We start from the raw sequence: 57,671 nt of genomic DNA, 5'->3' as shown, positions 1-57,671 counted from the left end.
TGTCGAGGCCGTCGCGCCCATCGATCAGGTCGGCGCCCTGGCCGCCGACCAGCCGGTTGTCGCCTGCTTCGCCGTTCAACACGTCGTCGAACGCCGAGCCGATCAGGCCCTCGATCGCGACCAAGCTCACCCCGTCCGACGCCGTGCCCGCCGCAAGGTCCGCGGTCACCGCGCTTGCGCGGGTCGAAAAGTCGGCAATATCGATACCCGCTCCACCGTCGAGCCGATCCGCCCCGCCATTGCCGACCAGGCGGTCGTCACCGGCGGCGCCCGACAGCGCATTAGCCGCGCCGTCGCCGGCCAGCACGTCGCCAAAGCCGCTGCCGACCAGATTCTCGATTCCCGTCAGCACGTCGCCCTGGGCATCGCCGCCGCTGCCGGTGCCGCCCAGCACCGCGTTCACCGCTGCGCCACTCGTCGAATAATCCGCCGTGTCCATCCCGCCGCCGCCAGTCAGCCGGTCCGCGCCAGCGCCGCCGACCAGCACATTGTCGAAACCGTCGCCAGTCAGCGCATCGTCGAAGCCCGAGCCGATCAGCCGCTCGACCCCCTGGAGCCGGTCACCCTGGGCATCGCCGCCAATCCCGGTGCCGGCGACCAGGTCGATCGTGACCGCGCCGCCGCTGCCCGAATAATCCGCGCTGTCGAACCCGGCGCCGCCGATCAGCGTATCGGCACCTGCGCCGCCAACCAGCAGATCGTCGCCGCCGCGCCCGTCGATCCGGTCGTCACCCGCGCCGCCACCGATCGAGTCCGCGCCGTCATTGCCCGACAGCGTGTCGGCAAAGGCCGAGCCGATCACCGCCTCGATCCCGATCAGCCGATCGCCAGCCGCCTCACCGCCGCTTGCCGCGCCATCGGCGAGATCGACGACCACCGCCGCGCTACTGCTGCCATAATCCACCCAATCGAACCCGGCGCCGCCGTCGAGCAGGTCTGCACCGGTACCACCATCCAACGTGTCATCTCCGGCACCGCCCGACAGCACATCGTCCCCTACGCCGCCGAACAGCCGGTTCGCACCCGCGTCGCCCGTAAGCATATCGGCGAAGGCCGAGCCTTCGACTCCCTCGAACCCGTCGAACAGGTCACCCTCGGCATCCCCGCCGCTGGCGGTGAGGCGCAGCAGGTCGATCCGCACCCCGGCGGCGCTGCCGGCATAGCTGAGCAGGTCTTGCCCCGCACCGCCGACCATGATGTCCCGCCCTGCACCGCCTTCGACGTGGTCGTCGCCGGCGTCGCCGACCAGTATGTCATCGCCCGCGCCGCCGGCGAGCCGATCATCGCCCGCCCCGCCGCTCAGCATGTCGCGCCCGCCACCCCCCGCCAGCGTATCGGCCGCGGCCGTGCCCGTCAGCAGGTCGTCGCCCGCGGTGCCCGCCGTCACCGCGGCGCGTTGCCCGGTCAGGGTCAGTACCGACCCGGTGCCACGCTGCGACTGGACCGTGCCCGGCCCGGTGACGAGCCCGAAATCCTCGACCACCAGCCTGGCGTTCCTCTCCGCCAGGTTAAACAGCTTCGGTGACCCGGGGTCGGAGAAGAGCGCCCCGTCGATCGTCGCGCTCGCGCCTTCGGCCAGCCAGACATGCTCCCGATTGCCGCCCACCAGCGGCGCGCCCGCGTCGAGGCTGACGATGTTGCTGAGCTGCGCGCCGGTGCCCCACAGCCGGATGTTGCGGCCATTGCCCGAGACCATCGCGCCGTCGACCACGATGTTGTCGCTCTTCAAATCGAGCCCGCCATCGCTGTTGCCCGTGGCGATCACGTCGTGCAGCGTGATGTCGTAGGTGCCGCGTTCGGTCGCAAAGCCGTCGCCGTTGCGATAGTCGTTCACCGTGTCGAGCGCGTTGCGCATGGCGACGCGATCGATCGTCACGTCGTGCGCGGTGCCGGTGATGTGGACGCCAATCGCGAAATTGTCGCCGTTCTGGAACTGGCTGTCGCCGCGCACATCCTCGATCAGCACGTCGTTGCTGTCATATTGGATGCGGATCGCGCCCTTGGAATAGCCGCTCACCGCGACGTCGCGGATCGTCAATCCGGTGATCGTCGCGCTGGCATTGGTCCCCGAGACCATGTCGTCAAGGAAGCGGGCGACGTTGGTAGCGTCGACATGTTCGATTGCCAGATTGTGCACATCCGCACCGACGCGAAAGACCGTGCCGACATTCTGGAAGGCCAGATCGCTGAAGCGCAGATTGCCCGCCCCGTTCAGCAGCCGGAATATCTCCTCTCCCGGAGGGTTGGCCGGGTCGAAGGGCTCGGGCCGCGTGCCGGTGATCGTGGCCGCCATCGCATTGCCGGCGCTATCGACCCCGCGGATCGTCACCGGCGCGGCCGACGTCCCGCCCGCGACGATCGCTAGCGCATCGGTCGGCGCGACATAGGCACCCTGGTCGGCGAGCAGCAGCACCTGCCCACCCGGTCCCGCCGCCGCGATGAGCCGCGGCAGGTCTTTCAGCGTCGCGGCGTTCGCTGCGCTTGAGCCGTCGCTCGAGCCTCTGCCGGTCGGCGAGATGTAAAGAGTAGGCATGGCAAGGCTCCCGTCATAAGCCCAAAACGTAACGCCCCACCGAAATCCGATCGCCGACACAGCGCTGCCCGGGTATCGCACGCAGGCTCGAAGCTCGCGCCGCGTCCACCCCGGGAAGCTGCCCCTGTAGTCGCACCAGACAGCCCGCGACGGTGCCCGCGTCAACCATATGCTGCGTCTGCGAAAGCCGAATCGCCCCTTTGCTCCGATGACCGGAACCGCTGGCGCCTTCGCTCTCCCGGTTTTGACCGCTACCAAGGAGACGATTCACGATGCTGCGCTGCGGCGACTGTGAGCGGGAGACCACGCTCACCTGCGCCGCGCCGCGGATCGTCCACGCCTGGGGAACCCGATCGGAGACGCACGGTGCAGGATCTGTCCCTCGGTACGTCCCGACCGCTCGTGGACACGGGCCTCGAGGCCTTCGCCCTGATCCTCGCCATGCACCGCATTGCAACAGACCCGGCCGAACTGCGCCACAGCCTCGGCCATGCCAACCTTGTCACGGCGTCCGATCTGCTACGCTTGGCAAAGCGCATCGAAGGCGTCCGCGCCCGCGCCACGACCGGCAATTTCGAACGGTTGAGGCGTCTTCCCATGCCGGTGATGGCGAGCGGCGCCGAGGGCTGGTTCGTGATCGGCCGCGTCGGCGAGGATGCTGTGGCGATCCAGCGTCCCGGTGCCGCGATCGAGCGCTGGGACCGTGCCGCGCTGGAGGCACGATGGACGGGTGCGCTGCTCCTCGTCACCACCCGCGATTCCGCGCAGGTTGCCGCGCCCGCCTTCGACATGACGTGGTTCATTCCCCAGATCGTCAAATACCGAAAGTTGATCGGCGAGGTCCTGCTGATCACCCTCGCGCTCAACCTACTCGGTCTCGCCGCGCCGCTCTTCTTCCAGAACGTCGTCGACAAGGTGCTCGCGCATAACAGTCTGGCAACGCTGCAGGTGCTCAGCATCGGGCTCGTGCTGGTCTCACTCTGGGAAGTCGCATTCGGCTGGCTGCGCACCCGGCTCTATTCTGAGACCAGCCAGAAGCTCGACGTCGAACTGGGCAGCCGCCTGTTCCGCCACCTGCTCCGCCTGCCGCTCGCCTATTTCGAGAATCGCCGCGTCGGCGACACCGTTACCCGAGTCCGCGAGCTGGAGACGGTGCGCGAATTCATGACCAGCGCTTCGCTCACCGTGCTGGTCGATCCGCTGTTCACGATCGTCTTCCTCGTCGCGATGTTCCTCTACTCGCCACTCCTCTTCGTCATCGTCGCGCTCACTCTCCCCGCCTATGTGATCGTCTCGGTCGTCGTCACCGGTCCCTTGCGCCACCGGCTCGACGAGAAGTTCGCGCGCGGCGCCGCCAACAACGCACTGCTGGTCGAGAGCGTCTCGGGCATGCAAACGCTCAAGGCGGCCGCGGTAGAGCCGCAATGGCAGGACCGCTGGGAACGCCAACTCGCCGCATACAGCGCCGCCAACCAGCGCGTGATCAACCTCGGCAATTCCGGCAGCCAGGCAGTCCAGCTCATCTCCAAGCTCAGCCTCGCCGCGATTCTGTTCTTCGGCGCGCAGCAAGTGATCGCCGGTGCGCTGACCGTCGGTGGGCTGGTCGCGTTCAACATGTTCGCCCAGCGCGTTTCCGGCCCGGTCATCCGCATGGCGCAGCTCTGGCAGGACTTCCAACAGGTCCGCCTCTCGGTCCAGCGGATGGGCGACATCCTCAACACCGGGGCCGAGCCCGGCGCCGGATCGCGCACCGCTTTGCCGGCGCTCGCCGGCCATGTCCGCTTCGAGAATGTCCGCTTCCGCTATGCCGCCGACGGTCCCTGGACATTGGACCACATCAGCCTCGACCTGCCCGCCGGCACCACGCTCGGCATCGCCGGCGCCTCGGGGTCGGGCAAGTCGACGCTCACCAAGCTGCTCCAGCGCCTGTATCTGCCCGCAGGCGGCCGCGTGCTCGTCGACGGCGTCGATCTCGCGCAGATCGATCCCGCTTGGCTGCGCCGCCAGATCGGGGTGGTGTTGCAGGAGAACATTTTGTTCAACCGCTCGATCCGCGAGAATATCGCGCTCGCCGATCCCGCCATGCCGATCGAGCGAGTGATGACCGCCGCCCGCCTCGCAGGCGCGCACGACTTCATCCTGGCGCTGCCCCGGGGCTATGACACGATCGTCGAGGAGCGCGGCGTCAACTTCTCGGGCGGGCAGCGCCAGCGTCTTGCCATCGCCCGCGCGTTGATCACGAACCCGCGCATCCTGATCCTCGACGAGGCGACCTCAGCGCTCGATGCCGAAAGCGAGGAGATCGTCCAGCGCAATCTCAAGGCGATCGCCGCCGGCCGCACCTTGCTGATCATCGCGCATCGCCTCTCCGCGATCCGCCAATGCGACCGCATCCTGACGCTCGATAAGGGGCGCATCGTCGAGAGCGGCACGCATGACGAACTGCTCCGTCTCGGCGGCCGCTATGCCGCGCTCCACCATCGCCAGATCGGCGTTCAGGCGGGGGCCGCGGCATGAACGCGCTCACCCGTCACTGGACTGCCGCTCGTGACGCGCTCGACAATGAGCGCGCGCGGTCACGCCGGGTTCTACGCACCGAGGAGGTCGACTTTCTTACCGCCGCGCTCGAAGTGGTCGAGCGCCCCGTGTCGCCGACCGCGCGGATCACGGCCTGGCTCTTGCTCGGCCTGTTCGTCGTCGCGCTGCTCTGGCTGGTCCTTGGCCAGGTCGATGTCGTCGCCTCGGCGCCCGGCAAGCTGGTGCCCGCCGACGACGTCAAGCTGATCCAGCCCGGCGCGGCCGGGATCGTCCACGCCATATTGGTCCGCGACGGCCAGAGCGTCCGCGCCGGCCAGCCGCTGGTCGAGTTCGATCCCACCGTTTCGGATGCCGACACGGCGCAAGCTAGCAGAGCGCTGGAAACCGCCATGCTAGACGCCGCGCGACTGCGTGCTGTGCTTTCCGCGGTTGACGGCCAGGGTCTGCGATTCACCCCGCCCGCCGGGACCACACCCGACGTCGCCGCCACCCAGATCGCGCTCGCCCGCGCCCAGCTTGCCGAGATCCAGGCGTCCGGCCGGACGCACGCCGCCGACACCCAGGTCGCCCGCGCCGCCCGTGCCGAGGCGCAGATCGAGGCGGCCAAGCTCACCGAGACCCTGCCGCTGCTCGACGAGCAGATCGCCGCCAACGAGAAACTGCTCGAAAAAGGCTATGTCTCGAAGCTGCGCGTAATCGAGATGCGCCGCCAACGCCTCAGCGCCGCGCGCGACCGCGACGCCGCTCTCGCCACCGCGCGCAAGGCGGAGGCGCAGATCGCGGTGGCCGGCGGCAATTCGAGTCAATCCACCGCCGAGGCGCGCGCCGGCGTCCTCGCCGATCTCGCCAAGGCCGAGAGCGACGCGCGGCTGCGCAAGGAGGAGCTGACCAAGGCCACCAAACGCAGCAGCCTCCAGCGCCTGGTCAGTCCGGTCGACGGCACGGTCACGCAACTGGCCGTCCACACCGTCGGCGGTGTCGTCGAGGCGGCCAAGCCGATCATGGTGATCGTGCCCGTGCGCGGGAAGCTGGTCGCCGAAGTGGCGATCGCCAACAAGGATGTCGGCTTCGTCGGCCCCGGCCAACCGGTCGCGCTCAAGATCGAGGCCTTTCCCTTCACGCGCTATGGCGCCGTGCAGGGCAGGCTCGAGCAGATCAGCTCGGACGCGATACAGGACGAGAAACGCGGACTGATCTACACCGCGCGGGTCGCGCTGGACCGTGCGACGATCCAGCGGGACGGTAGGACGGTCGCCCTTACCCCCGGCATGGCAGTCACTGCCGACATCCGCACCGGTCGCCGTTCGCTTGCCTCCTATCTGCTGAGCCCGATCGACGAGATCCGCACGACGGCCGCGCGGGAGCGCTGACGCCTTTTCCCCTCTGGCGGGAGGGGAGACATGTTGCGCAGACGCAGCCGGCTGCGCAACAGATCCAACCTCTGCGTTTGCACAACACCGAAATGAAAAAAAAAAGAGCCCGCCTCGAAGAGGCGGGCTCAGTGGAGTCCTCCAGGGGTGGAGGGAAGGGTTAGAAGTTGAGAGTCACTCCAACGGCGACCTGGCGGCCGAGCGAGTCGTAGCGCGCCGACAGCGTGTTGCTGCGCGACAGGCCGTAATTGTAGGAATTCGGCAGGATCGGCGGGGTCCGGTCGAACAGGTTGTTCGCCGAAACCCGGAACGAATACGCCTTGGTGACCCGGAAGCTGAGCGCCAGATCAATATAGTCGTACGCCGGGATCCGATAGAAGGTCGTGCGCACACCCTCCGGCGTCCAGCCGAGCGCCGGATCGCCCGAGTTCGTCACGTTGGTGAGTGGTCCCAAGTGGCGCCAGTTCACCGAAGCGCTGAAGAACTTGTCGTTGGTCGTATAGGTCGCCCGCAGTTCATGCGACCATTTGGGGATCAGCTGACCGCAGCCGCCGCCATAATAGCCGGCGCAATTATATTTCGGCAGGATCGGCGAATCCTGACCGCCGGCCAGCGTGGTCAACGAGCCGGTAAAGTCGAAATCCAGCCGTCCCGCGCCGCCCAGCGACAGCGCATATTGGCCCTGGAAATCCCAGCCGTGCGACTTGCTCTTATAATAATTGGTCGTACCGCCGCGCAGGAAGCCGGTCGTCGGATTGGTCGACGGGGTGCTGTAGAGCGTGCCGTTGGCGTTGCGTACGAACATCTGACAGAAGAATTGGCTGCCGGTAGCAAGGCAGCCGTTCGAGAAATAGTCATAGTCGTTATAGCCGATCGAGTCGTTGAGATTGATCACGAAGCGATCGACCGAGACGGTCAGGCCGGGCAGGAAGCGCGGCTTCAGCACAACGCCGAGGGTCTTGGTATAGGCCGTTTCAGGATTCACCGTGAAGCCGCCGCGCCGTACGGTGCAGCCGACATCGGTCGGGCACAGCAAGGTGGGGCTGCCGTACAGATTGGCGGGCAGGCCGGTGGCGGCGCAGACCGCTTGCGACGCTTGGGGAGCGCCATAGATCGGAATCTGCTGACCGGTATTGGGATCCGTCGTGGTGCCGATCGGGGTTGGCCCGCAAATGTCGTTATAAGCGGTCGTGATGCGGTCGTAGCTGATGTTGCTGCCCTGGAACGCCTCGACCACGGTCGGCGCACGTTGCGCGCGGTTGATCGACCCGCGGAACGTGATGTCCGGGATCGGCGCCCACAATGCTTCCGCCTTCCACGTCGAGAAGGTGTTCGGGTTGCTGCTATATTTCGAGAGGCGGAACGCGCCGTTCACCTGCAAGAGATCGCCGAACGGCTTGTGCTGCGCGATCGGGGCCTGGACCTCGACCATGCCTTCCCAGACATGTTGGGAGAGGTTCTGGTCGGTACCGCCCATATTGGCGCGCCACAGCGCGTCGGCGGTGCTCTCCAGCTCGTCCTTGCGATATTCGGCGCTGAACGCGATCGCCAAGCCTTGGTCGGCCCAGGGGCTCTTGATGCCATAGGTCCCCAGGTCGCCCTGCACCGTCGCGACGACGTTGTAGAGGCGGTTCACCGTGCTCTGGGTGCCGTAGCTGCCGTTCACCAGATAGTTGAACACGCCGATATTGTTGACCGGCGAGAGCGAGCTGAACGGATCGAGCGGGAGACACCCGTCCGCCGTTCCCGACGCGCAGGTCGGCACGCCATTGACGTTGACGACATTGAGCGCGTTGTTGACGCGGTCGATGGACGGGAAGGACCAGCTATAGTCCTGCTGGTTGCGCGCATAGACGCCACCGACGTCGTAGCTCCACCCCTTGGCGATCTGGCCGCGGATACCGCCGGTGAGGCGCAGCCCCTCGTTCATATAGCGGTCGTCGAGATCGGGCACGCCGGCAAAGCGGTAGCGGAGCTCGACCGGTACCATGGCGCTGGTTCCCGCCTGCGCGCCGCAGATCACCTGCGACTGCGAGGCGGAGAGGTAGGGGTTGTTGCAATTGACCTGATAGGGCGTCGAGCCGAAGGCCGTGTAACTGTAGATCCGCGCCGGAAAGCCGTTGACCGACTTGTCGCGGAACCACATCGCGCTGCTATAGATTTCCGCGGCGTCGGAGATCTTGAACGAGGCGAAGCCGCCCGCATTCCAGCGTTCGTTAGCGCGCTGGAAGGAATAGTCCGAATAGGGGTTGGCGGCCACCGCGGTCGAAAACGGAACGAAGGTGCGGGTGCCGTTCGGATTGTTCACATAAGCGTTGCCGGCGTTGGGCCCGCTCAGCGGCGACACATAGCCGTTATAGCTGTAGGTCGAGGTCGAGCAGGTCAGCGGGCCGTCCTTGACGGCCTCCACCAGCTGGCAGCCCGAAGTCTCGCGCGCGTCATAGGGAACGAGGTTGGCCTTGCGGTAATTGACATAGCCCGAGATGTGGAAGCGATCGTTGAACAGCTTGGTACCCGCGGTCAGCGACAAATCGGCGCGACCGCCGTCGGTGGCGAGACCGCGGGCCGGTTGGGCGAAGCCATATTGGCTGGCGACCTGCGAGATCAGGCCGGGTTTGTTCTGATGCGCGTATAAATTGTAATTCGCGTTGAGCTGGATGCCCGTGAAGTCGTCCTTCATGATGAAATTGACGACGCCGGCGACCGCGTCCGAGCCATAGACCGCCGAGGCGCCGCCGGTCAGGACGTCGACACGCTCGATCAGCGCGGTCGGGATCATGTTGAGGTCGACGCCGTTCATCGTCCCGGCGCGCTTGCCGTCGATCAGCGTGAGCGTGCGCTCGAAGCCCAGGTTGCGGAGCTTGACGCGCTGGCGGCCGTCCGAATCCTGGTAGTTCTGCTGGCTGTCCGGCGCGACCTGCGGAAGGCGGTTCAGCACTTCCTCGATATTGACCGCGGCCTGGGCGCGAATCGCGTCGGAAGTGACCGACGTGACCGGCGCAGCGGCGCTGGTATTGGGGCGGGTGATACGGCTGCCGGTGACGATGATGTCGACATTGTTGGTCGGCGCGGTTTCGGGCGCCGGCGGATTGGCCGCCTCCTGTGCCATCGCAGGTACGGCGAACAGGCCGGCGGCGCAGGTGGTGCTCAATAACAGCTTGTGCAAACGCATGACTAAATCCCTCTTGTTTCTCGATCCCTGACGATCACTTCGTTCCACCGTGCCCTTTAGGCTCTCGGCGGCTTGGACTTACGTGCCCCCTGCTAGGCCGGTCATTGCAAAGGCTAGGCCGCGCCCGAACGCATAGGCGCTCGTCTGCCTGTGAGGCTCAAAGATCGAGACGATGGCGCGCCGTGCGGGCCGCGCGAGAGTCGCAGCGGCTCCGGTAAGTCCGAAGTCAAATACGCCGCAGCGAGACATCCCCATCGCTATCAATCCCAGATCCTTCGCGACCTGCCAGAGGCTCAAACGCCCCATTCGTCCTCGGAAACCCGTTTCCGCGTGCGACAGAATTTCTCATATATAAAAACTCAATTCAATACCAAAAATTACTTTGGTTTATCATTTTCGCACCACTTGCATACCAACTCGCCCCTGATGGTCGCACGGAAGCGCAGCCGCGCCCCCTCACAGGACCGTCAGTCGCGCCATTATTCAAAGGGTTGGGAAGCCGATCCGATGGAGTTCGGCTTGCGGAGCGTTCGGCGCTATGGACGCGCGACAAAACCGCCTATGCCCGCAACCGCAAGCTTTGCTGCCGGCACAGCCGCTTCGGCAAAAGTTAGCCGCAGATAGCGGGCGCGGCGCGTTCTCGCGAAAGCGATTCGCTGCGTGGACAGTGCATAGGCGATATTGGCGAATTCGCCCGCCGCCGCTGGTTCCCAATTGGTATTGTCGAGGCTCGTCTCGGCCATATAGCCCTTGGGTGGCGCCGCATCGGTCATCACCTGACGCGAAGGGGTGAGGCTAAATCCGGCGAGATTGGTATCCTCGCCCAGGTCGATCGTCACCCGCGCGGGCACACCCGGCGCCGGGCTGGCCTGCACCCAGATCGTCGCCGCGTCGTTGTCGAGCAATCTCTCCGCACCGGGCGCGCTGGCCGACACGATCTTCCACTTGGCCACGTCGAGCACATTAGGATCGCTCGAGACGATCGCCGGCACCGGCACCGGCGCGACCGCACGGAACAATGCGAACTCGCCGATCGCCGGACAGGCTGGCGCGTCCAGCACGCGGAGCCGCACGCGGCGCGGCGCGATCGGCGCGCCGAGGCGGATCACGCGCTGCGCCGAGATGCAGTCATGCTCGGCAAGCGTGCGCCAGGCGCCGTCGATCTCCGCATCGACCGCGAAGCGCGTCACCCGCACACCGAGCGGCAGATATTCGCGCAGGCGGATCACATCGAAGCGCGTCCCCGGTTTAAGATCGAGCGTCAGCGTCGGGCTGACCACGCCGTCAGGACTTGCCCAATAGCTCTCGCGATCGCCATCGAGCACGCGCGCCGGCTCGAAACCAGGCCCGCGGCTGTGGCTGGCATGCGCGACCGCCCCCTGCGCGAGGTCGCGGGCGAAGGTCGCGCGGACAGCGTCGCCGAACGATTTGAGGATCCGCACATCCTGATCGGGGATCCGCCCGCGGCGATCGGGCGGGATGTTGAGGTTGAGATTGGTGCCCCGCCCCACCGACTCGTCGTAGAGCCGGATCAGCCGTTCGGGGCTTTTGACCTTGGAATCCTCGTCGGCATGGTAGAACCAGCCGGGACGGATCGACACGTCGGTCTCCGCGGGCCACCAGATCGCCCCGCCGCGCACCCCGGCATTGCCGTTCTTCTGGTCATAGGGCTCGTTGGGCATGGTCGGCCAGCACGGGTCGCCCGCAACGCCGTCCTCATTGCCCACCCAGCGGATATCGGCACCCAGCGGATCGAACGTGCACGCATCGGGCTGGAGCTTGTGGACCAGGGCGACGATCGACGGCCAGTCGTAATAGCGCGGCGCGTCGATCTTCCGCGTTTCGCGCGCGCCGCCATAATAGCCGTCGCCGCCATTGGCGCCATCGAACCAGACTTCGAACAGCGCGCCGTAGCGCGTGCACAATTCGGTCAGCTGGGCGCGATAATAGTCGACATAAGCGGGGCGGCCATAATCGGCATGGTTGCGGTCCCAGGGCGAGAGATAGAGGCCGAACGGCAGTCTCGCGCGACGGCAGGCGTCCGCCATCTCGCGCACGATGTCGCCCTGGCCGGCCTTATAGGCACTGTTGCGGATGCAATGCTCGGTGAGCCTGGTCGGCCACAGGCAGAAGCCGTCATGATGTTTGGCGGTGAGGATCAGCCCCGCCAGCCCGCCTGCTTTCGCCGCGGCAACGATCTGGTCGGCGTCGAAGTCGCCGGGATTGAAGAGCTTGGGATCCTCGTCGCCATAGCCCCATTCCTTGTCGGTGAAGGTGTTGATGGAGAAATGGACGAATGCATATTGCTCGCGGCCATGCCAGCGCCACTGCCGCGGGCTGGGCAATGCGCCGAAGGGTTTGGGCGCGGGCGAACGCGCGCCGGCGATTGCCGGAACCGCGGGAACGGCGCCGGCCGCCAGGCCGGTCGCGATCAGGCTGCGCCGGGAAAACTCGGTCATGCGGATCCTCTCAGGCGCGAGCGCGGCCGAAGCCGGCGCGACAAAGTGCGGTGGTCGATCATTTCGGCAAGGTCTGCGCTTCCCCGCCGAGCGTGAAATCGACCCATTGGCCAGGCGCCGTGCCGGGCTGGCCGCCGCCTACCCAAAGGCGATAGCTGCCCGGAAGGACGCGACGCGTGCCATCGCGCGCAACCGTGCTGATGCTGCGCGAATCGAGCGTGAAGCGCAGCGTCTGGGCCTTGCCGGAGGCCAGCGCCACGCGGCGGAACGCGACCAGCTGGCGTTGCAGCACGGGACCCGTGAACGTCGTGCCCTTTTCGGCCGGCGGCACGAGATAGGCCTGCACGACCTCCTCGCCTGCCTTCCCGCCGCTGTTGCGCACCGTGACGCGCACATCGACCGGCGCGGTGGTGCCGATCGCTTTCGCCGTCACTCCCGCATAGTCGAAGTGCGTATAGCTAAGACCATAGCCAAACCCCCAGAGCGGCGTGCCGGTGAAGAAGCGATAGGTGCGCTCCTTCATCCCGTAATCGACGAATGCGGGCAGGTCGGAGGTCGATTTGTAGAAGGTCACGGGCAGACGCCCGGACGGGTTGTTCAGCCCCGCCAGCGTTTCGGCGAGGGCTGTCCCGCCCGCTTCTCCCGGATACCATGCGGCGAGGATCGCATCGGCCATCGCCGGATCCACTGCGACCGCGCTGCCGCTCGTCAGGACCAGCACCACCGGCTTGCCCGTATCGCGCAGCGCCTGGAGCAAGCGCTGCTGCGCCGCCGGCAAGGCGATATCGGTCCGGTCGCCACCGACAAAGCCGGGCACGCTCACCGGCAACGCCTCGCCTTCGAGATCGGGCGAGAGGCCGAGCACGGCGACCACCACGTCGGACTCGCGTGCAGCGGCGATCGCCTGTTCGAGCAGGGGTTCCGCGGGCGGGACCCAGAGCAACCTGATCCCCTCATCCTCCCCATGATGATCGAGTTCGAGGCGGAAATCGTGACGTCGCCCATCGCTCGTGAACGGAATTTCGACGCGTCCCTTGCCAAGCGGCCCCTGATGGAGCGGCTTGCCGTCGATCCACAGCCGGACGGCGTCGTGCGCCGAGCAATCCTTCCAGCAGGCGGGAATGTCGATCGCCAGCGTGTAGCGCCCGGAGCCTGGTGGCACCAGCGACCCTGTCCAGCGTACCGCGAAACCCTTGGCGTCGAGCTGAGCGAGCGGCGCGGCGCGCGTATAGTTGAAGTCGATCCGCCGGTCCCGGCGCACCGCCACCGGCGTGCCGGTCACCGTGGCGCTCGCGAAATATTCCGCTTTCAGCCCGGGTTGGCCGTCCGTCATGAACGCTGTTTCGGGTACCAGCACAGGCGCGCCGTCGACCAATGTCGAGCCCTGGGCATAGCGTACGTTCGCCGCGCCGAACTGGCGGCGGATGCCTTCCAGCGGCGTTACCGGATCGACCGCCGTGCCGTGGTAATTGGCTTCGAGGATGTTGAGATCGTCGGCGTCGGCGCCGATCACGGCAACGCGACTGCCGGCCACGAGCGGCAGCCGGCCCGCATCGTTCTTGAGCAATACGATCGCTTTGCGCGCCGCCTCCAGCGCCAGCGCGCGATGCGCGGGCGTGCCGACAGCATCCGGCGAAATCCGGTTCCAGGGGCTGGCGGCGCCGAATACGGTGCCGAGCGCCTGCCGCGCGGACAGCGCGCGGACGAGCGCGGTGTCGATCTCGGCCTCGCTCACCAATCCGCGCTTCACCGCCTGAGGCAAGGCGGCATAGGCCGATCCGCAATTGAGGTCGGTGCCGCCCTTGATCGCCGCGGCAGCCGCCGCCGCCGTGTCGAGCCGGTAATGGTGGAAGAGATTGATGTTGGCGACGGCGTCGCAGTCGGACACCGTGAAGCCCTTGAAACCCCAATCGCCGCGTAGACGGTCGATCATCAGCGACGGCTGCGCACAGACCGGAACGCCGTGGATCGCGTTGTACGCGCACATCAGCGACCGCGCCTTGCCCTCGGTCACCGCCAGACGGAACGCGGGCAGATAGGTCGATTCCATGTCCTGTGGACTCGGGTCGACGTCGAAGCTGTCGCGCCCGGCCTCGGGGCCGCTATGCACCACGAAATGCTTGGGGGTGGCGATCACCTTGGGGTGCGCGGGATCGGGGCCTTGGAGGCCCTGGATGAACGCCACGCCGAGATGCCCGGTCAGATACGGGTCCTCGCCATAGGTCTCCTGGCCGCGACCCCAGCGCGGATCGCGGAAGATGTTGATATTGGGCGACCAGATCGTCAGCCCTTCGTAGATGCGCCGGTCGGCGCCGATCGGGCGGGCGTTGAACTTGGCGCGCGCCTCGGTCGATACCACGTCGCCGACGCGCTGCATCAGATCGGTATCCCAGGTCGCGGCCAACCCGATCGCCTGGGGAAAGACGGTGGCGTCGCCGTCGCGCGCCAGCCCATGCAGCCCCTCATTCCACCAGTCATAAGCGGGAAGTCCGGCCTCGGCATCGGCGGGGGCGGTATTCTGGAGCTGCGCCGCCTTCTCCACTACGGTCATCGTATCGACCGCCTTGGCCACCGCGTCGGGATCGGGCCCAAGCAAGGCGAGCAGGATCAGCGGGATGCTCATTGCGGCCCCAGCGTGCGCAGGGTCAGCGCCTTGCTGAGCGCCGCGGCGGACGCGTCGGACACCACTTCGATGGTCACGCTCTGGCCGGGGAGGAGGTCGAAGCCGTCATCGCTCGGCTGCGCGGCGACGTCGCCAAAGTCGAGCATCACCGCGCGGGCGAGCGCGCCCGCCGTTATCGTCGCGCGCTTGCCCTCCCAGCGTACGGTAAGCCTGGGCGCCGGATAGGCCATGTCCTTGGGCTCGGCGCGTTCGACGACGGTCCGCGAGACGGTGCGTCCATCGACGAGCAGCTCGGCGATCGCGAAGCTCGCTTTGGGGTCGGCGCCCGCGAATAGATCGGTGTCGGCGATGCTCGCCGCCTCCTGCGCGCCCAGCGGTTCCAGCGTCACCCGCGCGTTCTGCGCACCAAGCGGCTTGCCCGCCATGTCGAACGCGCGAACGCGCCACTCGGCGGCCATCGGTGTGGTCGCGTCAGAAACCAAGGCGACGCGCGTGGCGCCATCCTTATGCTCTGCGACGATCGCCTGCGGCGCGAAGAAGCGCCGCGCCGCATAATGCAGCAGCTTCCACTGGCCGTAATAATCGATGCTCGACCAGGACACCCCTGGCCAGGCGTCGTTGAGCTGCCAGTAAAGCGAGCCCAGGGTCACCGGACGACACGCGCGGTGGTGCCGCGCCGCCATCTCGATCGCCTGCGCCTGATTGACCTGAGTCAGATAGACGAGATCGGCGAAATCGCGGGGTTTTCGCAGCCGCTGGTCGAGATAGAGTTGGAGGCGACTATTGCCCTCGCCCGCCAAGAACTTCTGGTGCGCCTTGAGGACCGGGCTGTCGATCGCGAGCGGGCCCTTGCCCGCGAAGCGGCGGATCGTCGACAGGTCCGGCATTCCCTGGAAGCCATATTCGGACATGAAGCGCGGACACATATCGAGATAGCGTTCGACCGGCTTGGAGCCCGACCACACATCCCAGAAATGCTGGTCGCCGTCCTTGCCGGTGTCGACTGGGCCCTCATAATCGGTCGAAGGCGAGTTCGGCCAATAGGGCGTGCCCGGCGCTCCGGTCAGCACGGCGTCGCGCAGCACGCGGTCGAACAACACCGCCATGCCCGCACCGATCCGCTCCTGCTCGTCGGCCCCGATGCGCCGCTTGAAGTCCTTGCGATCGCCCCAGCGCTCCCAACCCGCCAGGATCTCGTTGCCGCCGGACCAGCCGACCAAAGCGGGGTGCGGCTGGAGGCGCTCGACCTGCTCGCCGGCCTCGATCCGCACATTGTCGCGGAACGCCGCGTCGGGCGGCGTCACCGCTCCGCCGAACATGAAGTCCTGCCAGATCATCAGGCCCATTTCGTCGGCGAGCGAATAAAAAGCGTCGTCGAGATAATAGCCGCCGCCCCAGACGCGGATCATATTCATATTGGCGTCGCGCGCGCTCGTGAGAATTTGGCGCATCTGCGCCTCGGGCACGCGCGCCGGGAAGCCGTCGAAGGGCACGAGGTTGGCGCCCTTGGCGAAGATCGGCACGCCGTTGATGCGAAAGCCGAAGCTGCCGTCCTTGCGGATCAGTTCGGCGGTGCGCAATCCGATCCGCTGCGCGACATGGTCGCTGGTCTCACCGTCGGCGTCGAGAAACGCGTCCACCGCATAAAGCGGCTGCGCGCCATAGCCGACGGGCCACCAACGCTGCGGCTTTTCGATCGTGATCGGGGCGCTGATCCAATTCTCCCCGGCGACGAGCCTGGCGGCGCGCTTAACCTCGACTTGCCTGCCATCGGGACTGGTAACGCGCGCCCGCACGGTCACATCGGCCGGACCGCCGGCCACGACCCGCCAACGCGCGACCAACCGCGCTTCGGCATCGCCGAGGGCTTCCTGGTCGACGCGGAAGCCGTCGATCCGTGCCTCGTCCCAAGCTTCGAGTCGCACCGGCCGCCACAGGCCGATCGTCACCAGCCGCGGCGCCCAGTCCCAGCTATATTGGTATTTGGGCTTGCGGATATAGGGCGAGGTCTGCTTGCCCTTGGGCTCGTCGCCGAACGCGGAATTATATTCGCCGGGCAGCGGATTGGGCTCGGCCAGCACCATCGGCTGGAGCGTCCGGATCGGCGACGCGATGGTGACGATCAGTTCATTGCGCCCCGGCCTCAGCGCCGCCTTGGCATCGACCCGCCAGCGCCGATGCGCATTGTCGGCGGTCAGCAATTTCGTCCCGTTCACCGTCACCGTCGCGAACGTATCGAGCCCGTCGAACACCAGCTCGACATGCGCGCGCGCCAGCATCGCTGGCGTCACGTCGATCACCCGGCGAAACTGCCAGCTAGTCAGGCCCGCCCATTGGATCGGCGCTTCGTTGATGCCCTTGAAGGGGTCGGGCACGCGACCGGCGGCGATCAGGTCCTGCTGGACGCTGCCCGGCACGCGAGCGGGGAACCATTGCGCCTCCTTGGGGTGCGCCTTCACAGCCTGGTCGTCGGGAGCGATCCGCACATCCCACTTGCCGTCGAGCGATACCGTCTCGCGCGGCGCAGCCCAGGCGGACACGCTGGCAAGGAGCGCCGGCAGCAGCGCGAATAGTCGCATTTTCACTTGGCCACCTCACTCAAGACCGCGCGCTCCACCGCATAATATGGACCGGCAAGCGGCGCGGTGAACTGGAAGCAGATATCCTCATCACCGCCCATTGCCGGCAACACGCCAGCAACGCTGAACCGCGTGGGCGCCGTCGCCGGATCAGGCAGCGGGAACGTTGCGAGCACAACAGGCTCGATGGTCTTATCCTTTGCGGCAGCAATACACCGCGCGACGACCACCAATTCGCCATAAGCCGTGACGTTATAGTGTTCGCGCAGAGCCTTCGCTTCATGCGCAAGCCCATAATGGCGCGGCAATCGGGCGACGTCGATCACGAAGCTCTTCGCGATATCGAGCGGCGCCTTCGGATAGGCGCTGCAGGTGTCGAACAAATTGACGTTGAATACGGGCGCATTGTCGGTCGCTTCAGAGGTTAACGGAACGCGCAGGCCGAAGGCGCCGTGCGGACAGGCGACCAGATCGGAGCTGGTCCGCGTGAGCAGCGCCGTCCGGCCAGTGTCGAAGCTACGCGGCCAAGCGGTCGCCTGGTCGGCAGCGTCGAACGCCGCGGCGCGGATCGTCACCCCGGGCTTGAGCTCCAGCGGCGCCTTGTACGCGGGCGATGTCGCGCCGGGTGCCGTGCCGTCGAGCGTATAGCGGATCGTGCCATACGGCGCCTGGGTCACGAGCGCGACACGCACCCGGTTCGTGCGCAATGCATCGCCGCGCGTGCCCTCGAGCCGGAATCCCACCGCGAAGGCGCTGTCGGCCACCTCCACGCCCGATCGCCGCCAGCGCTGGATCTGGGGATCGAGCCGCGTGAGGAAATCGGCGAAGTTGCGCTTGTCCTTGGCCGACCAGGTGATCTCGGCGAGCGCCGCGGCGCGCGGAAAGAGCATGTGCTGCACCTGATAGGGCGTAACGAGATATTCGCTCCAGGCATTGGCCTGCGCGCCGAGCACATGGCTTGCCTTCCCGGCGTCGATCCCCGCGGGCATCGGCTCATATTTGTAGACATCGGCGAGCGTCTGGATCGACAGCCGCCCCGGCGGTTCGTCGGCGCGATCGCTCTGCAAGCTGTCGAAATACAGGGTCGGCGCGGGGCTCAGCACCACGTCATGGTTCTGGTTGGCCGCATCGACCGCGCCCTTCTCGCCGCGCCACGACATCACCGAGGCCGAGGCAGGCAACCCGCCCTCGAGGATCTCGTCCCAGCCGATCAAGCGCCGGCCCTTGGCGGCCAGATAATTGCCGAACTCGTCGATCAGCCAGCTCTGCAGCTGATCCTCATCTTTCAGTCCGAGCGCCTTGATCTGGGCCTGGACTTGCGGGGAGCGCTGCCACTGGTCCTTGATCGCCTCGTCGCCACCCAGATCGATATAGGTGCCGGGGAACACCGCCATCAGTTCGTCGAGTACCTGCTTGACGAAGGCGACGCCCTTGGGGTCGGGGTTGAGGAGATAGGGATTGACTCCCCAGTCATGGGATACGCCGGGCCGATCGCCGAACACGCCGAGTTCGGGGTAGGCCGCGACAAGAGCCTGGGCATGTCCGGGCAAGTCGATCTCGGGAACGATGGTGATGCCGCGCGCGGCGGCATAGGCGACCAGCGCCTTCAATTGCTCCTGCGTGTAGAAGCCGCCCACCCTGGCGCCCGGCGCGCCGCCAGTCGAAGGAGGCGTGCGCCACGCGCCCAGCTCGGTGAGCTTGGGATAGCGTTTCACTTCGAAGCGCCAGCCCTGGTCGTCGGTCAGATGCAAATGCAGCGTGTTGAGCTTGACCGATACCATCTGGTCCACGACCGCGTAGATCGCCTCGATCGGCTGATAATGGCGCGCCACATCGAGCATCAGCCCGCGCCAGCCGAAGCGGGGCGCATCTTCGATCGTCACCGCCGGCACCTTGACCGGCGTGCCGAAGCGGCGATCGGGACTCAACAGCTGGGCGACGGTCATCGCGCCATAGAGCAATCCGCGGTCACCCGAGGCGCTGATGCGGATGCCCCGCGCATCGACCACGAGCCGATAGGCTTCGTCGCCACGGATCGAAGCGTCGCGCGCCAGCGTGATCGCGCCAGCGCCGTCACGCGGAGACAGCACCAGTCCGCGCTCGACCCTCACATGGGCCGCCAGCACGCGCGCCGCGGCCTGGGCACCCTTGTCCTCCGGTGCGGTACCGATCGCCGCACCGTCCGACACGGTGAAGCTGCCCGCCCCTCGCACAACCGATTGGGGAAGAGGCGTCAGCGGCAGCGGATCGGATGCCTGTGCCATCGCCCCGGAACTGCAGAACAGCATCGCCCAACCCAGCGTACGTAGCCGCATCCCGGCAATCCGCATCCTTTGTCCTCCGCCGGCCGACGCGGCCGCCGAACGTGTAACCAATATAGATCCTATCCCACAATAGGGAGCGTTACCATGGCCACCTTTTTCCGCGTACACACCTTAGACCTGAGGTAGCGACCGTTTGCCGGTAGATACCAATATAAATCCACTACCATCCCATTGCCCGACCGGACGGGTTGCGATAGCGTTACCGCATGCGAGGCAGTGATGGCGACAAGGCGCCTTCCGGGGGGGGGATTGATGGCGTTCTCGGATCAGATAGGACGGTTGCGCGAGGACAATCCGTCCCCGCTGTATCTCCAGCTCGAACAGCTGATCCGCGACGCGATCGGCGCCGACATTCTGGTGGCCGGCAACGCCATCCCTCCCGAGCGCGATCTCGCCACCGAATATGACGTGTCGCGCATCACCGTGCGCAAGGCGATCGGCCGGCTCGTCGAGGAGGGGCTGCTTACCCGGCGGCGCGGTGCCGGTACCTTCGTCACCGGGCGTGTCGAGAAGATCTTCTCCAAGCTCTCCTCCTTCACCGAGGACATGGCGGCGCGTGGCCGCCGGGCGAGCAGCAGCTGGATTTCGCGCGCGCCGGGCCAGGTGAACCCGGAAGAAGCGATGATGCTGGGACTCTCGCCAGGCGCGCCGGTGCTGCGCTTCGCGCGTATTCGCTATGCCGATGACGAACCGATGGCGCTCGAATTCTCGACCATCGCGGGCTATTGCCTGGCATCGGTCGATGCGGTCGAGGATTCGCTCTACGGCGCGCTCGAAAAGGTCGGCAATCGGCCGGTACGCGCGCTGCAGCGGCTCAGGGCCGTGCCGTTTGGCGGCGAGCATGCCCGCATGCTCGGCGTCGATCCCGGTCATGCCGGCCTGCTGATCGAGCGCCGCGCCTTTCTGCGCGACGGCCGTCCCGCCGAAGTCACCCGCTCTTATTATCGCGGCGACGCCTATGATTTCGTCGCCGAGCTCAGCGACATCTAGCACCGCGCCTAGTCGACCGTCCGTCATCCCGTTGGAGTATCAGCAATGGATCGCCGCCAACTTCTCCTCGGGGGTGCCGGCGCCGGCGCGCTGCTTGCAGTGTCCGGGCGGGCGGCGGTCGCCACCCACAGGGCTGGCGATGGCGATGGCTTCCCGATGCCGGCGCCTCAGCAGCACCTTCTGCCGCGACTCCCCGACCCCGATCCCTCGCGCACGCGCCTCGAACTTGGCTGGCGTTTCCATGAAGGCGATATCCCGACGCCCGAGCCGCAGGGGCACAATGACACCTATCTGAGCGTCAAGGCCGGCAACGCCCTTGGCGCCGCCGCCATGGTCTATGACGATTCGGACTGGGCGGAGGTGCGGCTGCCGCATGACTGGGCGGCGGGGCAACCCTTCGTCCGCACCGCCAACGTCTCGCAGGGCTACCGCCCGCGCGGCATCGGCTGGTACCGGCGCGCGCTGCGGCTCGACCCGGCCGATCGCGGCAAAACGATCGAGCTCCATTTCGACGGCATCGCCACCAACGCGACGATCTGGATCAATGGCAGCCTCGCCGCGCACAATTGGTCGGGCTATAACAGCGTCTATGTCGACCTGACGCCGTTCGCCCGCTTTGGCGACGAGACGAACTTGATCGTCGTGCGCGCCGATGCCGATGCCAAAGAGGGCTGGTGGTACGAGGGTGCCGGCCTCTACCGCCACGTCTGGCTGGTCCGCCGCGCCGCCGTGGCGATCGTCAGCGACGGCATGCATTGCGATCCGCGCCAGGGGCCCGACGGACACTGGCGCGTCCCCGTCACCGCGACACTTGCGAGCATCGACCGCGCCTCCGCGAGCGTAACCGTCGAGGCAAGCCTGCTCGATCCGGACGGTCGTGAAATCGCGACGGAGCGGACCGATGTCACCGTCCCCGTGCTTGGACGAGTCGATGCCGCGCTGATGCTCGATGCCGGTACCCCTGCGCGCTGGTCGGTCGAGACGCCGACGCTCCATATGGTGCGGACCCGCGTGCTGCGCGACGGCGCCGTCATCGACGAGCGCCGCGTCGCGATCGGCTTCCGCTCGGTGCGCTTCGATGCCGACAAGGGGCTGTTCGTCAACGATCGACCGGTCAAGCTCAAGGGAGTCTGCCTCCATCAGGACCATGCCGGAGTCGGCGTCGCAATGCCCGATGCGCTGCTCGCCTGGCGGTTGGAGCGGCTCAAGGCGATGGGCTGCAACGCGATCCGCATGTCGCACAACGCGCCCACTGCCGAGTTGCTCGACTGGTGCGACCGGATGGGTTTCCTCGTCATGGACGAGAATCGCAACTTCAATCCGGCGCCCGACTATCTCGCCCAGCTCGAATGGCTCGTCCGGCGCGACCGAAACCACCCGAGCGTGATCCTCTGGTCGGTGTTCAACGAAGAGCCGATGCAGGGCACCGGAGCCGGAGTGGAGATGGTGCGCCGCATGTCGGCCGCGGTCCGCCGGCTCGACGACAGCCGCCCGATCACAGCGGCGATGAACGGCTCCTTCTACAACCCCTCCAACGTGTCGACCGTCGTCGACGTGATGGGGTTCAATTATTACCAGGCCGACTACGACAAGTTTCACCGGCTGAACCCGACCAAGCCGATGACGAGCTCGGAGGACACCAGCGCGTTCGAGACGCGCGGCGCCTTCGCCACCGATCCCGCCGGGCATGTCATCACGTCCTACGACAGTGATGCGGCAAGCTGGGGCGGCACACACCGCGCATCGTGGAAGAATATCGTCGAGCGCCCGTTCGTCGCGGGCGGCTTCGTCTGGACCGGCTTCGACTATCATGGCGAGCCGACACCGCACGAATGGCCGACCATCTCCAGCTTCTTCGGCATTCTCGACCTGTGCGGCTTTCCCAAGACCGCGTTCGATATCCACAGCGCGCACTGGATCGACGACCGGCCGGTGGTGGCGATCGCCCCGCACTGGACCTGGCCCGGCCGCGAGGGCGAGCCGATCAAGGTCTTCGTCACCAGCAACGCCGAGACCGTGGCGCTCATGCTCAATGGCCGCGACCTTGGCGTGCAGCGGGTCGACCGCATCATGGGGAACGAATGGGCCGTGCCCTATGCTCCCGGCCGGATCGAGGCGCGCGCGATGCGCGGCGGCAAGGTGGTGGCGACCGCGTTGCATGAGACCGCGGGCCCGCCAGTGGCGCTGCGGCTTACCCCCGCGCGCTCGGTCATGGCCGGCGACGACGAGGACGCCCAGCCGATCACCATCGACGCGATCGATGCGCGCGGCCGCCACGTCCCGACCGCCAATCTGGCGACACGCTTCACGGTCGAGGGCGCGACCTTGCTGGGTGTCGGCAATGGCGATCCCAACAGCCACGAGCCCGAGCAGTTCGCGGGGCCTGCGGGCGAACGGTCGCTGTTCAATGGCCTGGCACAGTTGATCGTCCGCGCGGACGCCGGACGCGGACGCATTACCGTGCGCGCCACAGCATCGGGGCTGAAACCTGCATTGCTGACGCTCGACCGCGCCGATATCGCCGCGCGCCCGCAGGTCGCGGTCGTTTCGGCCGTGTTGAAGGTACGCGATTGGCGCCGATCGCCGGTCTTCACCCAACGCCCCGACCCCGGCCTCGCCCCCGCCGATGGCGACAACAATAGCTGGGATTTCATCCATAGCGGCGATTCCACGCCCGGAGGGGCGCAGGCCGGGTGGCGCATCTACCGGGCGCGCATCATCCCCTGGAAACGCATCGCGGCCGAGGGCGGCGTGATCGCGTTCGACGCGGTTGGCGGCAGAGCCGAACTCTGGATCGACGGCACCCGAACAGCCATCAAGGACGGCACCGATACCGCACCCCTGCACGCACCGATCGCGCCCGGCGCCGGACCGCGCGTCGTTGCGCTGCTCGTCTATGCGCCGGCCGGCCAGCCCTCGGGCATTTTGGGTCCAGTAGCAGTCACCGCGGGCTAGAAGGCCAGCACGCTAACATCAGCCATTCGGTGGGCGGGATGTCCCAGCATCGGAGAGTGCCTTTGGAGCCGCGGGCGCCAGCTTATAAAAGGCTGCCGCATTATTGTAGAAGATATCGCGCTTCTGCTCCTCGGTCAGGAATGTCGCCGCCTCGACATGCTCGACCGCGAGCCCGATCCCATCGGGCCAGTACATGTGGTCGGACCCAAACATCACTCGTTTGCCGAAGCCCGCATCGACCAGCCGGCGCAGATAGTCGTGAAAGGCCGGCCGCGGCAGCAGCCAGGACAGCGCGCCGGTGTCGATGTTGACGTTGTCGTAGAGCATCATCATCGCCTCGGCTTCTTCGACATATGGCCAGCCGCTGTGCATCAGATTGACGCGCAGTTTCGGGTGCTTATTGAGCGCGCCCTCCACCGTTTCCGGATGCCCGAACGCGGCCCGCGCCGTGCGGCAGCACGGGTCGAATGTGGTGCCCGCGGGCATCGTGCCGAGATGGATCGCCACTGGGGCGTCGAATTCCTCGGCGAGGGCCAGATAGGGGTCGTATTTGGGGTCGCTGATCGACAGGCCAGCATATTGCGCGGTGACCTCACCCAATACTTTCAGCTTGCCCGAAGCGAAGGCGCTGCGCAGCGTATCGAGCGGCGGCAGCGGCGTGTCCTCCGAGCCGCGGATGCCGGCGCCGGCGACGATGCGTTCCGGATCGCGATCATGCCAATCATAGGCCGCTTGCAAGCGGTCGCCATCGCCGCCGCTGACCACGCCCTTGACGATATTGTACCGCCGCATCTGCTCGAGACAGGCGGTGAGATGGTCCGCACCGGTGACGATCGAGCTCTTCACGCCGGTGATCGGGTTCACGATCGGCACGGGCAGCTTCATCGTGGCGGGATAAGCGTGCATGTGGACGTCGATGATCGGCTTGCGAGGGGCATCGGCAGCGGCCAGCCCTCCCGGAAGCGCGAGCGCGGCCACCGTGCCGCCGCCATATTTCAGGAAATCCCTGCGCGCGATATGCATATCGTCACTCCGAACTGAACCGCGCTTTCGCGCCGTCCGGATCGGTTACCAAGCGCAACGCGGCCGCGACATGACCCCGCAGGTCATGGCTCGGCACAAAGGTGTTGGCGGCGTCATCTTTAGGTAAACTTCCAGCCCCGCCGGCGGCAAAGCCACCGTCGTCGGACTGGTTCGGCTTCGCCGACCCGCCGGCCGTGCCGGGCGCTCGCGCCGCAGGCGCGACCGGCGCGGAAGCATCGCTTCCGCGCTTGCGCCCATCAGTACATATGCTGCCCGCCGTTAATCGACAGCGTCGACCCGGTCACGAACCCACCGTCCTCCGAGCACAGGAACGCCACGCCACGCGCGATCTCCTGCGCCTGGCCCAAGCGCCCGACCGGGATCTTCGCCACGATCTTCTCGAGCACATCGACCGGCACCGCCGCCACCATATCGGTGTCGATATAGCCCGGCGCGATCGCGTTGACCGTCACGCCGGCCCGCGCGCCTTCCTGCGCCAGCGCCTTGGTGAAGCCGTGGATGCCCGATTTCGCCGCGGCGTAATTGACCTGGCCATATTGCCCGGCCTGGCCGTTGATCGAGCCGATATTGACGATCCGCCCCCATTTGCGCTCGCGCATGCCGGGGAAGGTCGCCTTGGCCATGTTGAAGCAACCGCCCAGATTGGTGTCCATGACCTCTTTCCACATCTGGTAGGTCATTTTGAGGATCGTGCCGTCGCGGGTGATGCCGGCATTGTTCACGACGACATCGACCGGGCCGAGTTCCGCCTCGACCTGCTTCACGCCCTCCAGGCAGGCGTCATGGTCGCCGACATCCCATTTGAACGCCTTGATCCCGGTGCGGTCGCTGAATTCGCGGGCACGCTCGTCATTGCCGGCGTAATTCGCCGCGACGGTCATGCCCATGTCCTTGAGCGCCAGGCTGATCGCCTCGCCGATCCCGCGCGTTCCGCCGGTTACGATCGCTACGCGTGCCATTTTTCTCTCCTATTGGCCCTGATTCGGGCAGTGTCGTTGGGTCAAGGCTATTGAGCGCCGATCCAACCGGCAAGTTCCCGCAACAAGATGTCGCGGAGCATGGTCAGGCCGGGCGCGCTATCATTGAGACATGACAGATACGCGAAACGCTCGCCGCCCGCGGTCAGGAAGGTGTCGCGGCCGCGGATCGCCAGTTCCTCCAGCGTCTCGAGGCAATCGGCCGAGAAGCCCGGCGCGACGATCGCGACGCGTTTGATTCCCTGCCCCGGCAAAGCTGCCAGCATCGTATCGGTCGCAGGCTCGAGCCATTTGGCGCGGCCGAAGCGCGACTGGAAAGTGACGATCGGCTCGCGTCCCAGTTCCTCGCCGAGCAAGCGCGCGGTCTTCTGGCAATGGCAATGATAGGGGTCGCCGAGTTCGAGTGTGCGCGCCGGCATGCCGTGGAAGCTCGCGATCAATGCCTCAGGCTCGAAATCGAGCGTGGCGAGCGAGGCGCGCACCGACTGCGCCAGCGCATCGATATAGGCGGGATCGTCGTGATACGGCGGCAAGGTGCGGATCGCCGGCTGCCAGCGCATCGCCGCCAGTGCCTCGAATGCCTTGTCGTTGGCGGTCGCGGTCGTCGCGGCGCAATATTGCGGGTAAAGCGGCGCGATCAGGATGCGATCGCACCCGGCGTCCTTCATCGCCGCCAGCCGGTCACCGATCGCCGGATTGCCGTAACGCATCGCCCAATCGACGGTGACGCCGAGCCATGCATCTTTCAGTCCTTCGGCCTGCGCGCGGGTAACAGCGGCAAGGGGCGATCCTGCGTCGGTCCAGACTTGGCTATAGGCATGCGCCGACTTCTTCGGTCGGGTATTGAGGATGATCCCGCGCAGGATCGGCTGCCAGGCGAGCGGAGGTATTTCCACCACGCGGCGATCCGACAGAAATTCGGCGAGGTAGCGCTTCACCGCTTTCGGACTGGCCTCGTCAGGGGTGCCGAGATTGACCAGCAGCACGCCGATGCGGGGAGCCGGGATGGAGGGGTGGTTAGGCGGAATCTTCACTTCAAGCCCTCCCCGTCATGCTTGGCTTGTCCCGGCATCCGAGGCGCAACACTGGCCGGATTCCGTTGCGGAGGGTTGGACCCCGGCACGAGCCCGGGGTGACGGGTGGGGTTGAAGGCGCGCATCACACCTCTCCTATCTTGAGCGGCAGGCTGCGAATGCGGAAACCCGTCGCCGATTGCAGCGCGTTGGCGATCGCCGGCGCGACCGGCGGCACCGCCAGTTCCGACACGCCGCCGGGATCGGCCTCGCTGGCGATCAGCTCAACCGTGATGTCGGGCATATCCGCCAGCACCGGCAGATCGAGATCGCCAAACCCTCGGACGGTGGCGAGACCATCTTTGAACCGGGTCGAAGCGCCGAGCGCCTGGGCTATGCCGAACACCAGCCCGCCTTCGATATTCTGGCGGACGATGTCGGGATTGATCTGTCGCCCGCAATCGATCGCGGCGACGATGCGGTCGATCCCGATCGACTGATCCTCCTCGATATGCGCCTCGGCAAACACCGCGATATGGCTGCCGCGAAAGCTGTGGCAGGCGATCCCCTGCCCGCTGCCCATCACGCCGCCTTCCCACCCGCCGAGCGCCGCCACCGTCGTCAGGCAACGCGCCAGCCGGGCATTCCCGCCCAGCATCGCGACGCGGAACGACAGCGGCTCGGTATTGGCGGCGTGCGCCAGTTCGTCGATGAAACATTCGTTGAAGAAGCAGGTGTAGCTGTGTGCGCCGGACCGCCAATGGCCAGTCGGAATCCCGACATCCGCCGGATGATGATCGAGCGCCCAATTGGGGATCTGGTAAAAGGGCGTGCCGCCGGCGACGGCATAGGCATCGCCATTGGCGGGAAGCACCAGCGCGGCCTGCGCCGCCTTGTCGCTCGCCAGCAGCCGCGCCGCGAGTTCGTGTCCGGTGGACGGCGCGGCGATCTTGGCGAGCAGCCCGACCAGCCGTCCATTCTGATCGACGCGGCCGGTCATCCGCGCCGCGGCGGGCGCGCGGAAGCGATCGTGCACGCAATCCTCGGCGCGCGACCATGTGAGCTGGACCGGTCGGTCGACCGCTCGCGCGATTGCCGCCGCTTGCACGCCGGCGTCCGATTCGAGCCCGATCCCGAACCCGCCGCCGATCGGCATCGGATGGACGATCACCGCATCCTCGCCGACACCCATCGCCGCCGCGACCGCCGACCGCGCGAGCCCGGGGGCGAGCGTCGGCATCCACAATTCGACCGACCCGTCGCTCCAGGCTGCAGTTGCCGTGCGCGGTTCGATCGCGGCGTGGAGCGCCGGCGCGGCGCGATATTCCGCGCTCACCACCTGCACGCCACGAAAGGCGGCGCCGACATCGCCGGCGGCGCCGATCCGGACGCCGTCACCGTTCAGTGCCACGTCGAGCGCGCTGCGGATCGAATAATCGCTCGCCCCGCCGACCGGCGCGGCAAATCGCGGGGCGAGCGCCGCGAGCGCCCGGTTGGCCGCCCACCAATTGTCGGCGACAGCAGCGACCCAATGCTCGCCCTCGACTACTTTGAGCACGCCGCGCACGCGATCCGCCGCCGCTTTGTCGGCACTGACCAGCCGGCTGTCGGGCGTGGGACCCTGGCGGATCGCCGCGAACACCATGCCGGGCAGGCGCATATCGGCGGCGAAATTGACCGAGCCGTCGATCTTGGCCGGACTGTCGAGCCGCTGCAGCGACTGGCCCGACAGCCGGCCATTCTCGCCCGCGCGCAACGGCAGCGGATCGGGCAGACTACCGCCGACCGCCTCGGCCGCCAGTTCGCCGAACCGCAATTTGTCCTTGTCATGGACGACGAAACCCTGCGCGGTGCCGGTCGCCTGCCAATCGGTATTCCACCGTTTCGCCGCCGCTTTCTGCAACAGCACGCGCGCCGCGGCACCCGCATCGCGCAGATCGCCTTCGAACTGGCGCACCGACGTCGACCCGGCGGTTAGCATCAGCGCCGATCGCGTGACATGGCCCTCGCGCAGGTTCTGCGGCAATCGGTCGAATACGCCTTCGAACAATTCCGATACCGCCAGCGGATTGGCATAAAGCGGGTTGAGCGGCGCCGGCTCGACCGCGACGGTGCGCCAGTCGGCGCCGAGCTCGTCGGCGACGATCTGCGGCAAGGTGGTCCAGCTCCCCTGGCCATGCTCGGCCTGCGGCACCGCGACCGTGACATGCCCGTCCTCGCCGATCTTCAGCCAGGCGTTGAAGATATGCTCACCCTTGGCGGCAGTGAGGTTGGGGCCATAACGCCGCGGCCACACCGTCCAGGCGACGACCAGCCCGACCCCGGCCCCGCCGCCGATCAGCAGCTGACGGCGCGTCAGGCGTTTTTCTGGTGGGATTTCGTCGGCCATCAGAAGCGGCCTAGCAAATCCTCCCCGGCACGGGGAGGGGGACCGCGCGACGAAGTCGCGTGGTGGAGGGGCCCCGCTACAAACGAGCAACAAGCTAGTGGGTGGTGGATGGCGGGGCCCCCTCCTCCATTCGCTGCGCGAATGGTCCCCCTCCCCGTTCCGGGGAGGATTTAGGCAGCCGCCAGCGCGCGATATTTGGCGCGCAGCCCGACCTTGTCGATCTTCTCCGTCCCCAGCCGCGGCAACGGGTCGGCGGCGATCCAGATCCGCGCCGGCACCTTGAACGCCGCGATATGCTCGCACAGAAAGCCTTGCAGCGCGGCTTCGTCGACCGCCTCGCCGTCATGGAAATGGACCACCGCGCCGGGCACTTCGCCGAAGCGTTCGTCGGGCAGACCGAACACCGCCGCCTCGGCAACCAGCGGGTGTTCGTAGATCGCCGCCTCGACTTCCTGGCAGCTGATATTCTCGCCGCCGCGGATGATGATGTCCTTCTTGCGGTCGACGATGAACAGATAGCCGTCCTCGTCGAGATAACCGATGTCGCCGGTCAGGAAATAGCCATCGGGGCTGAACGCCGCGGCGGTCGCATCGGGCCGATGCCAATATTCGCGAAAATTGCAGATCGAGCGGATCGCCACCTCGCCGCGCTCGCCCACCGCCAGCTTGTTGCCGGCATCGTCGAGGATCGCGAGATCGACCAGGGGCGCCGAGGCACGGCCGGTCGAATTGGGTTTGGCGAGGTAATTCTCACGCCAATTGCCGCAGCCGACGCCGTTGGTCTCGGTCAGGCCATAGCCGATCAATGGCGCGCCGCCGCCCATCTCCTCGTTGATCCGGCGGACATGGTCGACCGGGCGCGGCGCCCCGCCTGCGGCGAAATCGGTGACCGTCGATAGATCGTAGTTGGCGCGATTGGGATGAGTCAGAATTTCGAAGCTCATCAGCGGCACGCCGACGAAATAACTGATCTGCTCGCGCTCGATCAGCCGCATCGCGTCCTCGGCATCCCATTTCGGCATCAGCACCAGCTTGCGACCCATCGCGAAGCTTTGCAGCATCACCGGCACCTCGGCAGTCACGTGGAACAACGGGACGTTGAGTAGGGTCGATGGCTGGCTCTGCGGCGGGTTGCCGTCCTCGGTCGCGAAACCCAGCATCATCAGCGCCTGGCTGAGGTAATTGAGCGTCGCCTGAAGCACCGAGCGATGGTCGCTGAGCGCACCTTTGCATTGCCCGGTCGACCCGCTGGTGAACAGAATCGTGGCGAGATCGTCGGGACCAAGCTCGGGCAGCGCCGTCTCCGCATCGCTCGACACCCCGGCGAGCGCCTCGGACAGCGGCTTGACATCGTCGATCACCACGACGCGCGCGGTCAGGCCGTCAATGTCGGCCAGCCTTTTGCCGCGTGGCGGATCGGCGAACACGATCGAACATTCGACTTCGGCCAGCGCGCTGGCTAATTCCTCCGACTGCCACCAGCCGTTGAGCAGCACGGCGATGCCGCCCGCCATCAGCACGCCCATATAGAGCGCGATCCAGGACGGCGAATTGCGCATCGCGATGCCGACCCGGTCGCCGCGCTTGATCCCCTGCGTCACCAGCGAGCGCGCGACGCCGCCGGCCTGGTGGTACACCTGTCCGAACGTCAACCGCTCCTCGCCCGCCACCAGGAAGGTCACGTCGGCATGCTGGGCGCAGAAATGCGCGAAATAATGCGACAGGCTGGGCGGCGCCGCGGCTATCGCAGGATAGGTCCGTCCGCGCACCTCGATCTCGCTCACCGCCATTGGCGCGCCGGGGCCGGTCAGCTTCGCGATTCCGCCGTCCATCCGTACATCCAGCGCGCTGGGCATCGGCATTCTCTCCACCTGGTCTTTGTCGACTTGGGACCCTGACCCCCTTATGGGAGCGACAAAGCCCGGGGAAAAGCCTTGATCCTGCACGCACTGACCGCGATGAATTTCGACGACCTGCACCTTAACCCGGTGCTGCTGCACATCCATTTGTTCGGACGCGATTTATTCGACATCAAATGGTATTCGATCGCCTATATCGCCGGCATCGTCGTCGGCTGGATGTACCTGATGCGCATGCTCCGCGCGCCGGGCGCGCCGATGGCCAAGCGCCATGTCGAGGATCTGGTGTTCTACGCGACCCTGGGCATCATTCTGGGCGGGCGGATCGGCTATGTGCTGTTCTACGATCCCAAGCTGTTCGCCTCGTTCGGCTTCTTCAAATTGTGGGAAGGCGGCATGTCGTTCCACGGCGGGGTGATCGGCACCTCGCTGGGTATTTTCTGGTTCGCACGGCGCAACCAGCTCAGCTGGCTGCGCGTCCATGATTATGTCGCCTGCTGCGCGCCGTTCGGATTGTTCTTCGGGCGCTTGGCCAATTTCGTGAACGGCGAATTATGGGGCAAACCCGCCGATCCCAATTTGCCCTGGGCGATGGTCTTCCCCAATGCCGGAATGATGCCGCGCCATCCGAGCCAGCTCTACGAAGCGCTGCTCGAAGGCGTAGTGCTAGCCGCGCTGCTCGCCTACGCCTTCTGGCGAACCAAGGCGCGCTACGAGCCGGGCAAGCTCGTCGGCCTGTTCCTGACCGGCTACGGCCTCGCGCGCTTCACGGTCGAATTCTTCCGCGAGCCCGATGCCCAGTTCCAGGGCACGATCTTCGACAACGGCTATCTGCACATGGGTCAATGGCTGTGCGTGCCGATGATCCTGGGCGGCATCTATCTGATCTGGACGGCCAAGGGCCGGCGCGACCGCGTCACGCCGATCGCCGGGGATGAAAGCGTCGCCTGAGATGGACGGGTCGCTGCCCGATCGGCTGTCGCGCGCCATCACCATGGCGGGGCCGATCCCATTGTCGCAGTACATGGCGGCGGCCAACGCCGAATATTATGCGACTCGCGACCCGTTGGGATCGGCGGGCGATTTCACCACCGCCCCTGAAATCAGCCAAATGTTCGGCGAACTGATCGGACTATGGGCCGCCGATCTGTGGCAGCGTGCGGGCGAGCCCGATATCTATTGGGTGGAACTCGGCCCCGGACGCGGCACGCTGACCGCCGATGCGATGCGCGCGATGGGGCGGGTCGGGCTCGATCCGCCGGTCCATTTCATCGAAACCAGCCCGACGCTGCGCGCCCGCCAACTGGCCGCGGTTCCCTATGCGACCTGGCACGACGATATCACCCAGCTGCCCGACGACCGCCCGATCATTGCGGTCGCCAACGAATTTTTCGACGCGCTGCCGATCCGCCAGTTGGTCAAGGCGGGCGATGCCTGGCGCGAGCGGATGGTCGCGTGCCAGGATCTGCTATTCCTGCCGATCGCCGGCAGGGACGTGCCCGCCAGCGTGATCCCGGAGAATCTGCGCGACGCGCCGGTCGGATCGGTGATCGAGACGTCGCCGGCGTCTGTGGCAATTGGTCGCGCGCTGGCGCAGCGCTTGATGCTGCATGGTGGCGCCGCCTTGGTGGTCGACTACGGCTATGACGGTCCCGCCATCGGCGACACGTTGCAGGCGGTGAGCGGTCACCAATTCGCCAATCCATTCGAGGAACCGGGCAGCCGCGACCTGACCGCGCATGTCGATTTCGCCACTTTGGCCGCGGCCGCCGGGATTGAGGGCGTGCGGGTCGACGGCCCGGTCGGGCAAGGCGCTTTCCTGACTGCATTGGGAATCGATCCGCGCGCCGAAGCGCTGGCGCGATCGACGCCGGAGAAGGCCGAGGCGATCGCCGCCGATCGCGCGCGGCTGGTCGAGGACGACCAGATGGGGACGTTGTTCAGGGCGATGGCCTGGACCGCGCGCGATTGGCCAATTGCAGCAGGATTCCTATGATCGAATATCGCGATGCTACCCCCGCCGATGGCAATGCGCTCGACGCCATGGCGCAGGCGATCTGGATCGAGACGTTCGCGCACGGCGTCTCGGTCGAGGATGCGGCCACCTATCTCGCCGAGGCCTATGGTTCCAACGGCAAGCTGCTCGCCGATCTGTCGAGCGGAGCGGCGCGCTTTCACCTCGCGCTCGCCGATGGTCGGGTGGTCGGCTATGCCAAGATCAACCCGCCCTGGCTGCCCGATGCCGAACCCGGTGCGCTGCAATTGAGCCAGATCTATGTCAGCAGCGACCAGCACGGTGCAGGCGTCGGCAAAGCGTTGCTCAACTGGGCGATCGCCACCGCGCGGGCGCAAGGCGCGACGGCGCTGCTCCTCACCGTGTGGGAGGAAAACCACCGCGCGGCCGCTTTCTATCGCAAGCACGGCTTCGAGCATGTCGGCGATTATGCCTTCGCTGTCGGCACGCAGATCGACACCGATCACATCATGCGGCTGGCACTGTGAGCGCGGCGATCGCCTATCGCGACGCGACGCCCGCCGATGGACCGGAACTCGCGGCAATGGCGCGGCGCAGCTTCACCGACACGTTCGGTACGCTCTATCGCCAGGAAGACCTCGCGCAGTTCCTCGATGCGGCGTTCGGATCGGCGGGGTTGCCGGCCGACCTCACCGACCCCGCCTATCGCGTGCGGGTGGCGACCGACAACGACACCATCGTCGGTTATTGCAAGATCGGCCCGGTCACCTTTCCCGGCGACTGGCCGGATAATGCGATCGAGCTGCACCAGCTCTATATCCTGGCTGATCATCACGGCACGGGCCTGGCGCCGGTTCTGATGGATTGGGCGCTCGATCAGGCACGGGCGCGCGGCGCCGGTGAGATGATCCTGTCGGTCTTTGTCGACAACCATCGCGCGCGACGCTTCTACGAACGCTATGGCTTCGAAGAGATCGGCCAATATAAATTCATGGTCGGCGATCATGAAGATGACGATCGGCTGATGCGGTTGGCGCTGTGACGGTCGAGGTCAATCGCGCCCGCGCGCTCGATGACGTGGCGCACGGCTTTCTCGGGCGGCGCGGCGGCGTCTCGACCGGGATCACCGCCGGGCTCGATCTGGGCCGGCGTGGACAAGTCGAGATTGGCCCCGACCTCGCCGAGAATCGCCGCCGCGCGATTGCCGCAGTGCTGCCGGGCGCCGAGCTCGTCACGCTCTATCAAGTCCATTCTGCCGACTGCGCGACGCTGTCTGTGCCTTGGGATGACCGTGAACGGCCGCGTGCCGACGCCATGGTGACCGACCGTCCCGGTTTCGCACTCGGGATCCTGACCGCGGATTGCGCGCCCGTCCTGCTCGCCGATCGCAACGCCGGGATAATCGGCGCCGCGCACGCCGGGTGGAAAGGCGCGATCGGCGGCGTCGCCGACGCGACCGTCGCCGCGATGGAAAAGCTCGGCGCCGACCGCGACCGCATCTTCGCCGCGATCGGTCCGTGCATCGCGCGCGCCAGTTATGAGGTCGACGAGGCATTCCAGCACCGCTTCGAAGCCGACGATCCCGCCAACGAACGCTTCTTCGCATCCGCCCGCGACGGCCATGCGCAGTTCGACCTCGAAGGCTATGTCGCGCATCGCCTCGCCACCGCCGGGGTGCGGACCATCGAAATGATGGGGCTCGACACTTATACCGACGCGGATCGTTTCTACAGCTTCCGCCGTGCGACGCATCGCGGCGAGCCAGATTACGGAAGACAGATTTCGATCATCGGGATTTAGTTTCTTCTGAAACCACACGGCGCTACAGCGTCGGCCAAAGGAGTAGATGATGCCCAAGACGCCGACCGAAACCGAAGCCGATTTGACCGGGGTCGAAGCCCTGGCGCCCAAGAAGACTGAGCCGGCATCGATCGGCGGGCGCAAGCTCAAGCCGTCGACCCTGATGATGGGTCATGGCTATGATCCGACGCTGTCCGAAGGGTCGCTCAAGCCGCCGATCTTCCTGACTTCGACCTTCGTCTTCCCCAACGCCGCCGCCGGCAAGCGCCATTTCGAGGGCGTGACCGGCAAGCGTCCGGGTGGCGCCGAGGGCCTGGTCTATTCGCGCTTCAACGGACCGAACCAGGAAATCCTCGAAGACCGCCTCGGCATCTGGGAAGGCGCCGAAGACGCGCTCGCTTTCTCCTCGGGCATGTCGGCGATCGCCACCTTATTCCTGGCGATGGTCAAGCCCGGCGACACGATCGTCCATTCGGGCCCGCTCTATGCCGCGACCGAGACGCTGATCGCACGCATCCTCGGCCGCTTTGGGGTCCATTGGCTCGACTTCCCGGCTGGCGCGACGCGCGACGAGATCGACGCGGTGCTGCAAAAGGCGTCGTCGGGCAATGTCCCGCTAATCTATCTCGAAAGCCCGGCCAACCCGACCAATGCCCTGGTCGATGTCGAGGCGGTCGCCGCCAGCCGCGACGCGATCTTCACCGGCCCCAACAAGCCGCCGATCGCGATCGACAATACCTTCCTGGGGCCGCTGTGGCACAAGCCGCTCGAGCATGGTGCCGACATCGTCGTCTATTCGCTGACCAAATATGCCGGCGGCCATTCGGACCTGGTCGCGGGCGGCGTGCTCGGGTCGAAGGAGCACATCAATACGATCCGGCTGATGCGCAACACGATCGGCACGATCTGCGATCCCAACACCGCCTGGATGTTGTTGCGTAGCCTCGAGACGCTCGAACTGCGGATGAGCCGCGCCGGCGAGAATGCGGTCAAGGTCTGTGAATTCCTGCGCGACCATCCCAAGGTTGAGAAGGTCGGCTATCTCGGTTTCCTCAAGGACGGCGAGGACAAGCGCCAGGCCGATATCTACGAACGCCATTGCTCGGGTGCGGGATCGACCTTCTCGCTCTACCTCAAGGGCGGCGAGAAAGAGGCATTCGCGTTCCTCGACGCGCTCAAGATCGCCAAGCTGGCGGTCAGCCTGGGCGGGACCGAGACGCTGGCGTCGCATCCCGCCGGGATGACCCATCTGTCGGTGCCCGATGCGCGCAAGCAAGCGCTGGGGATCACCGACAATCTGGTCCGCATCTCGATCGGCGTCGAGGATGCCGACGACCTGATCGCCGATTTCGAGGCGGCGCTGGAAACGGTGTGAAGGGGAATCTCCCCTCCCGCGAGCGGGAGGGGAATTCGCTCCATTGTGACGTCGAACCTGATTTCGGGTCGCAAACAAACCGGCTATGACTGACCCCGACTGACCTTGCAGCGGGGAGTAAGGGCATGGGGAAGCCGTTCAATTTCGTCCAGGCCGCGATCCTGAAGGCGCTGGCAGAGGCGCTGTTCCACGATACCGTCATGGTGATCCCCTCGAGCCAGGTGGTCGCCAACCTCCAGCGCCAGTTCGCGCTGGTGAAGGGCGGCAAGGCGACCGAGATCGGGCTCAGCCTCTACCTGCTCTGCCTGGTGATGGGCGGGCCGCTCTTCCTGATCCTGAGCCCGGCCTGGCGCGCGCGGCAAGTCGCGAAGCGGCTCGAACGCACGCGCAACGACCTGATGCAGGACCTCGCTCGCGTGCGGAGCGTGGTCTATGCTGGCTATTACGGCCACTGGCAGGGCGAGACCCAGGACGACAATCGCGACAATCCGGTGTTCGCGCAGATCGGCTTCACCCTGCCCGCGCATCGCGATCGCTCGGCGCCGGGCGAAGTGCCGATCACCGATTTCCCCGGCCGCGATCTGACCGATGCCGACATCCTGAAAGAGGCGCCCGACGAGGCCGGGGTGATCGTGATCGGATCGGGCGCGGGCGGTGCGGTCGCGGCGGCGACTCTCGCGGCGCAGGGACACGACGTATTAGTAGTCGAGGCCGGTCCCTTCTATCCTTCATCCAAGATCAATCACCGCGAATGGGAAATGACCGCGCGGCTGTTCGTCGATGGCGGCGTGCAGACCAGCCGCGACCACGACGTGGTCGTGTTCCAAGGCCGCGTCGTCGGCGGATCGACCGTACTCAACAACGGCATCTGTCTGCGCGTCAACCAGTCGGGGCTGACGCATCCCGACGCGCCCGACATCTTCGCCAAATGGGCCCAGCTCGGCGCGCCGGTCGACCGCGGCCGGTTCGATGCCGCTTATCGTGCAGTGGAACAACGCTTGTCGGTCGGACCGATCGACCCGCGCGCCGGGCGCAACAACGGCCCGCATCTGCAACGCGGCTGGGCAGCGCATGCGGCAGCGACTGGTCTCCCGGGCGACCAGGCCGCCCCCACCCCCTGGTTCAGCAAGAATTACGGCCCCGATTCCGCCGGCGCGGCGTGCGCCTATTGCGGCTATTGCAACACCGGCTGCCCTTATGGCCGCAAGCAGGGCATGGCGCAGTCCTTCCTGCTCGATGCGCGCAGGAGCGGCGCGCACATCCTCGCCGACACCAATGTCACGGCGATCCGCTGGGAAACCCCGCTCGATTGGGACAAGCGGCGCGCGACCGGAGTCGAGGTCGTGCTTGCCGACGGCCGCAAGCATTTCATCCGCGCGCGCGAAGGCGTGGTGGTCGCCGCCGGCACGATGGCGTCAAGCCGGATCCTGGCGGCGAGCGGGATCGACGGTACCGGTACCGGTATCTCGCTCAACATCGCCTGTCCGGTGGTCGCGCTGATGCCCGGCGAGCAATCGATGCGCAGCTGGGACGAGGACCAGATGGCGACCTATGTCGACCACGGCGATTTCCTGCTCGAATCGCATTTCCAGCCGCCGATGAGCATGTCGACCCTGATGCCCGGCTGGTTCGGCGATCATGCCCAGCGGATGCGCAATTACGGCCGGCTGGCGTCGGCCGGCATCCTGATCCCCGCCGATCGCTGCGGGCAGCTGATCGACTCCGGCCTGAGCTTCAAGCTGCGCGACGATGTCGAAATCCCGTTGATCAAGCGCGCGCTGTCCGCGCTGACCAAGGTCCATTTCGCGGCCGGCGCGGAGGAAGTCTATCCGGCGCTTGCCCGCGGTCAGACGCTCAAGCCCGGCGACGATGTCGACGCCTTTTTCGACAGCGCGATCGGCGAGGCCGACGACATCACCTTGTCGAGTTCGCATCCCCAGGGCGGCAATGCCCGTGGCAAGGATCGCGAGCATGGCGTGGTCGATCTCGATTGTCGCGTCCACGGCACCGCCAACGTGCTCGTCACCGATGCCAGCACCTTCGCCAGCTGCATCCGGGTCAATGCGCAGCTGACCACGATGGCGATGGCGCATTACGCCACCGCGATCGCGCCGTTCTGAGCGTCACCCGGCCAGGGCGTCGTCGAGCAAGCGGAGGTCCCTGCCCCTGGTTTCGCGACCAAACCAGGCGCATAGGCCGAGCGCGAGCGCTGTCGGCACGACGATCAGCCCCGCGGTGACGCCCATCGCCGGGACCAAAGCGGTGATACTGAGCGCTTGGGCGGCGACGCCGCCACCCTTGGTGCACGCCGCGACCCAGCCGGTGGCGCGGCCACGGACGCGCAGGGGAAAGCTTTCGGCGGTATAAGGCAGCAGGATCGCGATGATCCCGTTCGATCCGACGATCAGCAACGCCACCGGCAACACCGGGCTGCCGACCCCGGCAAGCTCGAGGCGCAGCACCCCGACCAGCCCGAGCAAGGTGACGCCGATCATCGTGACGAGCGACCATTTGGTGCTCCAGCGGCTGTACATCAGCGCGGCGACGAACACCGTCGGGAAGGCGATCAGCGCGGACTCCGCGAGCAATTTGCTCGACACCGCGACCGAATAGCCCTTGGCGACCAGGTCGGCGGGCAACCACAGCAGCAGTCCGAAATTGATCAATCCCCAGGCGATCGCGGCGATCGACAAAGCGGCGAGCTTGCCGACCAGCTTGGCGCCGGTCAGCGCATGACTCCCCGTTCCCGCCGGCAGCGGCGGCAGCGGCGTCAGCCGCTTGGCGGTCGATCCGAACCGCGCCATCACGGCCCGCGCCTCGACATCGCGGCCCCGTGCCAGCAGGAATTTGGCGGATTCGGGAATGAGCCCACCAAGCAATACCAACAGCAGCCCGCTCGGCAGGTTGAGCAGCCACAGGATACGCCAGCCGTAAGCCGGCTGCAGCAAGGCGGAAAAGCCGCTCGCCGCGAAATAGCCGCCGACCGCGCCGAGCCCGCCGACCAGTACCAGGCTCCAGCCGCGATGCTTGTTGGGCATCATCTCGGCAAGCAGCGCATAGGTCACCGGCAGCATGCCGCCAGCGGCCGCGCCCATCATGAAGCACATGCCGATATTCCAGGCGAGGCTGGGCATCGCGCCGCAGATCGAGGTGCCGACGAACATCACCGCCGACAGCAGGATCGACGCCTTGCGGCCGTAGATATCGGCGATCACGCCCCATAGCACCGACCCGGTCACGGTGCCGATCAAGGCGAAGAATGGCACCAGGCTGACCGTCGCTTTGGGCACGCGATATTCGCTGACCATGCCGGGCACGGTGAAGCCCAGCGACGCCGGCTTCATCACGTCGATGATCAGCGCGATGACGAGCACCAGCATCAGCCGCCAATGCGCGCCGCTCAACGGAGCATCCTCGGGCGCGGAAATCTCGATCGCGCCGCTCTCTGCGCGTTGCCTGGCGATGTCGCGGGGCAGCAGGCCGTAAGCCGCGACACCAACACCGCCGATGATCAGCCCCATGCCGAGCACCATGTCCCAGCCCATCGCCATGCCGGCGAGCCGGTAGTGCATCGTCCGGCCCATCAGGAACATCGGGATATGCATTGCCACGCCGATCGTCACCGCGACGCAGCCGAGCGCGAACGCCCAGAGCGCCTGACGATCGCTGAGTGTCGTGCTGAGCCCCCGATTCATAGAACTAGCCGTCGCCGACGCGTTCGATATCGGCGCCGACCGCCGATAATTTCTCCTCGAGCCGCTCATAGCCGCGGTCGAGGTGATAGACGCGGCTGACCTCGGTCTGGCCGTCGGCGACCAGCCCGGCGATGATCAAGCTCATCGATGCGCGCAGATCGGTCGCCATCACTGGCGCGCCGATCATGTGGTCGACCCCGCGCACCACCGCCGTGCGGCCGCGTACCTGGATGTCGGCGCCCATCCGCGCCAGCTCGGGCACGTGCATGTAGCGATTCTCGAAGATCGTCTCGGTCAACACGCTGGCGCCATCCGCCTTGCACAGCATCGCCATGAACTGCGCCTGCATGTCGGTGGCGAAGCCGGGGAACGGCGCGGTCGACAAGGTCAGCGGCTTGAGCTTGCCGTCCGACGAGACGAACAATGAGCTGCCCTTTTCCTCAATGCTGACCCCGGCGTCGATCAGCGCGGCGATCGTCGCGCGCATGTCGTCGGCCTTGACTCCGACCAGTTCGACCGACCCGCCGGTGATCGCGGCGGCGCAGGCATAGCTGCCCGCCTCGATGCGGTCGGGCATCACGCGATAGGTAGCGCCGTGCAGGCGGTCGACGCCTTCGATCTCCAGTCGCTCGGTCCCCACCCCCGAAATCGAAGCGCCCATCGCGAGCAGCAGATTGCACAGATCGACGATCTCGGGCTCGCGCGCCGCATTCTCGATCACCGTGCCGCCCTTGGCGAGCACCGCGGCCATCACCGCATTTTCGGTCGCGCCGACCGAGACGATCGGGAAGGCGACGCGTCCGCCGGGTAGACGCCCGCCCGGCGCGATCGCTTTCACATAACCGGCGGCGAGTTCGATCCGGGCGCCCATCGCTTCGAGCGCCTTGAGGTGGAGGTCGATCGGGCGGTTGCCGATCGAGCAGCCGCCAGGCAGCGACACCGTCGCTTCGCCCGCGCGGGCGACCAGCGGCCCCAGCACCAGGATCGACGCGCGCATCTTGCGCACGATATCGTACGGCGCCTCGGTCGAGGTCAGCCGCCCCGCCCGCATCGTCATGACGCGGCCAAAATCGCTCGGCCGCGCGCCTTCGATCTCGGTCGACACGCCGAGCTGGTTGAGCAGATGCCCGAAGCTGTCGACATCGGCCAGCCGCGGCAGGTTGCGCAGCGTCACCGGCTCTTCGGTCAACAGTGCGCACGGCATCAGCGTCAGCGCCGAATTCTTAGCGCCCGAAATCGGCAGCTTGCCCGTCAGGCGATTGCCGCCGCGAATGAGGATACGGTCCATTCAAAGGCTTCTATCGCCCGCCGCACCACAAGCAAGCGTAACGCGTTCTTGTATTTCAGCAGAGCTGAAACGGGGGCGGCACCGGCCCGGCGAGGCTGCAACAATGACTCCAACACCCATTGATCGACTTTAATGCACAGGTCCGCGCGCACTGCTCTGTACGCCCCAAGTTCCGGGGGAGTATTCTTCGACGTGTCAGGCAGTTGTTTCGCCGAAAGATTGGGCGATCTGGTTACCCTTACCCCGGCGGAACATGCGGCACTCGAACGGATCGAGGAACGCGAGCGGCCGATCAGGCGGGGCGCGACGATTCAGCGAGAGAATGATCGCGCCGGCGAGATGTTCGTCGTGCGCAAGGGCATGCTGATGTCCTCGACGCTGCTCGACGATGGCAGCCGCCAGATTCTGCGCTTTCTGTTCCCTGGCGACATGATCGCCTTGTCGAGCCTTGTTTATACCGAGACGCCCGAGACGCTCACCGCGCTCAGCGATGCGATCGTTGCGCCGTTCGAACGCTCAGCCTTGAGCGAGATTATCGCCGCGCATCCGCGGCTCGCGGCATTGTTGCTGGTCTATAGCCAGATTGAGCGCGCAGCCTTGACCGACCGGCTTGCGGCGCTCGGTCGCACCTCGGCCAAAGCGCGCGTCGCCGCGATGCTGATCGACATGCGCAACCGCCTGCGCGCGGGTGACAAGTCGATTACCGATACGTTCACGATCGGCCTCACGCAGGAAGAGATCGGCGATGCTACCGGCCTGACCGCGGTTCATGTCAACCGGATGCTACGCCAGATCGAGGAAGAAGGGCTGATCGCGCGCGTGAACGGGCGTGTCACCTTCACCAACGAACGCGGGCTGCTGCGCGCCGCCAATTACATCGACCGCTATGAGGGTCTCGACCTGAGTTGGCTGCCGGCACCGCGTTAGAGCTCGGAGGGGGCGTCGGGGGGAACGGGAAACCGTCCCCCCGACGTTAATTTTGAACTGCCCCACATCATAATCCGTCGTCACCCCGGCCTTGTGCCGGGGTCCACTCCTCCTCATGCCCCTGCGCTTGCGGCTCCGTGGATGCCGGCACAAGGCCGGCATGACGGGTGTAGCGTTACTGCAACGTCGTGCTGTCGAGATTGACCTTATCCGCCGGGATCACCTCGACATTCGGGTATTTCTTTCTGAGATCGTCGAGGAACAGCTTCGCATCCCCCACGACGATGACGCTGGCATCGGTCGGATCGAGCAGCCGCTGCGCGACGCGCTGGACCGCCGCCGGGTCGACACCTTCGACCTTGGGCGTGAATGCCTTGAGCTCAGACAAGGGCACGTTCTCGACGACATAATCGCCGAGCACGCCCGCAATGCCCCCGGTCGTCTCGGTTTCGCGACCAAAATCGCCAATCAGCACCGCCTTGCGCGAGGCGAGCTCGTCGTTCGGCACGGGCGCGGCCCCCATTCCCTTCATCGTGTCGATGATCAGCCCCACCACTTCGGGCGCCGAGGGATTCTTGGTCTGGGTATTGGCCGCGACATAGCCCGGCTGACGCCGCGCCGCAATGCCGCTGCCGGCGCCATAGGCCAGGCCGCGCTTGATGCGGATTTCCTGGTTGAGCCGCGATGAGAAGCCGACCCCCAGGGTCGCGTTGGCGACGCTGGCCGCGTAGAAATCGGGATCGCTGCGGGCAATGCCTGGGCGGGCAACGACGACCCCAGCCTGGCCGGCATTGGGCATATCGACGACGATGATCCGCGGCGTTGCGGTGGCGGAATCGGTCTTGGGCGCGGCGACCGGCGCGGCCTTGGCCTGCCAACTGCCAAAATTGGTCTCGGCGAGCGCCTTGGCCGCCGCCAGCGTGATGTCGCCGACCATCACCAAAGTTGCGCGCGACGGCGCCCAGGTGCGCGCATAGGCGGTCTGCACTTCGCTTCGCGTGATCGCCTTGAGCGAGGCGGGTGTGCCAGTGATGGGATGCCCATAGGGCCCGCCGCCCATCACCGTCCGCGCCGCGACCAGCGACGCGAGCCGGCCCGGATTCTTGAGTTCGACCTGGACGCTATCGATCGTCTGCGCTCGATCGCGCTCGATCTCCTCGACCGTGAACACCGGATTGCGCGCGACATCGGCGAGCACCGCCATCGCCGGGGCGATCTGGTCCGACTTGACCTGGAGCGTCACTGCCGCGGCATCCCAGGCGACGGCCGAGCTGATCGAGCCGCCGAGCTTCTCGACCTCATTGGCGATCTGCGTCGCCGAACGCGTCTTGGTCCCCTTGGTCATCAAATCGGCGGTCAGGCTGTTGAGCCCGGCGCGGTCGGCCGGGTCCGCCGCGCCGCCGCCGTTGGCGAGCACCTGCGTGGTGATCAGCGGCAGATCGTGCTTTTCTACCACGATCAGCTTCATGCCGTTGGCCAAGGTCGCCGTTACCGGCGCCGGCAGCGCCGCAACCACCGGCTTGGCCGGCGCGGGAATGGCGACACGGTCGGCGTCGCTCGCCGGTGTGACCACCTCGACATTGCCCGGCGTCTTGAGCTCGGCGACCGCGACCGTGTCGGCGACCGCGATCTTGTCGCCTTTCGGACCGTCCTTCGGCGCCATTTCGGCCGGCATGTAATTGATCGTCGCCGAGCCGTTGTCGGTCAGATATTTGCGCGCCACGCGCTGGATGTCGGCGGCAGTCACCTTGCCGATCGCAGCGAGTTGCTTGTCGGCGGCGGCCGGATCGCCGTCGATGATCACCGACCGCGCGATCGTCGAGGCCTTGCCGTCGGCGGTCTCGCGGCTTTCGATCGTCGCGGTGATCAACTGGTTCTTGGCGCGAGTCAGTTCGGCCGGGGTGACCAGCGTGTCGCGGGCGCGGGCGACTTCGGCGCGCAACGCCTTCTCGCCATCGGCGACGCTCTTGCCGTCGGCCATCGTCGCGGTGACGACGAACGAGCCCGTCCCTTGCTTGGTATCGAGGAAGGTATTGGCGGATTGCGCAAGCTGATCGCGATAGACCAGATCCTGGTACAGCCGCGAGCTGTCGCCGCGCGAAAGGATCGCATCGAGCAGAGTCAGCGCCGGAATGTCGGCATTGTTGTCCGATGGCACTTGATAGCTGATCAACACCGCCGGCAACGGCGTGTTGGGCTCATAGACCGTGTAGCGGGTCGGCGTGGTGCGTGCCGGCTCGGCGACGGTCACGCGCGGGATCGGGCGGTCAGGTTTCTTAATGCCGGCGAAATAGGTGTCGACCCACTGATTCAGCTGTGCCGGATCGAAATTTCCCGCGACCACCAGCACCGCATTGTCGGGCCGGTAATAGGTCGCATGGAACGCGCGGACATCGTCGATCGTCGCGGCTTCGAGATTCTCCAGGCTGCCGATCCCGGGCCGCGCATAGGGATGCACGCGGTAGCTGATCTCCGGGTAGTAGATCGAATAGAGCTTGCCGTAAGGCGTCGCCAGGGTGCGCAGGCGAAGCTCTTCCTTCACCACGTCTCGCTCGGACGCGTAGCTGACCGGCTCGACCACCAGGTTTGCCATGCGATCGGCCTCGGCGAACAGCAGGCGCTCGAGATGGTTGGCCGGGACGACCTCGAAATAATTGGTGTAATCGTCGTTGGTCGAGGCGTTGTTATAGCCGCCGACATCCTCGGTCAGGCGATCGAAATTCTCCGACTTCAGGTTCCTGGTCGCCTTGAACATCAGATGTTCGAACATGTGCGCGAAGCCCGACTTCCCCTTGGGATCGTCCTTCGACCCGACATCGTACCAGACCTGGACCGAGACGTTAGCGGTCTTGGTATCGCGGATCGCATAGACGCGCAGGCCGTTGGCGAGCCTGCGGACGGTATAGGCGATTGGCTTGACGGCGGTTGCACTGGTGGCCGCAGCCTTTGGCGCTGGCTTCTTGGTCGGCGTCGCCGCGCTCGCCGCGACCGGAAGGAGAGCAACGCCCATCAGCAAGGCGGCACGAGTCAGACGCATTCAAGTCTCCGGAAAGGAGGGGAGGATGCGTGTGATGTGTCGCGCTAAAACAGCGCGAGTCAATCGCCCCGCGATACCTGCTTCACCCAGCATCGCGTCAGCATGACAGGTCGGAAGCCGAGATTGTAATAGAGCTGCTTCGCTTCTTCCTCGGCAACCGCACCCAAAAAGACGCCACAGACGCCGGCGGCGCGCATCGTGCGGTCGAAATGAGTAATTAGCGTCGAGGCGATCCCCTGCCGCCGCGCGGATTGCCGCGTGAACAGATCCTCGATCATCCCCATGCCGTTGGGCGCTATCGCTATGGCACCGTACGCCACCGCGTGATCGCCGCGCCGCACGAGGTGGAAGCGGTAGTCGGGAGTCTTGAGGCGGTAATTACTCACCATGTCCCCAACGAAACGGGCGTCGAGGTCGAGATGTCCGGTTCGTTTGCCTTCTTCGACATCTGCCAGGACCAACTCGGCGAGCGCGTCCCAATCACGTTGCACGCGCACCTCGACAATATTGACGTCCGCGCCGCCGGTGGGTTTCAGTCGGTCGCATGCCATCTGAACGATCACCGGCCGCTCTTCGAAGCCCAGATAGGCGAGCCGCGCGAGGAAGCGCGCGGGCGTGAAGCAATCGCTGTGAACGACGCGCCAGTCCGAATGCCCAAGATGCTCGCCCATCGCGGCCAGCACGGCGTCGATCGCAGCATCGTCCTCAGCGATCACTGCGTCGACGTGATTGGCATCCCATAGATCGGGCCGCGTCGGATCGGCGACGATCCCACAATAGCGGGTTTCGATCACCTTGTGTCCCAGCCGCCGTTGCCAGCGATAGGCATCGGCGATCAGGCGAGTGTCATTCAACGCTTCTTGTTGCGGTTCGCGTAAAGCACCGCCGCCGCGACCGCCGCCGACCCGACGCCCGCGCCCAGCGCCGCCATGCCCCATTTGCTCAACTTCGCCGGCTCGGGCGTGCCTTCGGCGCCTTTCTGGCGCTCCTTGGCGATCCGCGCCGCGGCCATGATCTCATTCTCTTCTTCGGGCTTGTCGCTCACGCTCACTCTCCTCGACCCTGTCCGTAGCGTGCCCGGAATCCGCTCGCAAATGCGTTGAGCGCTCCTTGGGCAATCGCTGCGCGCAAGTCCGCCATCAACGCCTGATAGAACCAAATGTTGTGCTCGGTCATCAACATCGCGCCAAGAATCTCGCCGGCGCGGACGAGATGGTGGAGATAGGCGCGTTCCCAGGTCGCGCAGACCGGGCAGCCGCATTCGGGATCGAGCGGGCCCTGATCCTCGCCGAATTTCGCGTTGCGGATGTTGATCGGACCGGTCCGGGTGAACGCCTGGCCGGTGCGGCCCGAGCGCGTCGGCAGGACGCAGTCGAACATGTCGACCCCGCGCTCGACTGCGCCGACGATGTCGTCGGGCTTGCCCACCCCCATCAAGTACCGCGGTCTGTCGGCGGGAAGCTGGCCCGGCGCGAAATCGAGGCAACCGAACATCGCCACCTGCCCTTCCCCAACCGCGAGCCCGCCGATCGCATAGCCGTCAAATCCGATCTCGGTCAGCGCCGCCGCGCTTTCGCCGCGCAATTGCTCGTTCAGCGCGCCCTGCTGGATGCCGAATTGCGCGGCATTGTCGGCATGCTCGCCGCCACCCAGGAACGCCTCGCGCGAGCGCCGCGCCCAGCGCATCGATCGCGCCATCGCCGCGGCCTGCACGTCGGGCGTCGAGGTGGTCGGGACCAATTCGTCGAACGCCATGACGATATCCGAGCCGAGCAGGCGCTGGATTTCCATCGAGCGTTCGGGGCTCATCGGATGCCGCTTGCCATCGAGATGGCTTTTGAATTCGACCCCATTCTCGTCGCGCTTGGTCAGCTCGGACAGGCTCATCACCTGATAGCCGCCGCTGTCGGTCAGGATCGGCCGGTCCCAGCCCATGAAATGGTGCAAGCCGCCCAGCCGCGCGACGCGCTCGGCGGTCGGGCGGAGCATCAGATGATAGGTATTGCCGAGGATGATGTCGGCGCCGGCGGCGCGCACGTCGCCCGGCTTCATCGCCTTGACCGTGGCGGCGGTGCCGACCGGCATGAAAGCGGGGGTGCGGATCGTGCCACGCCGCATCGCGATCTCGCCGGTGCGCGCCTTGCCGTCGGTGCCGTGGATTTTGAAGTCGAAACGGGTAGTCATATCGGTCGCTCTAGCGACGGGTCTGCCGCCTTGTCGACCTCAGGTCAGATAGTCGACGACCTCTTGCGGCGTCGCGAAGGTCACGTCGGGCATCATCGCCAGCAGCATCTCGGGGTTGGCATAGCCCCACAACACCGCTCCCGCGCCGATCCCGACCGCGCGCGCGGCGTCGATGTCGCGGGTTTCGTCGCCGATCGACAGGATCGCGCTGGGTGGAAGGCCGCTCGCCCTGATCGCCTGGCGGAACTTGCGCACCTTGCCGAACAGGCCTGAGCCGCAGAAGAAGCGCTCGATCCGCGCCGAATCCTCTGCCCCTAGGATCGCCCGGACATTGGCTTCCGAGTTGGACGAGCAGACGAACAACCGGACCTTGGCCTCGTCGATCGTCCGCAGCATGTCGCGGACACCGTCGAATAAGTGGATCTGGTCCGTGTTCCGGCCGAACCGTGCGCGGACGTGGCGCGCGATCAGCGGCAATTTCCAGCGCGAGATGCCGAGATGGTCGATCACTTCGCGCGTCGTGCGCTTGCGCAATCCCTCCACTTCGTCGGGATGGACGCTGCGGAACCGGAAACGCTCGGCGAGATCGTCGACGATCGACAGGAACCAATGGCCGCTGTCGCTGAGCGTCCCGTCGAAATCGAAAATGACCAATTGGTAGGGATGCCGCGCGGCCACGATTATCCGCCTCGTTTCCCGCGTTTCCCGCCATCGCCCATCGGAAAGGCGCGGATCGTCAGCAATTCGGCACGCGTCAGGGCACCGTCCTTGTCCTTGTCGAGCCGGGTAAAGATCTGGTCGAACTTCGCCTGGAGTTCGGCCAGCGTGATCTGGTTGTCGCTGTTGCTGTCGGTCTCGTAGGCGCCGGGCAGCGCATTGGGATCGCCCAGCCATTTCAGCGCCCAATCGGAAAAGGCGATATAGCCCAGCTTGCCGGTGTGACCGGTGTCGATCGCATCGAAGCTCTTTGCCACACCCTTGCGCATCTCGTCGCGCGTCACGCGGCCGTCGCCGTCCGCGTCGAATGCCGCGATCATCATCGCCACGGGCTCGACCACCAGGATCGGCGGCGCGGCGATCGAGACGGTCGTATCCTTCTTGCTTCCCAGCGGCACGGGAACGCGATTGTCATTCTGCGCGGCAGCCGGTCCGGACAAGCCGATCGCCAGCAAGGCGAAGGCGACCACGAGAGTCCGGGGAGCCAGGGCGAGGCCGCGGCGGATGGCTGACGTAAAGCGATTCGGCGGCATAGCGACAGGCTGTGCCCCAGCGGGCCGGGCTCGGCAACAGAGACTAATCCCGGATTCGCGCTAACGGATCGGAACCGAGGCGCCGGCATAGGGGTCATAGGGCGCCGGCACCCCGGTCGGCTGGACATGCGGCGGCGGCGGTGGAGGCGGCGCGACGACAACGACAGGAGGGGCGGTGTCACCCCCGACGCCGCTGGCGGCATAACGCAGTCCGTTGACGATGGTTGACGCACCGAACAGGATGAAGCAGCCCAGAATGACGGTCGCGCCATGGCGGATATTGACTCGCCCAGTGAGCATGCCGAACCCGATCGCCGCGACCGCGATCACTGCGATCGATGTCGCGACCGTGCCGAGCAACACATCCTGCAGCCAGGATATCGCCGCGACGAGCACGCTGGATCCCGCGGGGGAATCGGCGAGCGATGTTGGGGCGTAGGAGAGGATCATCGCATGATCCTATGCTGGTCCGAGGCCTGACGATAGGGCCGGTTCATGGCGTCGGATCGGGATAACCAGGGTCCAGTTCCACAGCACGATCGGCATCGGCGGCAGCACCGCGCCGGTCGCCCTGCTCACGCTTCAGGACGCTGCGATTATAATAGCTGCGCGCGGTATAGGGTGCATATTTGATCGCGAGATCGAGGTCGGCGGCGGCGCGTGCGGTCTCTCCCTGCCGCTGATAGGCGAGCCCCCGGTTGAGATAAGCGAAGGCGAATTTGGGCCTGAGCGCGATCGCTTGGTCGAACGCGGTGATCGCACCGTCCAAGTCTCCGCGCCAGGCGAGCGCCAGGCCTTCGGAAAGACGCGCCCCTGCCTCGCCAGTCGGACCCTTGGCGCCGATGCCGATCAGGCTCTTACAGCCATGCAGACTTTCCTGAGGATCGATCACCGTGCAGGCATTCCAGTCGCCGCGCGCCGCATAGGCGTTCGGGCGCCTTGAACGCGCGCCCGTTACGACAACGTCGCGGGCGCCTTCATCTTCATCATCGGCCTTCCTGCCCGCCACGCCGGCCAGACTGGCGGACTCGGCCGTTTTCGACTGCGCCAGGCGACCGGCGGCGGCGATCGGACTGGCCTCCGCTGCTGGCGGTGGCGCGCTCTGCCGGGCAAACTGTGCGGATGGTGGTGCCATGGGTGCGGGAGGCGCAGGCGGCGGTGGCGGTGGCGAGGCGGACGGCGCCTGGTCCTCGGCGGCGCGACGATCAGCCCCGCTGGCCGAGACGACCGGAGCAGTCGGTGCGACCGGTTTTTGGATCGGCGGCTCCGGTTTGACGGCGGGCGTCGGCGCTACGGCTGCATTAGTCGCTGCCGGTTTCGGAGCTTCGGGCTGATCCGGCGCGGGCGCCGCGCGCGGTGCGGTGACGGCCGGCGGCGCCTCGACCCTGCCAGGTTGCAGACCACCGGGCCGGTTGAGCGCGATCGACAGGCTGATCCCGGCGACGAGCACGATCGAGGCGAAGGCGCCGATCTGCTTGCCGGACACCCATCGCGCCGGGCGCCGATCGGGTGCGGCGGCAGGCGCCGGATCGGGCACGCCGTCGAACCGCCGCATCGCCGCCACGATCGCCGCATCGCGCGCTGCCGGGCGCGGCGGCGGCGGCTCGGGCAACAGGCCGGCGAGATCACTATCGTGGGCCATTCAGCGCCCCCGAATGACCAGCCGGCAATAACCGGTGCCGCTGCGGCAAGGATGGCGGGGAACGGACATCGATCTATCTATAACGGCAATCTCGGCCCGGTCTAAGCCATGATCGTGTGCGGCGATACGGGGCGCCGCGAGCGCAGCGCCCCGCTCCATCTCACTGTCCGCTCGCCGCGATACCGTTGGCGGTCCTGGCGGCGCGGACGAGCTGGATGAATTCGGTCCGATAGCCGAATTCGTCGTTGCCCTTGGCGCCGCTCGCCATGCGCAGCACGTCGTCATAGCTGAGCGCGCCGTTATAGCGCCCGCCGCGCAGCAATTCGGCGAAACCGGCGACGGCAGTGGCAAACCGCGCATCCTGCGGCGCATCCTCGAACCGCGCGAACTGCACCCGGCGGTCGATCGGCGTCGACAGCAACAGGCTGGTGTCCGACTTGGGCAGCTTGTAGCGGATCTTCACGAAGCCGAGCTCGCTGCTCAATCCGCCAGCGGCGACCGGGGCCGGGCGCGCATAGCGCAGATCGCCGTTCGCGCGCGGCCCGCCGACAGGGACGACCTCATACAAAGCCGTCACCGTCTGGCCCGACCCGACATCGCCGGCATCGACCTTGTCATTGTCGAAATCCTCGCGCTTGAGCATCCGCGTCTCGTATCCGATCAGGCGATATTCGGCGACGGCGAGGGGATTGAACTCGACCTGGATCTTCACGTCCTTGGCGATCGGGAACAGGGTCGAGGTCGCCTCATCGACCAATGTCTTCCGCGCTTCGTTGACCGTGTCGATATAGGCTGCGGTGCCGTTGCCGTTTTGCGCCAGCGTCTGCATCATCGCGTCGTTGTAATTGCCCATGCCGAAGCCGAGCACCGACAGGAACACGCCCTTGCCACGCTCGCGCTCGATATAGCCTTTGAGCTCGTCCTGATTGGTGATGCCGACGTTGAAATCGCCATCGGTGGTCAGGATCACGCGGTTGACGCCCTTGGCATCGAAATGCTGTTCGGCCAGCCGATAGGCCTGGCGGATCCCCTCGGCACCCGCCGTGCTGCCGCCTGCGCCCAGCCCTTCAATCACTGCCTTGATCCTGGCTTTCTCGCTGGCCGGCGTCGGCTCGAGCGCGGTCCCGGCGCTGCCGGCATAAGTGACGATCGCGACGCTGTCATTGCCGTCGAGCTGATCGAGCAGCATTTCGAGCGATTGCTTGACCAGCGGCAGCTTGTTGGGCGCGTACATCGATCCCGACGTGTCGATCAGGAAGACCAGGTTCGCGCGCGGCCGCGTCCTGCGCCCAATCTCATAGCCCTTCACGCCGATCCGGACGAGCTTGCGGCCGGGAGTCCAGGGACTCGGGAACACCGCGACATTGGTGCTGAACGGCTGCGACGCACCGGCCGCAGGCGCATAGTCATAAGGGAAGTAGTTGACCATCTCCTCGGTCCGCACTGCCGCCGGCTGGGGCAGCATGTTCTGGTTGAGCGAGGCGCGGACGAACGAATAAGAGGCGGTGTCGACGTCGAGCGAGAAGGTCGAAACCGGCTCTTCCTTGACGATCTTGAACGCATTCTGGTCGGTAGCGGTGAACTTGTCGCGGCCGACGTCCTGATAATAAGGCGGATAGGGCCGCGGCTCGGGCGCCGCGCGCTTGGCATAGCGACTGGTGGTCATCACCGGCGACGACATCGAGGGTAGCGGTGGCGATGACGAAGGCGGGGGTGGCGGGGCGAAGGCCGATATCGGCGACGCTCTGTCCGCCTGTGCATTGGGGACGCTCCGTCCGGTAACGACGATCTCTGCGGCGCCTTCATCCGCTTTGGCCGCCCCTTCCGCGCCCGGCGCGGACGCGAGGCGGGTGTCGGATCCGGCGCAGGACGCGAGCAATGTCAGTGCCAGCCCGGTGGCGACTGCCCGATACAGAGGGGGCATATCATTCTCCCTTGGTTGCAGCGGGCAGGATCGTCCGCATCCCCCTTCGACGCGCCTCGCCGGGGATTCCTTGGACAAGGGTCGAAATTATTTTTCCCGCGTCTCTCGCCGGCCATCAGGCCCGGGCGGCATCCTTCCCGGCGAGCATCCGCCGCGCTTCGTGCATCCGCCACGACACGGTGGTCTCGGCCACCCCCAGGATCGCCGCTGCCTCGGCATGCGACAACTGCTGTCCGGCGACCAGCACCACCGTATCGCGATACGCGGGCGGCAGGCCGGCGATCGCGCTCTTCACCCACATTGCGTCATGTAGGTCGCGGCCGTCGGGACCCCGCGCCAGTCCCGCCAGCACAGCGAGACGCGCGGCGAACCCGCCCAGGGATTTGCGGCGGCGATGAAAGTCGCGGCACGCATTGAAGACGATGCCGCACAGCCAGGTGGTGAACTTGGCATCGCCGCGGAACGATCCGATCCGTTCGACCAGCGCGCAACAGACGTCCTGCGCGATATCATCGGCATCGGCGCGCGTTCCCGTCAACTGCCATGCGAGGCCATGGATGCGGTCATAATGACGTTCGAGCAGCGCGCTGAATGCCGCGCGATCGCCGGCAATGGCGCCGGCCACCAGCTCCGCATCAGGATCGTCGCCGCGACCGGCCATGGGTCAGCGGTTACCGCTGCGGCGAGATGGTTTCACGGACCAAGGCGACGCCATTTCCCCCGACATATGCCGTAATGTGCCTCATCCGCGCCCGCGACGCTATCGCGGCGATGGCGGTCCCAAGCTCTTCGAGCCTGTGTCCGTTCCAGAAAGCTATTTGCTGGTGACGGTCTTGAAGCAGGAATGGCTGCCATTGTCCTCCCACATCGTATCGTCGTCGAAGCGGATGCGGCTGATATAGACCTTCACGTCGCCGACCCCGTTTTGCGATCGCTCGACACGGTCCATCGCATACGCTTTGTACAATGCGCCCGGTTTGATCGGCTGGGTATTCTGAGAAAGGTAGGTAGGAGAGGTCGTTTCGTCGCCCATGCTGTTGCGATAGACGGCTGTATATTCAAACGCCTTGATCGATTTTTGACCGTCGTTGTGCAGCCGCACATCGAGGTAATTCTTGCCGGCGCCACCATTTTGCGCCGAATCGATCTGGGGCTCGAGTTCGCTGCTCGTCAGCGCATCGACCAAGGCATGTCCGAAGCCGAGCCCCGACGACAAGCCCACCACCGTGAGCGGGCATTGCTGCGGTGGGGTTGCGGGACCCGTCGCGGTCAGCGCGCCGCTCGGCATTACCGGCAACGCGATCGTTTCCCCAGGCGCAAGCTGCATGTTCGGCGCAAGCTGGCTCAACGTCAGGTCGCCACAGGTATCTAGAACCGTCCCGTCCTCGAAGCGGAAGGTCAGCCTGCCGCCATGCCGCGCATCATCCATCGTCGCCCGCATGTTGGGCGGGAAACGGCTCAGGCTGGCTGCACTTCGCGCGAGCACCGCGTTCGGTGCGTAGGAAATGACCGTCGCGAGCTTGCCGCCATAAGTCATGTTCACGGAATAGGTGTTGGGCACGCACAGCGGCATTCGCCCGACAATTACTTTCTTGCCTGCGAGCAGGTTGAGGTCGTCGGGTATCCCGGGCGCCGCCGCGTCAGTCGGAACGGGCGGCATAACCACCGGTGGCATTACGGGTGCTGGCACGGTCTGAGCGTAAACCGGTGTCGATGGTGCCAGCAACGCGACCACCACCCATGATGCCTTCATCGAACCACTCCCCCAAAAGTTGACCATCATGCCGGCCCCGCGCCAGCGATGGTCTTGTAACCTGCTCCTGAGCCGCCCCGGTCGATCTGACTACGGCAGTAGCAGCGAGGCGTCGCCATAAGAATAGAAACGATAACCGTTTTCAATGGCATAAGCGTAAGCCGCCTGCATCCGCTCCAGCCCCATCAGCGCCGATACGAGCATGAACAGGGTCGATTTCGGCAGGTGGAAGTTGGTCATCAACCCGTCGATCCCGCGAATTTTCACGCCCGGCGTGATGAAGATCGCGGTATCGCCTTCGAACGGATGGACCCGGCCCGCCTCATCCGCCGCGCTCTCGATCAGGCGCAGGCTGGTGGTGCCGACCGCGATGACTCGGCCGCCGGCGGCGCGAGTCGCGTTGATGCGATCGGCGGTGGCGGCGTCGATGCGGCCCCATTCGGCGTGCATCCTGTGGTCGTCGGTATCCTCGGCCTTGACCGGCAGGAAGGTGCCCGCGCCGACGTGGAGCGTCAGCGTGACATGCCCTATCCCGGCCGCTTCCAGCGCCGTCATCAGCTCGGGCGTGAAGTGCAATGCCGCGGTGGGTGCTGCGACCGCGCCGGGCTCGTTCGCGAACATCGTCTGGTAATCGTCGGCGTCGCGCGCATCGGTCGGGCGCCGCGCGGCGATATAGGGCGGGAGCGGCATGCGCCCGGCGCGATCGAGCAGCAATTCGACCGGCTCGTCACCGGCGAAATCGAGCGCGAAGCTGCCGTCCTCGGCACGGTCGGCGGCGATCGCAGTGACGCCTGCCCCGAAATCGATCGTCTCGCCGTCGCGCAGGCGCTTGGCGTTGCGGATGAAGGCGCGCCAGCGCCGCGGTCCCTCGCGTTTGTGGAGCGTCGCGCCGATCCGCGCTTCCCCGCGTAGGCCCTCGAGCTGCGCCGGGATCACTCGCGTATCGTTGAACACCAGCAGGTCGCCGCGCCGCAGCTCCCCCGGCAGATCGCTGACCAGCCGGTCGCGCGTGGCGCCGCCGGGGCCCGCGCCATCGAGCACGAGCATCCGCGCCGCGTCGCGCGGACTCGCCGGGCGCAGTGCGATCCGCTCGGGCGGCAGGTCGAAGTCGAACAGGTCGACGTCCACGCCGCCCTCGCGTCAGTTGGTCTTGGTTACTTCTTGGCCGGAGCCGGCGCCGTTGCGGCCGGCGCTTTTGTCGTCGGGGCCTTGGTCGCGGGCACCTTCTTGCCCGGCGCCGCAGCGGCCCCAGGTGTCGTCAGCGTCGGCGCGGGCGCCAGCACGGGGGCCGGCGGCGGCGGCGGGGGTGGCGGCGCGGTATATCCTGGCGGATTGTCCGCAGCGATATAGGCGTGGAAGATCGTCGACGGGTTCGCCGGCGGTTCGCCGCGCTCGACCGCATCGACATATTCCATCCCGGAGATAACGCGCCCGAACACCGTATACTTCTTGTCGAGCGCGAGCTTGGGCAGGAACACGATGAAGAACTGGCTGTTGGCGCTGTTTTCCGCCTTGGTCTTGTCCTCGGCCGAGGCGTCCGGCGCAGCACCCTCACGCGCCGCCGCTACCGCGCCGCGCACGTGCGGCAGATAGTTGAACTCGGCGGGCAGGTCGGGGAGCGTCGAACCGCCGGTACCGTCGCCCTTGGGGTCACCGGTCTGCGCCATGAAGCCTTCGATCACGCGATGGAACTTGAGGCCGTCATAGAAATGCTGGCGAGTCAGCGTCTTGACCCGCTCGACCATCTTGGGCGCGACATCGGGACGCAGCCAGATCACCACGCGGCCGCCGGTCGACAGATCGAGATAGAGCAGATTTTCCTTATCGGTCATCGGCGGCGGCGTCAGCCGCGGCGCCGCCGGCGGAGTCGGAGGCGCCTTCTGCTTCTTGGCAGCGATCGAAGGGCTGCCGGCGATCGCGACACTCATCATCGCAATCAGGCCGAAAAAGAAACGCATGGGCACTCCGGAAAAGACGGTCATTCGGTGAGGGGGCTTAGAGCAATTATCGCCAAGCGCCAATGCGCAGTGCGTGCGGCTTTTTTGAGGCAGGTTTTGGTGCTGTCGCCGGGGATGCGGCTCGAAGAATGACTCGCACAAAGACACGAAGACGCGAAGATTGGTTCGCATTGTGGCGCGGGCGTCGGGCAGTGAAGGCGGTGGGGCGGAAAGGAAGCCTGCATCGCGAGGCTCAATAAACCTCCGCGCGCTCTGCACTCCTGCGCGAACCTACTTCTTCCACTTTGCGCCTTCGTGTCTTTGTGCGAGCAAAATCACTCGCCGACCTAAACTCGCCGCAGGCCGTCACGGTCGATTCGCGCGATCACCTCGTCGCGGATGCTGGGGGTGACGAATTTGGAGATGTCGCCGCCGAACACCGCGATCTCCTTGACCAGCCGGCTGGCGATCGGCTGGAGCGACACGTCGGCCATCAGGAACACCGTTTCGACGCGGTGATTGAGTTGGCGGTTCATGCCCGTGAGCTGATATTCATATTCGAAGTCGGTGACGCCGCGAATGCCGCGGATGACGATCGACGCCCCCTGGCTGTCAGCGAAGTCCATCAGCAGCGAGCTGAATCCAACCACCTCGATATTGTCGATGCCGGTCGCCTCGACCTCTCGGCGGACGATCGCGATTCGCTCGTCATCGGCGAACAACGGCGACTTGGCGATGTTGGTGGTCACCCCGATCACTAGCCGATCGACCAGCTTCGCGCCGCGCCGGATGATGTCCATATGCCCCAGCGTGATCGGATCGAACGTGCCGGGATAGACTCCGGTGCGAATGGTCATGCCCCCTCCCTTCGGCTAGTGGTCGCGCTCTAGCACGTAGCGCGCGATGTTGCGCAGCAGGTCGGCCTCCTGCCCATAACCGCGCAAATGATCGATCGCCTGGTCGACCAGCATCCTTGCCTGGCCACGCGCGCGATCGATGCCGAGCAGGGAGAGGAAGGTCTCCTTCCCCGCGCCCTCGTCCTTCCGCAGCTTCTTGCCCGCCTTTTCCTCGTCGCCTTCGACGTCGAGCAAATCGTCGGAGATCTGGAAAGCGAGCCCGATATCGCGGGCATAGCCGCGCAGCCCTGTCCGCCCCTCCGGCGGGACGCGGCCCAGGATCGCGCCGAGTTCGACCGCGCAGCTGATCAACGCGCCGGTCTTCATCGCCTGCAGCCGGGTGACGGTGTTGAGGTCGAACGTCTCGGTCTCGGCTTTCAAGTCCATCGCCTGCCCACCGGCCATCCCGCTGGGCCCGGCCGCGCGGGCAAGCTCGAGCACCAATTCGGCGCGGACAAAGGGATCGGGATGGGTCGCCGGATCCGCGAGCCATTCGAACCCCAACGCATGCAGGCTGTCACCCGCCAGGATCGCCGCCGCTTCGTTGAAAGCGCGATGCACGGTCGGCTTGCCGCGGCGCATGTCGTCATTATCCATCGCCGGCAGATCGTCATGGATCAGCGAATAGACATGGATCGCCTCGATCGCACAGGCGGTGCGCGCGGTGCATTCGCGATCGACCCCGAACAGGCCGGCCGTCGCGAAGACGAGTAACGGCCGCAGCCTTTTGCCGCCACCGATCGCCGCGTGCCGCATTGCCTGGTACAATTCGGCGCGTGGGTCGTCCGGCACCGCGAGCATCATGTCGAAGCGGCGATCGACCTCCGCGCCCACTTGGGTCATCGCGGCCTTGAGCGACGGGGAGGCTGCCACGGCGCCGGTGCTCATGCGGCGTTGAACGGTGCGACGCCCGCGGGGCGGCCATCCGAATCGAGCCGGATCGCCTCGATTCGCGCCTGCGCCGCGTCGAGCCGCTCGGTGCATTTCTGACGGAGGCGCGTGCCTTCTTCGTAGAGGCGGATAGCGTCATCCAGTTTCGCCTCGCCGCTTTCGAGCTGGCGGACGATTTCCTCGAGGCGCTTCAGCGCGTCCTCGAACGACAGGTCATCGATCGGCGTGTCCATCCGCCACGCTATGCGGCAGCGGATCGGCGGGGGCAACCC

General features: G+C 66.2%; 41 protein-coding genes (1 of these 41 running past the window's edge). 12 read left to right on the top strand and 29 right to left on the bottom strand.

Annotated elements, in window-relative coordinates:
* A protein-coding gene (locus SAS01S_RS04245) for a beta strand repeat-containing protein (protein WP_066805335.1) crosses the window boundary here: on the bottom strand, positions 1-2,533 show its 5' portion. 2,333 nt of this gene lie to the left of the window's left edge; 2,533 of the gene's 4,866 nt are visible here — the first part of the coding sequence; its start codon is at positions 2,531-2,533; the stop codon falls past the left edge of the window.
* A 366-nt stretch (positions 2,534-2,899) separates the two neighbouring features.
* Here SAS01S_RS04245 and SAS01S_RS04240 point away from each other — a divergent pair, with 366 nt between their 5' ends.
* Positions 2,900-5,050 (top strand): type I secretion system permease/ATPase, encoded by a 2,151-nt coding sequence (locus SAS01S_RS04240; RefSeq protein WP_066805332.1) that lies wholly within the window; start codon positions 2,900-2,902, stop codon positions 5,048-5,050.
* Positions 5,047-6,441 carry an HlyD family type I secretion periplasmic adaptor subunit gene (locus SAS01S_RS04235; protein ID WP_066805329.1) on the top strand — a complete coding sequence of 465 codons (1,395 nt, stop codon included), beginning with the start codon at positions 5,047-5,049 and terminating at the stop codon, positions 6,439-6,441. Before SAS01S_RS04240 ends, SAS01S_RS04235 begins: the two co-directional genes overlap by 4 nt.
* A 160-nt stretch (positions 6,442-6,601) precedes the next feature.
* Here SAS01S_RS04235 and SAS01S_RS04230 read toward each other — a convergent pair whose 3' ends face one another.
* From SAS01S_RS04230 to SAS01S_RS04205, 5 genes are all read right to left on the bottom strand, one after another.
* Positions 6,602-9,613, bottom strand: coding sequence for a TonB-dependent receptor domain-containing protein (locus tag SAS01S_RS04230; RefSeq protein WP_066805316.1), 3,012 nt, complete (start codon positions 9,611-9,613; stop codon positions 6,602-6,604).
* A 536-nt stretch (positions 9,614-10,149) separates the two neighbouring features.
* Complete coding sequence (locus SAS01S_RS04220) at positions 10,150-12,072, bottom strand: alpha-L-fucosidase (protein WP_066805310.1); 1,923 nt, start codon at positions 12,070-12,072, stop codon at positions 10,150-10,152.
* A 58-nt stretch (positions 12,073-12,130) separates the two neighbouring features.
* On the bottom strand, positions 12,131-14,695 hold the full coding sequence (locus tag SAS01S_RS04215; RefSeq protein WP_066805306.1) for a glycoside hydrolase family 3 C-terminal domain-containing protein: 2,565 nt from the start codon (positions 14,693-14,695) through the stop codon (positions 12,131-12,133).
* Positions 14,692-17,274 (bottom strand): beta-mannosidase, encoded by a 2,583-nt coding sequence (locus SAS01S_RS04210; RefSeq protein ID WP_157082656.1) that lies wholly within the window; start codon positions 17,272-17,274, stop codon positions 14,692-14,694. The genes SAS01S_RS04215 and SAS01S_RS04210 overlap by 4 nt, the downstream gene beginning before the upstream one ends.
* A gap of 2 nt (positions 17,275-17,276) precedes the next feature.
* Positions 17,277-19,604, bottom strand: a complete 2,328-nt coding sequence (locus SAS01S_RS04205) for a beta-N-acetylhexosaminidase (protein WP_066805301.1) — start codon at positions 19,602-19,604, stop codon at positions 17,277-17,279.
* Between the two features lie 246 nt (positions 19,605-19,850).
* Here SAS01S_RS04205 and SAS01S_RS04200 point away from each other — a divergent pair, with 246 nt between their 5' ends.
* Together SAS01S_RS04200 and galA are read left to right on the top strand one after the other, a co-directional pair.
* A complete protein-coding gene (locus SAS01S_RS04200) occupies positions 19,851-20,588 on the top strand; it encodes a GntR family transcriptional regulator (RefSeq protein WP_066805299.1) in 738 nt (245 codons plus the stop codon).
* Positions 20,589-20,633: 45 nt separating this feature from the next.
* Positions 20,634-23,543: a beta-galactosidase GalA gene (gene galA / locus SAS01S_RS04195; RefSeq protein WP_066805287.1), complete on the top strand. Its 2,910-nt coding sequence runs from the start codon at positions 20,634-20,636 to the stop codon at positions 23,541-23,543.
* An 18-nt stretch (positions 23,544-23,561) separates the two neighbouring features.
* Here the strand turns inward: galA and SAS01S_RS04190 are convergent, their stop codons facing one another.
* The 5 genes from SAS01S_RS04190 to SAS01S_RS04170 all read right to left on the bottom strand — a co-directional run bounded on the left by SAS01S_RS04190 (position 23,562) and on the right by SAS01S_RS04170 (position 30,822).
* Positions 23,562-24,566 carry an amidohydrolase family protein gene (locus tag SAS01S_RS04190; protein ID WP_066805277.1) on the bottom strand — a complete coding sequence of 335 codons (1,005 nt, stop codon included), beginning with the start codon at positions 24,564-24,566 and terminating at the stop codon, positions 23,562-23,564.
* 257 nt (positions 24,567-24,823) lie between these two features.
* The gene (gene phbB / locus SAS01S_RS04185; protein ID WP_066805275.1) at positions 24,824-25,546 is read right to left on the bottom strand and encodes an acetoacetyl-CoA reductase; all 723 of its coding nucleotides are present in this window, start codon (positions 25,544-25,546) and stop codon (positions 24,824-24,826) included.
* 47 nt (positions 25,547-25,593) lie between these two features.
* Positions 25,594-26,598 (bottom strand): ferrochelatase, encoded by a 1,005-nt coding sequence (gene hemH, locus SAS01S_RS04180; protein WP_066805273.1) that lies wholly within the window; start codon positions 26,596-26,598, stop codon positions 25,594-25,596.
* A gap of 124 nt (positions 26,599-26,722) precedes the next feature.
* Complete coding sequence (locus SAS01S_RS04175; protein WP_066805270.1) at positions 26,723-28,966, bottom strand: xanthine dehydrogenase family protein molybdopterin-binding subunit; 2,244 nt, start codon at positions 28,964-28,966, stop codon at positions 26,723-26,725.
* A 170-nt stretch (positions 28,967-29,136) separates the two neighbouring features.
* Positions 29,137-30,822: a class I adenylate-forming enzyme family protein gene (locus SAS01S_RS04170; protein ID WP_174544933.1), complete on the bottom strand. Its 1,686-nt coding sequence runs from the start codon at positions 30,820-30,822 to the stop codon at positions 29,137-29,139.
* Between the two features lie 102 nt (positions 30,823-30,924).
* On the opposite strand from SAS01S_RS04170, the gene lgt reads away from it, so the two are divergent.
* From lgt to SAS01S_RS04135, 7 genes are all read left to right on the top strand, one after another.
* Entirely contained in the window at positions 30,925-31,776 is an 852-nt protein-coding gene (gene lgt, locus SAS01S_RS04165) for a prolipoprotein diacylglyceryl transferase (protein WP_066805268.1), read from the top strand.
* Position 31,777: 1 nt separating this feature from the next.
* Positions 31,778-32,821 (top strand): class I SAM-dependent methyltransferase, encoded by a 1,044-nt coding sequence (locus SAS01S_RS04160; RefSeq protein WP_245656740.1) that lies wholly within the window; start codon positions 31,778-31,780, stop codon positions 32,819-32,821.
* Entirely contained in the window at positions 32,818-33,327 is a 510-nt protein-coding gene (locus SAS01S_RS04155) for a GNAT family N-acetyltransferase (protein ID WP_066805263.1), read from the top strand. Before SAS01S_RS04160 ends, SAS01S_RS04155 begins: the two co-directional genes overlap by 4 nt.
* Positions 33,324-33,842, top strand: coding sequence for a GNAT family N-acetyltransferase (locus tag SAS01S_RS04150; RefSeq protein WP_369405706.1), 519 nt, complete (start codon positions 33,324-33,326; stop codon positions 33,840-33,842). The genes SAS01S_RS04155 and SAS01S_RS04150 overlap by 4 nt, the downstream gene beginning before the upstream one ends.
* On the top strand, positions 33,839-34,600 hold the full coding sequence (pgeF, locus tag SAS01S_RS04145; RefSeq protein WP_066805260.1) for a peptidoglycan editing factor PgeF: 762 nt from the start codon (positions 33,839-33,841) through the stop codon (positions 34,598-34,600). Before SAS01S_RS04150 ends, pgeF begins: the two co-directional genes overlap by 4 nt.
* 49 nt (positions 34,601-34,649) lie before the next feature.
* Positions 34,650-35,975, top strand: a complete 1,326-nt coding sequence (locus tag SAS01S_RS04140) for a cystathionine gamma-synthase family protein (RefSeq protein WP_066805396.1) — start codon at positions 34,650-34,652, stop codon at positions 35,973-35,975.
* 125 nt (positions 35,976-36,100) lie between these two features.
* Positions 36,101-38,095: a GMC family oxidoreductase N-terminal domain-containing protein gene (locus SAS01S_RS04135; protein WP_066805257.1), complete on the top strand. Its 1,995-nt coding sequence runs from the start codon at positions 36,101-36,103 to the stop codon at positions 38,093-38,095.
* Between the two features lie 3 nt (positions 38,096-38,098).
* Here SAS01S_RS04135 and SAS01S_RS04130 read toward each other — a convergent pair whose 3' ends face one another.
* Entirely contained in the window at positions 38,099-39,670 is a 1,572-nt protein-coding gene (locus SAS01S_RS04130) for an MFS transporter (protein ID WP_066805255.1), read from the bottom strand.
* 4 nt (positions 39,671-39,674) lie between these two features.
* Positions 39,675-40,958 carry a UDP-N-acetylglucosamine 1-carboxyvinyltransferase gene (gene murA, locus SAS01S_RS04125; protein ID WP_066805252.1) on the bottom strand — a complete coding sequence of 428 codons (1,284 nt, stop codon included), beginning with the start codon at positions 40,956-40,958 and terminating at the stop codon, positions 39,675-39,677.
* Positions 40,959-41,150: 192 nt separating this feature from the next.
* Between murA and SAS01S_RS04120 the strand changes: the two genes are divergently transcribed.
* Positions 41,151-41,885, top strand: a complete 735-nt coding sequence (locus SAS01S_RS04120) for a Crp/Fnr family transcriptional regulator (RefSeq protein WP_066805250.1) — start codon at positions 41,151-41,153, stop codon at positions 41,883-41,885.
* A gap of 175 nt (positions 41,886-42,060) precedes the next feature.
* Here the strand turns inward: SAS01S_RS04120 and SAS01S_RS04115 are convergent, their stop codons facing one another.
* The 16 genes from SAS01S_RS04115 to SAS01S_RS04040 form a co-directional block, all read right to left on the bottom strand.
* Complete coding sequence (locus SAS01S_RS04115) at positions 42,061-44,922, bottom strand: M16 family metallopeptidase (RefSeq protein ID WP_066805248.1); 2,862 nt, start codon at positions 44,920-44,922, stop codon at positions 42,061-42,063.
* Between the two features lie 59 nt (positions 44,923-44,981).
* Positions 44,982-45,776, bottom strand: coding sequence for a GNAT family N-acetyltransferase (locus tag SAS01S_RS04110; protein ID WP_066805245.1), 795 nt, complete (start codon positions 45,774-45,776; stop codon positions 44,982-44,984).
* Positions 45,773-45,967, bottom strand: a complete 195-nt coding sequence (locus SAS01S_RS04105) for a hypothetical protein (protein WP_066805243.1) — start codon at positions 45,965-45,967, stop codon at positions 45,773-45,775. Before SAS01S_RS04105 ends, SAS01S_RS04110 begins: the two co-directional genes overlap by 4 nt.
* Positions 45,968-45,969: 2 nt before the next feature.
* Positions 45,970-47,106: a tRNA guanosine(34) transglycosylase Tgt gene (tgt, locus tag SAS01S_RS04100; protein ID WP_066805241.1), complete on the bottom strand. Its 1,137-nt coding sequence runs from the start codon at positions 47,104-47,106 to the stop codon at positions 45,970-45,972.
* 39 nt (positions 47,107-47,145) lie between these two features.
* The gene (locus SAS01S_RS04095) at positions 47,146-47,784 is read right to left on the bottom strand and encodes an HAD hydrolase-like protein (protein ID WP_066805239.1); all 639 of its coding nucleotides are present in this window, start codon (positions 47,782-47,784) and stop codon (positions 47,146-47,148) included.
* A gap of 2 nt (positions 47,785-47,786) precedes the next feature.
* The gene (locus SAS01S_RS04090; protein ID WP_245656739.1) at positions 47,787-48,293 is read right to left on the bottom strand and encodes an EF-hand domain-containing protein; all 507 of its coding nucleotides are present in this window, start codon (positions 48,291-48,293) and stop codon (positions 47,787-47,789) included.
* A 123-nt stretch (positions 48,294-48,416) separates the two neighbouring features.
* Positions 48,417-48,806, bottom strand: coding sequence for a TrbC/VirB2 family type IV secretion system protein (locus tag SAS01S_RS04085; protein ID WP_084238477.1), 390 nt, complete (start codon positions 48,804-48,806; stop codon positions 48,417-48,419).
* 43 nt (positions 48,807-48,849) lie between these two features.
* Positions 48,850-49,998 (bottom strand): tetratricopeptide repeat protein, encoded by a 1,149-nt coding sequence (locus SAS01S_RS04080; protein ID WP_066805237.1) that lies wholly within the window; start codon positions 49,996-49,998, stop codon positions 48,850-48,852.
* Between the two features lie 160 nt (positions 49,999-50,158).
* On the bottom strand, positions 50,159-51,922 hold the full coding sequence (locus tag SAS01S_RS04075) for a vWA domain-containing protein (RefSeq protein WP_084238475.1): 1,764 nt from the start codon (positions 51,920-51,922) through the stop codon (positions 50,159-50,161).
* A gap of 115 nt (positions 51,923-52,037) precedes the next feature.
* Positions 52,038-52,583 carry an RNA polymerase sigma factor gene (locus SAS01S_RS04070; RefSeq protein WP_084238474.1) on the bottom strand — a complete coding sequence of 182 codons (546 nt, stop codon included), beginning with the start codon at positions 52,581-52,583 and terminating at the stop codon, positions 52,038-52,040.
* A gap of 153 nt (positions 52,584-52,736) precedes the next feature.
* A complete protein-coding gene (locus SAS01S_RS04065) occupies positions 52,737-53,675 on the bottom strand; it encodes a hypothetical protein (RefSeq protein ID WP_157082654.1) in 939 nt (312 codons plus the stop codon).
* Between the two features lie 90 nt (positions 53,676-53,765).
* On the bottom strand, positions 53,766-54,803 hold the full coding sequence (gene queA / locus SAS01S_RS04060; RefSeq protein ID WP_066805231.1) for a tRNA preQ1(34) S-adenosylmethionine ribosyltransferase-isomerase QueA: 1,038 nt from the start codon (positions 54,801-54,803) through the stop codon (positions 53,766-53,768).
* Between the two features lie 26 nt (positions 54,804-54,829).
* The gene (locus tag SAS01S_RS04055) at positions 54,830-55,633 is read right to left on the bottom strand and encodes a peptidylprolyl isomerase (RefSeq protein WP_066805390.1); all 804 of its coding nucleotides are present in this window, start codon (positions 55,631-55,633) and stop codon (positions 54,830-54,832) included.
* Positions 55,634-55,959: 326 nt separating this feature from the next.
* Complete coding sequence (coaD, locus tag SAS01S_RS04050; protein ID WP_066805229.1) at positions 55,960-56,469, bottom strand: pantetheine-phosphate adenylyltransferase; 510 nt, start codon at positions 56,467-56,469, stop codon at positions 55,960-55,962.
* Positions 56,470-56,484: 15 nt separating this feature from the next.
* Positions 56,485-57,351 (bottom strand): polyprenyl synthetase family protein, encoded by an 867-nt coding sequence (locus SAS01S_RS04045; RefSeq protein WP_439646830.1) that lies wholly within the window; start codon positions 57,349-57,351, stop codon positions 56,485-56,487.
* A gap of 41 nt (positions 57,352-57,392) precedes the next feature.
* Positions 57,393-57,632 carry an exodeoxyribonuclease VII small subunit gene (locus SAS01S_RS04040; RefSeq protein ID WP_066590374.1) on the bottom strand — a complete coding sequence of 80 codons (240 nt, stop codon included), beginning with the start codon at positions 57,630-57,632 and terminating at the stop codon, positions 57,393-57,395.
* Positions 57,633-57,671: the final 39 nt, after the last annotated feature.

Source organism: Sphingomonas asaccharolytica NBRC 15499, assembly GCF_001598355.1.
Lineage (GTDB): Bacteria > Pseudomonadota > Alphaproteobacteria > Sphingomonadales > Sphingomonadaceae > Sphingomonas > Sphingomonas asaccharolytica.
This window is presented reverse-complemented; position numbering and strand designations above follow the sequence as displayed.

Excerpts from the sequence above, each read along its gene's own strand:
- SAS01S_RS04160 (WP_245656740.1), top strand. The coding sequence starts at position 31,778 with ATGGACGGGTCGCTGCCCGATCGGCTGTCGCGCGCCATCACCATGGCG.
- SAS01S_RS04175 (WP_066805270.1), bottom strand. The coding sequence starts at position 28,966 with ATGGCCGACGAAATCCCACCAGAAAAACGCCTGACGCGCCGTCAGCTG.
- SAS01S_RS04170 (WP_174544933.1), bottom strand. The coding sequence starts at position 30,822 with ATGCCCAGCGCGCTGGATGTACGGATGGACGGCGGAATCGCGAAGCTG.
- SAS01S_RS04080 (WP_066805237.1), bottom strand. The coding sequence starts at position 49,998 with ATGGCCCACGATAGTGATCTCGCCGGCCTGTTGCCCGAGCCGCCGCCG.
- SAS01S_RS04215 (WP_066805306.1), bottom strand. The coding sequence starts at position 14,695 with ATGAGCATCCCGCTGATCCTGCTCGCCTTGCTTGGGCCCGATCCCGAC.
- SAS01S_RS04140 (WP_066805396.1), top strand. The coding sequence starts at position 34,650 with ATGCCCAAGACGCCGACCGAAACCGAAGCCGATTTGACCGGGGTCGAA.
- SAS01S_RS04205 (WP_066805301.1), bottom strand. The coding sequence starts at position 19,604 with ATGCGGATTGCCGGGATGCGGCTACGTACGCTGGGTTGGGCGATGCTG.
- SAS01S_RS04070 (WP_084238474.1), bottom strand. The coding sequence starts at position 52,583 with ATGGCCGGTCGCGGCGACGATCCTGATGCGGAGCTGGTGGCCGGCGCC.
- SAS01S_RS04130 (WP_066805255.1), bottom strand. The coding sequence starts at position 39,670 with ATGAATCGGGGGCTCAGCACGACACTCAGCGATCGTCAGGCGCTCTGG.
- SAS01S_RS04235 (WP_066805329.1), top strand. The coding sequence starts at position 5,047 with ATGAACGCGCTCACCCGTCACTGGACTGCCGCTCGTGACGCGCTCGAC.
- SAS01S_RS04200 (WP_066805299.1), top strand. The coding sequence starts at position 19,851 with ATGGCGTTCTCGGATCAGATAGGACGGTTGCGCGAGGACAATCCGTCC.
- lgt (WP_066805268.1), top strand. The coding sequence starts at position 30,925 with ATGAATTTCGACGACCTGCACCTTAACCCGGTGCTGCTGCACATCCAT.
- SAS01S_RS04045 (WP_439646830.1), bottom strand. The coding sequence starts at position 57,351 with ATGACCCAAGTGGGCGCGGAGGTCGATCGCCGCTTCGACATGATGCTC.
- SAS01S_RS04155 (WP_066805263.1), top strand. The coding sequence starts at position 32,818 with ATGATCGAATATCGCGATGCTACCCCCGCCGATGGCAATGCGCTCGAC.
- SAS01S_RS04220 (WP_066805310.1), bottom strand. The coding sequence starts at position 12,072 with ATGACCGAGTTTTCCCGGCGCAGCCTGATCGCGACCGGCCTGGCGGCC.
- SAS01S_RS04065 (WP_157082654.1), bottom strand. The coding sequence starts at position 53,675 with ATGAAGGCATCATGGGTGGTGGTCGCGTTGCTGGCACCATCGACACCG.
- SAS01S_RS04190 (WP_066805277.1), bottom strand. The coding sequence starts at position 24,566 with ATGCATATCGCGCGCAGGGATTTCCTGAAATATGGCGGCGGCACGGTG.
- SAS01S_RS04040 (WP_066590374.1), bottom strand. The coding sequence starts at position 57,632 with ATGGACACGCCGATCGATGACCTGTCGTTCGAGGACGCGCTGAAGCGC.
- galA (WP_066805287.1), top strand. The coding sequence starts at position 20,634 with ATGGATCGCCGCCAACTTCTCCTCGGGGGTGCCGGCGCCGGCGCGCTG.
- SAS01S_RS04210 (WP_157082656.1), bottom strand. The coding sequence starts at position 17,274 with ATGCGACTATTCGCGCTGCTGCCGGCGCTCCTTGCCAGCGTGTCCGCC.
- SAS01S_RS04075 (WP_084238475.1), bottom strand. The coding sequence starts at position 51,922 with ATGCCCCCTCTGTATCGGGCAGTCGCCACCGGGCTGGCACTGACATTG.
- SAS01S_RS04055 (WP_066805390.1), bottom strand. The coding sequence starts at position 55,633 with ATGCGTTTCTTTTTCGGCCTGATTGCGATGATGAGTGTCGCGATCGCC.
- tgt (WP_066805241.1), bottom strand. The coding sequence starts at position 47,106 with ATGACTACCCGTTTCGACTTCAAAATCCACGGCACCGACGGCAAGGCG.
- phbB (WP_066805275.1), bottom strand. The coding sequence starts at position 25,546 with ATGGCACGCGTAGCGATCGTAACCGGCGGAACGCGCGGGATCGGCGAG.
- SAS01S_RS04085 (WP_084238477.1), bottom strand. The coding sequence starts at position 48,806 with ATGATCCTCTCCTACGCCCCAACATCGCTCGCCGATTCCCCCGCGGGA.
- coaD (WP_066805229.1), bottom strand. The coding sequence starts at position 56,469 with ATGACCATTCGCACCGGAGTCTATCCCGGCACGTTCGATCCGATCACG.
- SAS01S_RS04230 (WP_066805316.1), bottom strand. The coding sequence starts at position 9,613 with ATGCGTTTGCACAAGCTGTTATTGAGCACCACCTGCGCCGCCGGCCTG.
- murA (WP_066805252.1), bottom strand. The coding sequence starts at position 40,958 with ATGGACCGTATCCTCATTCGCGGCGGCAATCGCCTGACGGGCAAGCTG.
- SAS01S_RS04135 (WP_066805257.1), top strand. The coding sequence starts at position 36,101 with ATGGGGAAGCCGTTCAATTTCGTCCAGGCCGCGATCCTGAAGGCGCTG.
- SAS01S_RS04115 (WP_066805248.1), bottom strand. The coding sequence starts at position 44,922 with ATGCGTCTGACTCGTGCCGCCTTGCTGATGGGCGTTGCTCTCCTTCCG.